This window comes from Thalassolituus pacificus (genome assembly GCF_025318105.1).
GTDB lineage: Bacteria > Pseudomonadota > Gammaproteobacteria > Pseudomonadales > Oceanobacteraceae > Venatoribacter > Venatoribacter pacificus.
Genome location: NZ_JAOANI010000028.1, coordinates 519,556 through 577,226 on the forward strand (window position 1 = coordinate 519,556; position 57,671 = coordinate 577,226).

46 protein-coding genes and 1 other RNA gene (1 of these 47 running past the window's edge) are annotated in these 57,671 nt (G+C 51.6%); 31 read left to right on the top strand and 16 right to left on the bottom strand.

From position 1 onward, the window contains the following. Positions 1 to 443 precede the first annotated feature (443 nt). From rnpB to NYR02_RS17115, 4 genes are all read left to right on the top strand, one after another. Positions 444 to 808, top strand: an RNA gene (rnpB, locus tag NYR02_RS17100) — RNase P RNA component class A. A gap of 774 nt (positions 809 to 1,582) precedes the next feature. Next, entirely contained in the window at positions 1,583 to 2,167 is a 585-nt protein-coding gene (locus NYR02_RS17105; protein WP_260977563.1) for a DUF6151 family protein, read from the top strand. Between the two features lie 78 nt (positions 2,168 to 2,245). Then, complete coding sequence (locus tag NYR02_RS17110) at positions 2,246 to 3,025, top strand: nucleotidyltransferase domain-containing protein (RefSeq protein WP_260977564.1); 780 nt, start codon at positions 2,246 to 2,248, stop codon at positions 3,023 to 3,025. Between the two features lie 46 nt (positions 3,026 to 3,071). Beyond that, positions 3,072 to 3,476, top strand: coding sequence for a DUF1801 domain-containing protein (locus tag NYR02_RS17115; RefSeq protein WP_260977565.1), 405 nt, complete (start codon positions 3,072 to 3,074; stop codon positions 3,474 to 3,476). A gap of 64 nt (positions 3,477 to 3,540) precedes the next feature. On the opposite strand, the gene NYR02_RS17120 is transcribed toward NYR02_RS17115, so the two are convergent. Then, positions 3,541 to 4,221: a LysR family transcriptional regulator gene (locus NYR02_RS17120; RefSeq protein ID WP_260977566.1), complete on the bottom strand. Its 681-nt coding sequence runs from the start codon at positions 4,219 to 4,221 to the stop codon at positions 3,541 to 3,543. A 64-nt stretch (positions 4,222 to 4,285) separates the two neighbouring features. Beyond that, entirely contained in the window at positions 4,286 to 4,483 is a 198-nt protein-coding gene (locus NYR02_RS19635; protein ID WP_420864308.1) for a LysR family transcriptional regulator, read from the bottom strand. 79 nt (positions 4,484 to 4,562) lie between these two features. On the opposite strand from NYR02_RS19635, the gene NYR02_RS17125 reads away from it, so the two are divergent. Continuing rightward, positions 4,563 to 5,246 (top strand): NAD(P)-dependent oxidoreductase, encoded by a 684-nt coding sequence (locus NYR02_RS17125; protein WP_260977567.1) that lies wholly within the window; start codon positions 4,563 to 4,565, stop codon positions 5,244 to 5,246. 30 nt (positions 5,247 to 5,276) lie between these two features. Here the strand turns inward: NYR02_RS17125 and NYR02_RS17130 are convergent, their stop codons facing one another. Together NYR02_RS17130 and NYR02_RS17135 are read right to left on the bottom strand one after the other, a co-directional pair. Then, positions 5,277 to 5,750, bottom strand: a complete 474-nt coding sequence (locus NYR02_RS17130) for a methyltransferase family protein (RefSeq protein ID WP_260977568.1) — start codon at positions 5,748 to 5,750, stop codon at positions 5,277 to 5,279. Between the two features lie 85 nt (positions 5,751 to 5,835). Continuing rightward, positions 5,836 to 6,678 carry a proteasome-type protease gene (locus NYR02_RS17135; protein WP_260977569.1) on the bottom strand — a complete coding sequence of 281 codons (843 nt, stop codon included), beginning with the start codon at positions 6,676 to 6,678 and terminating at the stop codon, positions 5,836 to 5,838. A 147-nt stretch (positions 6,679 to 6,825) separates the two neighbouring features. Between NYR02_RS17135 and hemH the strand changes: the two genes are divergently transcribed. The 3 genes from hemH (at position 6,826) to NYR02_RS17150 (ending at position 9,431) form a co-directional block, all read left to right on the top strand. Further along, complete coding sequence (hemH, locus tag NYR02_RS17140; RefSeq protein ID WP_260977570.1) at positions 6,826 to 7,821, top strand: ferrochelatase; 996 nt, start codon at positions 6,826 to 6,828, stop codon at positions 7,819 to 7,821. A gap of 98 nt (positions 7,822 to 7,919) precedes the next feature. Next, complete coding sequence (locus NYR02_RS17145; protein ID WP_260977571.1) at positions 7,920 to 8,399, top strand: LabA-like NYN domain-containing protein; 480 nt, start codon at positions 7,920 to 7,922, stop codon at positions 8,397 to 8,399. Positions 8,400 to 8,612: 213 nt separating this feature from the next. Further along, positions 8,613 to 9,431 (top strand): crotonase/enoyl-CoA hydratase family protein, encoded by an 819-nt coding sequence (locus NYR02_RS17150; RefSeq protein ID WP_260977572.1) that lies wholly within the window; start codon positions 8,613 to 8,615, stop codon positions 9,429 to 9,431. Positions 9,432 to 9,499: 68 nt separating this feature from the next. Here the strand turns inward: NYR02_RS17150 and NYR02_RS17155 are convergent, their stop codons facing one another. The 4 genes from NYR02_RS17155 to NYR02_RS17170 form a co-directional block, all read right to left on the bottom strand. Beyond that, complete coding sequence (locus NYR02_RS17155; protein ID WP_260977573.1) at positions 9,500 to 10,585, bottom strand: rhomboid family intramembrane serine protease; 1,086 nt, start codon at positions 10,583 to 10,585, stop codon at positions 9,500 to 9,502. Beyond that, positions 10,578 to 11,189, bottom strand: a complete 612-nt coding sequence (locus tag NYR02_RS17160) for a hypothetical protein (protein ID WP_260977574.1) — start codon at positions 11,187 to 11,189, stop codon at positions 10,578 to 10,580. The genes NYR02_RS17155 and NYR02_RS17160 overlap by 8 nt, the downstream gene beginning before the upstream one ends. A gap of 250 nt (positions 11,190 to 11,439) precedes the next feature. Beyond that, positions 11,440 to 11,853, bottom strand: coding sequence for a nucleoside diphosphate kinase regulator (rnk, locus tag NYR02_RS17165; protein WP_260977575.1), 414 nt, complete (start codon positions 11,851 to 11,853; stop codon positions 11,440 to 11,442). A gap of 723 nt (positions 11,854 to 12,576) precedes the next feature. Further along, positions 12,577 to 14,421, bottom strand: coding sequence for an ABC transporter ATP-binding protein (locus NYR02_RS17170; RefSeq protein ID WP_260977576.1), 1,845 nt, complete (start codon positions 14,419 to 14,421; stop codon positions 12,577 to 12,579). Between the two features lie 379 nt (positions 14,422 to 14,800). Here NYR02_RS17170 and NYR02_RS17175 point away from each other — a divergent pair, with 379 nt between their 5' ends. The 5 genes from NYR02_RS17175 to NYR02_RS17195 all read left to right on the top strand — a co-directional run bounded on the left by NYR02_RS17175 (position 14,801) and on the right by NYR02_RS17195 (position 19,238). Then, a complete protein-coding gene (locus tag NYR02_RS17175) occupies positions 14,801 to 15,964 on the top strand; it encodes a type III PLP-dependent enzyme (RefSeq protein WP_260977577.1) in 1,164 nt (387 codons plus the stop codon). A gap of 143 nt (positions 15,965 to 16,107) precedes the next feature. Beyond that, complete coding sequence (locus tag NYR02_RS17180; RefSeq protein ID WP_260977578.1) at positions 16,108 to 17,511, top strand: peptidoglycan recognition protein family protein; 1,404 nt, start codon at positions 16,108 to 16,110, stop codon at positions 17,509 to 17,511. Continuing rightward, positions 17,508 to 18,089 carry a hypothetical protein gene (locus tag NYR02_RS17185; protein WP_260977579.1) on the top strand — a complete coding sequence of 194 codons (582 nt, stop codon included), beginning with the start codon at positions 17,508 to 17,510 and terminating at the stop codon, positions 18,087 to 18,089. The genes NYR02_RS17180 and NYR02_RS17185 overlap by 4 nt, the downstream gene beginning before the upstream one ends. Positions 18,090 to 18,091: 2 nt before the next feature. After that, entirely contained in the window at positions 18,092 to 18,583 is a 492-nt protein-coding gene (locus NYR02_RS17190; RefSeq protein WP_260977580.1) for a hypothetical protein, read from the top strand. A 10-nt stretch (positions 18,584 to 18,593) separates the two neighbouring features. After that, a complete protein-coding gene (locus tag NYR02_RS17195) occupies positions 18,594 to 19,238 on the top strand; it encodes a hypothetical protein (RefSeq protein WP_260977581.1) in 645 nt (214 codons plus the stop codon). Between the two features lie 34 nt (positions 19,239 to 19,272). Here the strand turns inward: NYR02_RS17195 and NYR02_RS17200 are convergent, their stop codons facing one another. Next, positions 19,273 to 20,589: a metallophosphoesterase gene (locus tag NYR02_RS17200; protein WP_260977582.1), complete on the bottom strand. Its 1,317-nt coding sequence runs from the start codon at positions 20,587 to 20,589 to the stop codon at positions 19,273 to 19,275. Positions 20,590 to 20,926: 337 nt separating this feature from the next. Here NYR02_RS17200 and NYR02_RS17205 point away from each other — a divergent pair, with 337 nt between their 5' ends. The 3 genes from NYR02_RS17205 (at position 20,927) to NYR02_RS17215 (ending at position 23,706) form a co-directional block, all read left to right on the top strand. Next, positions 20,927 to 21,568 carry a chalcone isomerase family protein gene (locus NYR02_RS17205; protein WP_260977583.1) on the top strand — a complete coding sequence of 214 codons (642 nt, stop codon included), beginning with the start codon at positions 20,927 to 20,929 and terminating at the stop codon, positions 21,566 to 21,568. Between the two features lie 146 nt (positions 21,569 to 21,714). Continuing rightward, the gene (locus tag NYR02_RS17210; RefSeq protein WP_260977584.1) at positions 21,715 to 22,152 is read left to right on the top strand and encodes a gamma-glutamylcyclotransferase family protein; all 438 of its coding nucleotides are present in this window, start codon (positions 21,715 to 21,717) and stop codon (positions 22,150 to 22,152) included. 813 nt (positions 22,153 to 22,965) lie between these two features. Next, positions 22,966 to 23,706 (top strand): hypothetical protein, encoded by a 741-nt coding sequence (locus NYR02_RS17215; protein ID WP_260977585.1) that lies wholly within the window; start codon positions 22,966 to 22,968, stop codon positions 23,704 to 23,706. A 223-nt stretch (positions 23,707 to 23,929) separates the two neighbouring features. Here NYR02_RS17215 and NYR02_RS17220 read toward each other — a convergent pair whose 3' ends face one another. Together NYR02_RS17220 and NYR02_RS17225 are read right to left on the bottom strand one after the other, a co-directional pair. Continuing rightward, positions 23,930 to 25,420, bottom strand: coding sequence for an RsmB/NOP family class I SAM-dependent RNA methyltransferase (locus NYR02_RS17220; RefSeq protein WP_260977586.1), 1,491 nt, complete (start codon positions 25,418 to 25,420; stop codon positions 23,930 to 23,932). A gap of 134 nt (positions 25,421 to 25,554) precedes the next feature. After that, the gene (locus tag NYR02_RS17225; RefSeq protein WP_260977587.1) at positions 25,555 to 26,571 is read right to left on the bottom strand and encodes a helix-turn-helix domain-containing protein; all 1,017 of its coding nucleotides are present in this window, start codon (positions 26,569 to 26,571) and stop codon (positions 25,555 to 25,557) included. Between the two features lie 270 nt (positions 26,572 to 26,841). Between NYR02_RS17225 and NYR02_RS17230 the strand changes: the two genes are divergently transcribed. Beyond that, entirely contained in the window at positions 26,842 to 27,687 is an 846-nt protein-coding gene (locus NYR02_RS17230) for a metal-dependent hydrolase (protein ID WP_260977588.1), read from the top strand. 184 nt (positions 27,688 to 27,871) lie between these two features. Here the strand turns inward: NYR02_RS17230 and NYR02_RS17235 are convergent, their stop codons facing one another. Then, positions 27,872 to 28,144, bottom strand: a complete 273-nt coding sequence (locus tag NYR02_RS17235) for a hypothetical protein (RefSeq protein ID WP_260977589.1) — start codon at positions 28,142 to 28,144, stop codon at positions 27,872 to 27,874. 239 nt (positions 28,145 to 28,383) lie between these two features. Here NYR02_RS17235 and NYR02_RS17240 point away from each other — a divergent pair, with 239 nt between their 5' ends. The 3 genes from NYR02_RS17240 (at position 28,384) to tmpT (ending at position 30,202) form a co-directional block, all read left to right on the top strand. Next, entirely contained in the window at positions 28,384 to 28,953 is a 570-nt protein-coding gene (locus NYR02_RS17240) for a PhnA domain-containing protein (RefSeq protein WP_260977590.1), read from the top strand. A gap of 107 nt (positions 28,954 to 29,060) precedes the next feature. After that, complete coding sequence (locus NYR02_RS17245; protein ID WP_260977591.1) at positions 29,061 to 29,420, top strand: VOC family protein; 360 nt, start codon at positions 29,061 to 29,063, stop codon at positions 29,418 to 29,420. A 107-nt stretch (positions 29,421 to 29,527) separates the two neighbouring features. Then, the gene (gene tmpT / locus NYR02_RS17250; protein WP_260977592.1) at positions 29,528 to 30,202 is read left to right on the top strand and encodes a thiopurine S-methyltransferase; all 675 of its coding nucleotides are present in this window, start codon (positions 29,528 to 29,530) and stop codon (positions 30,200 to 30,202) included. A 26-nt stretch (positions 30,203 to 30,228) separates the two neighbouring features. Here tmpT and tsaA read toward each other — a convergent pair whose 3' ends face one another. Next, positions 30,229 to 30,969 carry a tRNA (N6-threonylcarbamoyladenosine(37)-N6)-methyltransferase TrmO gene (gene tsaA / locus NYR02_RS17255; protein ID WP_260977593.1) on the bottom strand — a complete coding sequence of 247 codons (741 nt, stop codon included), beginning with the start codon at positions 30,967 to 30,969 and terminating at the stop codon, positions 30,229 to 30,231. Between the two features lie 355 nt (positions 30,970 to 31,324). Between tsaA and NYR02_RS17260 the strand changes: the two genes are divergently transcribed. Beyond that, on the top strand, positions 31,325 to 32,872 hold the full coding sequence (locus tag NYR02_RS17260) for an OmpP1/FadL family transporter (protein WP_260977594.1): 1,548 nt from the start codon (positions 31,325 to 31,327) through the stop codon (positions 32,870 to 32,872). Positions 32,873 to 32,993: 121 nt separating this feature from the next. Here the strand turns inward: NYR02_RS17260 and ccoG are convergent, their stop codons facing one another. Further along, the gene (gene ccoG, locus NYR02_RS17265) at positions 32,994 to 34,391 is read right to left on the bottom strand and encodes a cytochrome c oxidase accessory protein CcoG (protein ID WP_260977595.1); all 1,398 of its coding nucleotides are present in this window, start codon (positions 34,389 to 34,391) and stop codon (positions 32,994 to 32,996) included. Positions 34,392 to 34,584: 193 nt separating this feature from the next. Continuing rightward, positions 34,585 to 36,033 (bottom strand): sigma-54 interaction domain-containing protein, encoded by a 1,449-nt coding sequence (locus NYR02_RS17270; RefSeq protein ID WP_260977596.1) that lies wholly within the window; start codon positions 36,031 to 36,033, stop codon positions 34,585 to 34,587. Between the two features lie 152 nt (positions 36,034 to 36,185). On the opposite strand from NYR02_RS17270, the gene NYR02_RS17275 reads away from it, so the two are divergent. The 7 genes from NYR02_RS17275 (at position 36,186) to NYR02_RS17305 (ending at position 51,711) form a co-directional block, all read left to right on the top strand. Further along, the gene (locus NYR02_RS17275; RefSeq protein WP_260977597.1) at positions 36,186 to 37,238 is read left to right on the top strand and encodes a DUF2333 family protein; all 1,053 of its coding nucleotides are present in this window, start codon (positions 36,186 to 36,188) and stop codon (positions 37,236 to 37,238) included. A gap of 363 nt (positions 37,239 to 37,601) precedes the next feature. Continuing rightward, positions 37,602 to 38,732 (top strand): DUF6160 family protein, encoded by a 1,131-nt coding sequence (locus NYR02_RS17280; RefSeq protein ID WP_260977598.1) that lies wholly within the window; start codon positions 37,602 to 37,604, stop codon positions 38,730 to 38,732. Between the two features lies 1 nt (position 38,733). Beyond that, on the top strand, positions 38,734 to 40,200 hold the full coding sequence (locus NYR02_RS17285) for a DUF6160 family protein (protein WP_260977599.1): 1,467 nt from the start codon (positions 38,734 to 38,736) through the stop codon (positions 40,198 to 40,200). A gap of 13 nt (positions 40,201 to 40,213) precedes the next feature. Continuing rightward, complete coding sequence (locus NYR02_RS17290; RefSeq protein WP_260977600.1) at positions 40,214 to 48,613, top strand: lectin-like protein; 8,400 nt, start codon at positions 40,214 to 40,216, stop codon at positions 48,611 to 48,613. A 16-nt stretch (positions 48,614 to 48,629) separates the two neighbouring features. Next, entirely contained in the window at positions 48,630 to 50,060 is a 1,431-nt protein-coding gene (locus tag NYR02_RS17295) for a hypothetical protein (RefSeq protein WP_260977601.1), read from the top strand. Beyond that, positions 50,057 to 50,521, top strand: a complete 465-nt coding sequence (locus NYR02_RS17300) for a DUF6160 family protein (RefSeq protein WP_260977602.1) — start codon at positions 50,057 to 50,059, stop codon at positions 50,519 to 50,521. The genes NYR02_RS17295 and NYR02_RS17300 overlap by 4 nt, the downstream gene beginning before the upstream one ends. 8 nt (positions 50,522 to 50,529) lie before the next feature. After that, complete coding sequence (locus NYR02_RS17305) at positions 50,530 to 51,711, top strand: hypothetical protein (protein ID WP_260977603.1); 1,182 nt, start codon at positions 50,530 to 50,532, stop codon at positions 51,709 to 51,711. A 70-nt stretch (positions 51,712 to 51,781) separates the two neighbouring features. Here NYR02_RS17305 and NYR02_RS17310 read toward each other — a convergent pair whose 3' ends face one another. Further along, on the bottom strand, positions 51,782 to 52,417 hold the full coding sequence (locus tag NYR02_RS17310; RefSeq protein ID WP_260977604.1) for a leucine-rich repeat domain-containing protein: 636 nt from the start codon (positions 52,415 to 52,417) through the stop codon (positions 51,782 to 51,784). 173 nt (positions 52,418 to 52,590) lie between these two features. Here NYR02_RS17310 and NYR02_RS17315 point away from each other — a divergent pair, with 173 nt between their 5' ends. The 3 genes from NYR02_RS17315 to NYR02_RS17325 form a co-directional block, all read left to right on the top strand. Next, positions 52,591 to 53,568 (top strand): LysR family transcriptional regulator, encoded by a 978-nt coding sequence (locus NYR02_RS17315; protein ID WP_260977605.1) that lies wholly within the window; start codon positions 52,591 to 52,593, stop codon positions 53,566 to 53,568. Between the two features lie 552 nt (positions 53,569 to 54,120). Continuing rightward, complete coding sequence (locus NYR02_RS17320; RefSeq protein ID WP_260977606.1) at positions 54,121 to 57,099, top strand: TonB-dependent receptor; 2,979 nt, start codon at positions 54,121 to 54,123, stop codon at positions 57,097 to 57,099. Positions 57,100 to 57,197: 98 nt separating this feature from the next. After that, positions 57,198 to 57,671, top strand: partial view of a hypothetical protein gene (locus tag NYR02_RS17325; RefSeq protein ID WP_260977607.1) — the start only. The gene runs 933 nt beyond the window's last position; only the first 474 of its 1,407 coding nucleotides appear in the window; the start codon lies at positions 57,198 to 57,200; the stop codon falls past the right edge of the window.

Sequence of the window (57,671 nt, forward strand, 5' to 3'; positions counted from 1 at the left end):
TCCCTTTCCTGCAGAACCTGCGCCCGAATACCGGTCTAGCGCCAGACAGTTTGGTTACTCTTATTTGTTCCTGTAAATCCGACCTGTGTTCTGGCTATTGTTTTCCTTTCCTGTAGATTCCGCGCCCGAATACCGGCTTAGCGCCAGACAGTCTGGCTATTACTGCTCGTTCCTGTAGATTCCGCGCCGAATACCGGCTTAGCGCCAGACAGTCTGGCTATTACTGCTCGTTCCTGTAGATTCCGCGCCCGAATACCGGCTTAGCGCAAGACGGTCTGGCTATTACAGCTCGTTCCTGTAGAACTGGCGCCCGAATACTGGTCTGGCTATTGTTTTCCTTTCCTGTAGATTCCGCGCCCGAATACTGGTCTAGCGCCAGACAGTCTGGCCGGCGGGTTCAGTTTTTATAGCACTTACTCTGTATTCCTGTAGAATCCGCGCCCGGAGTCGGCCAGACAGTCGTCGCCCGCACTGGCAACAGTGTGGGGGGAGGAAAGTCCGGGCTTCACAGGGCAGGGTGCCAGGTAACGCCTGGGAGGCGCGAGCCTACGACCAGTGCAACAGAGAGCAAACCGCCGATGGCCCGCGCAAGCGGGATCAGGTAAGGGTGAAAGGGTGCGGTAAGAGCGCACCGCGCGACTGGTAACAGTTCGTGGCACGGTAAACTCCACCCGAAGCAAGACCAAATAGGTTCCCTACAGGCGCGGCCCGCGCTGGGAACGGGTAGGTTGCTTGAGCCTGTGAGTGATTGCAGGCCTAGACGAATGACTGTCCACGACAGAACCCGGCTTATCGGCTGACTCCTTCTATTTAAAAGCCCATACAAACGCGAGTTTGTATGGGCTTTTTCTTTGGTCCTAAGCCGGTTCAGCCGGAACAGTGACTGCCCACGACGACGATTCAGAAACTCAGGGCTTATCGGCTGACTCCACTTATTTAAAAGCCCCTGCAGGCTAACGTTTGCAGGGGCTTTTTCTTTGGCAGCGTTTCGCCGGTTTCTGTCGGGACAGTGACTGCCCACGACGACGATTCAGAAACTCAGGGCTTATCGGCTGACTTCTTTTATTTAAAAGCCCCTGCAGGCTAACGTTTGCAGGGGCTTTTTCTTTGGCAGCGTTTCGCCGGTTTCTGTCGGGACAGTGACTGTCCACGACGACGATCCAGAAACTCAGGGCTTAGCGGCTGACTCCTTTTATTAAAGAGCCCATACAAATGCGAGTTTGTATGGGCTTTTTCTTTGCCAGCGTTTCGCCGGTTTCCGTCGGGGCAGTGACTGTCTATGTTGTGGGAGCGGATCTTATCCGCGATCGCAGTAGTATATACAGCTTGTTAATCTGGTTTACATCATCCGTTCGCCCTGAGCAACGAGGAACGAGTATGTCGAAGGGTGCACAGCGCGGAGCAGTGGATAAGTAAATTTGCACCGATCAAACGCACATCAAAGTAAAATCGGCAGGCAATTAATGCCTGAGTATCAGTATGATCACCAGAAATAAGATTTAACTTTAATTAGTGTTAACAGGCCCTAAACATGCATCATAAAAACTATCCAGATAGCATTTTTCAGTAACGAGTAAAAAATATGCACAAAATTCAGTGTCAATGCGGGGCTCTTAGTGGTCATGTTCGGGGGGGCGGAACCTGTAGTCGGGTGGTATGTTACTGTGCTGACTGTCAGGCTTTTGCGAAATTTTTAGGCAGGGCAGGTGATGTTCTGGATGCACAGGGAGGGACTGAAATTGTGCAGTTGGCACAGCCCCGTGTGGTTTTTTCACAAGGTAAGGAGCATCTCGCGGCTGTGCGGCTTAGTGATCAGGGGATGATCCGCTGGTATGCCGCCTGCTGTAACACTCCCCTTGGTAATACGCTGCCTGATCCTAAGGTTTCATTTATCGGTCTTATTCATTCGGTGCTTGATCATGCAAAAATAGCGGACGACTTTGGCAAAAATATCGCGATAGTCAATGTGGATTCTGCTACAGGAGAGCCGAAGCCGAAGCAAAAAGGACTCCCCGGTATGGTTGTAAGATTTTTGTGGATTATTTTATCTATGCGCATCGGCGGAAAGTATCGTAAGTCTCCATTTTTTACTGACTCTGGTGAACCTGTTGTGTCACCCGTTATACTCAGTGGCGAAGAGTTAAATAATTTAAAAAATACCCTGTGATAAGGTGTTATGTATTTACAGCGTCATGGGCTATAAACCCTGTAGTGACGGTGATTACCAGGTTAACCAGAAATCGCTATGATTGAACCCGCTGTTAAAAAAGAGATCCTTACCCGCATTGAAAATGCCGAAAAAGAGCACGGTGTTCGTGTTCTTTACGCGGTTGAATCGGGTAGCCGTGCCTGGGGATTCGAGTCACCGAACAGTGATTACGATGTGCGGTTTATCTATGCCCATCCTAAAGACTGGTATGTGGCGGTGGATCTGGAAGATAAGCGCGATATTATCGAGTATCCGATTGTGGATGAGATCGACATCAACGGCTGGGATATTCGTAAAGCCTTAAAGCTGTTCTCGCGCTCGAATCCGGCCTTTGTCGAGTGGCTGCAGTCTCCTGTTGTTTACCTTGATCGCGGTGATTTTGCGCGCAGGTCGCGTGAGCTGCTGAGTACGGTCTACTGCGTTGAAAAAGGGATTTACCACTACCGCAGCATGGCGAAAACGAACTATCGGGGTTATCTGCGTGATGATCTGGTGCCAATTAAGAAATACTTTTATGTGTTACGGCCGTTACTGTCCATTATGTGGCTGGAGAAATACCGCGAGCCGGCACCCATTGAGTTTGAAACTCTGCGCCAGCTGATTGCCGGCGACAGCAAACTGAATGGACAGATATCAGCATTATTGGAGCGCAAGAAGAGAAGCCTGGAAAAGGAACTTGCACCGCCGATTCCGGAGCTGAATCAGTTTATCGAATCTGAATTAGAGCGTCTGGAATCCTTTGCTGACAGTACGGGGAAAGGGCAGTCGGTAATGGACGAGCTGAATATTTTATTTCACGAGTGTCTGGTTTTCTGAAGCATCAGGATAGGCATCTTTCGTTTGTCTGATGTGGAGGTTTTTAATGGATAAGAGCGTAAAAACACGGTTTGAAAATTACCCTGATGCCGTGCGGAACAAACTCGAAGTGCTGCGGAACCTGATTTTAAAAACCGCAGGACATTTGCAGCTGGGTGCCATTGAAGAATCTCTGAAATGGGGGGAGCCAAGTTACCACGTTAAAACCGGCAGTCCGATCCGGATCGACTGGAAGCCTGATACTCCGCATAACTGCTATGTGTTTTTTAACTGCAACACCAAGCTGGTTGATACCTTCCGGGTTTTGTATGGCGATGTGCTGGCCTTTCAGGGCAACAGGACCATTGTATTAAACCTTTCCGCTGCGCTGCCTGAACCTGTGCTGCGCCATTGTATTGAGCTTGCCCTGACTTATAAAAAACGTAAGCATCTTCCTTTGTTAGGAGCCTGACGGTTTCGGCTCTGCGGTTGCCTCAAAAATCTGTTGATTTCTCTCCGTCTTAATTTCTCGCTTTTTACACCTCCGTCAGCATCTCCGCCAACAAATCAAATACCCGTTTAACTCGCGGATTTGTGCGTAATTCCCGGTGGCAGACCAGCCACAGCGGTACGGTTACCGGTGCGCCGCGCTCGCTGAAGGCGCGGCGGAATGCGGGTTCGGCATCACCAATCTGTTGCGGAAAAAAGCCAAGGCCATTGCCCTGTTTGACCAGTTGCCACTGCAGCATCTGAAAAGTAGTGACGATGGAAAAATTCTTCTGGCTCAGCTGCCAGCCATGCTGGTTAAGAATATTCATCAGTCTGTCGTTGCGTTCAAAACCGATAATCTGAATATGTTGGTCAATGCTTGTTTTGCTCTTGCCGGCAGTCTTATTAACCGCCTCCAGGCTATTAAGATAGTCGTGGCTGCCGTACAGCCAGATAGGCTCGTCGGCGAGTTTTCTGGTAATTAAATCCGCTTGTTCGGGGCGGAAGCTGCGGATGGCAATATCGGCTTCGCGTCGTTGTAAATCGCTGACGCTGTTGGAGACCACAATTTCCAGCTGGATGCCGGGTTCGCGCTGGCGGATAGCGTCGATCACGGCGGGCAGGCGGAATATGGCGTCAATTTCGCTGGCGGCAATACAGACCGGGCCTTCCGCCAGTTGTGATTGCCCGGCGGCCGTTAACGCAAAGCGGTTGGCGGCTTCAGCCATGGGGCGCAGGTGTTCAAGCAGGGCGGCGCCACTGTCGGTCAGCTGCAGTCCTTTACCGACCCGCTCAAACAGGGTGATACCGAGTTCCTGTTCCAGTGCCGCGGAGAGTGGGCTGGCTGGTATTGAGCAGACGTGCCGCGGCCGACAGCGAGCCTTGCTCGGCGCTGAGCAAAAAGGCGCGGGCGTGGTTCCAATCGAAGTTTACCGAGCCCCAGTCCATATCCTCCCTCCTTAAATTTATTGTACTTATGCAGATATGCATATTAACGATGCAATTTTAGCGGATTTCTATGCGTTTTGTGTATGGCTAAGCTGGGCAGACTGAAATGAGGGCTTAGGCTATGAAGAAAATCTGCATCGTTGGTATCTCCGGCAAACTTGGCCAGTATATGACCGAACACGCGCTGGCACGGGGTTATGAAGTGGTGGGCGTCTGCCGCCCGCAAAGTGTGGCTAAGCTCAGCCGCTTTGCCGGACAGATCCGTATTTTTCCCGGTCGAACGGATGAGCGCGAGGTCATCCGTGCGGCGGTCGCCGATTGTGATGCGGTGCTGACGGTGCTGGTGCCCTGGGGCGTGCAGGGCTACGCCACCAACACGGCGCAGGCGGTGCTGGATTTTGCCCCGGCGGAGGCGCGCCTGGTGTTTTCCTGCGGTTGGCATATTTCGCGCGACGGTAAAGACCGTTATTCCTGGCAGCTGCGTTTATTCGTCGCGCTGTTCGGACGGCTGGCACGCTGGTTACGGCTGGCGGATCTGAGTGATCAGGAAGAGGCCTGCCGCCGGGTGTTTAACAGTAAAAAACGCTGGACGGTGGTGCGTGGCAGCGATCTGGAAGAGGGCGAATCTGAGGGCCTGCCGCGCTGGAGCGGGCATGTGGGCGATGCCGTTCTGGCCAGTAATCTGACCCGGCGTACCGACTTTGCGCTGTTTATGGTTGCTGCGATCAGCAACGATGAGCTTATTCATAAGGCACCAGCGATTGTTGGTTGCCGTAGCGCGTCAGCGTTGGCAGCCGGTATCTGAGCAATTCTGTTATTAACAGGTCTGGCTGAATCAAAGCCAGCGTCTTACCCGCTGACAGTAAGCGCGGTATTCGTCGCCGAATAATTCGCTCAGGGCTTTTTCTTCGGCCCCAATCTGAAAGTGATTCATATAAGACACAAACAGCGGAATGCACAGCGCGCTCAGGTAATTACCCAGCACCATCGCCAGCGCGCCAAGCAGCAGTACGAAGCCTGTATACATGGGGTTGCGGCTCAGGCGATAAACCCCGGTCTGTACCAGTGTGCTGGCCTGTAGCGGGCGCATCGGATTAACGGTGGTGCGGGCACGGCGGAAGCTGGCCACTCCGGCCAGGCAGAAGATGGCGCCAGCGAAAAACAGCGCCAGCGTTATAACCAATAGCGGAGAGCGCAGGCCATGCCAGCCGCTGATATGGCCGGTACGCAACATCACCGGCAACAGCATCAGCAAGGCGGTGAGGCCAGCCAGCAGCAGGGGCGGTATTTTTAACGGCAGAAATGTCATCGCTGTACTCCATCATGGGGGCTGCGGCGCACGCAATCAGCAGGCATAAAAAAACCGCCCGCAGGCGGTTGTTATCATGACAGAGTTATTCACCCTGCATATAGAGCGGAATACCATCAAATAATTGTTTGATGCCTTCGGCCCAGGCACTGCGCAGTTTCAGTAATTGTTCGTTGCTATCGTCAATACGTTGAATGCCCGGATTCTCCAGGGTATCGGCACTGTAGCTGATAACGTCGAGTGGCATACCTACCGATAAATTACTGCGCAGGGTTGAATCCATCGAGATCAGCGCACACTGCAGGGCTTTATTCAGCGGCGTATTGCAATTAATGATGCGGTCGAGAATCGGCTTGCCGTATTTGCTTTCGCCAATCTGAAAATATGGGGTGTCTTCACAGGCCTCAATAAAATTGCCCTGCGGATAAATATGAAACAAACGCGGCTCATCGCCTTTTATCTGGCCGCTGACCAGCATGTTGCAGCTGAAATCGACACCCTGGTTCTGGCCGTTATCACGCGCGATCACCTGGCGGATGGTTTTACCCACCAGTTCAGCCACATCGAACAGCGTAGGAACGTTCAGCACATGACGCTCGGCACTGCGGGTCTGATGTTGCAGCAGGCTGATAACGCTCTGCGTGGTGGCCAGGTTGCCGGCACTCTGAATAAACACCACACGCTCGCCGGGAATCTCCAGCACATGCAGTTTGCGGAAGCTGGCAATATGGTCGACACCGGCATTGGTGCGGGAGTCGGAGGTCAGTACCAGGCCTTGCTGGACTTTAAGGGCTACGCAGTAGGTCATAGGGATCGTCGTGTGCTGAGTCAGGTGGGCGATTTTGCATAAAGCGAAAGCCGGCGAATCGTGCATCAGCGGCGTAATTTTGTCCAGTAGCGGCGAAGCGCTGCTGTGCGGATAACGCATCAATGTCAGCCTTGTCGTATGGTTTCAGCATGAGGGCGTGTGTGTCCTTGCCTGCTTTCATCATCCTGATCAAACAATCACGGATGACCCTCTGCCACGGTTCCGATAAACTTAGGCAAAACTTATACAAGGCAGGAGATTACGTCTGTGAATCCATCCCAACGCCCGCCCTTTGGCGTACTGCTCGCCAACCTTGGCACCCCCGAAGCGCCGACACCTAAGGCGGTGCGTGAATATCTGGCTGAATTTCTCTGGGATAAGCGCGTGGTCGATGTGCCACGACCGTTATGGTGGCTGATTTTGCATGGTGTCATCCTGCGCATTCGTCCGGGTCGGGTGGCGAAGGCTTATGCCTCGGTCTGGGGGGAGCATGGCTCACCCTTGATGACCATTTCCCGTGCGCAGCAGCAGGCGCTTAAAGAAGCCTTAAAGGCGCAGTATGGCTGCGATATTCCGGTGATTCTGGCAATGACTTATGGCCAGCCGTCGATGGAACAGGCCGGCCGTGAATTGCGTGCCACCGGGGTGGATAAAATGCTGGTGTTGCCGTTGTATCCACAGTTTTCTTCCAGCACCACAGCGGCGGTGTTTGATCGCCTGGCTAAGGCGCTTAAGCCGTGTCCGCACCTGCCGGAAACCCGCTGGATTAACGAATACCATCAGCATCCTGGCTACATTACCGCGCTGGCCAATTCGGTGCGTGAGTACTGGGCGGAACACGGCCGCGGTGATCGTTTATTGATGTCGTTTCATGGGATTCCGCAGCGCTATGAAGACCGTGGTGATCCGTATCCGTCGCAGTGCCGTGCCACCGCGCAGGCATTGGCGACCGAACTGGGATTAAGCGAAGAGCAGTGGTTGTGTTCATTTCAGTCGCGTTTTGGTCGTGAAGAGTGGGTGAAGCCGTATACCGATTTCACTCTGATTGATTGGGGCAAAGCCGGTGTTGGCCGGGTGGATGTGATCAGTCCGGCGTTTTCTGCCGATTGTCTGGAGACGCTGGAAGAGCTGGATGTCGAAAACCGCGAAACGTTCCAGCATAACGGCGGTGGTGAATACCACTATATTCCCTGCCTGAATGACCGCGCTGATCATATTGATATGATGGTGCAGCTGGTGCAGAACAATACCCAGGGCTGGTAATTCAGCGCGGGCCTCCCCGCGCTTCTCCGCTCTTGCTGCGGCCTGATTTACTGGGCCGCTTTTTCTTTTTATCGGTGCTTATCTCCTGTGGTGAATTTATGAAAGAACGCATTGCCCTGTTTGTCGATGTGCAGAATATTTATTACACCACCCGCCAGACCTTTGGTTGTCATTTTAATTATCAGGCTTTCTGGGATCAGCTGACCGATGGTCGGGAAGTGGTGCGTGCGGTGGCTTACGCCATTGACCGTGGCGATGCCGCACAGATGAATTTTCAGCGCATTCTGCACAACATCGGTTTTGAGGTACGGCTTAAGCCATTTATTCAGCGCCGCGATGGCTCGGCCAAAGGCGACTGGGACGTGGGCATTACCATTGACCTGCTGGATGCCGCGCCTGAAGCCGATATTGTGGTGCTGGCTTCCGGTGATGGCGACTTCGATCTGGCGCTGGAGCGGGTTAAACGCAGTGGCGCTCAGGCCTGGGCTTTTGGCGTTGAAGCATTAACCGCACAGGCGCTGATTAAAGCCGCCGACCGCTTTATTGCCATTGATGAGTCGTTACTGCTGCGGCGCTAGGACAGCGGAAGTATTCAGAGGTGCCCTCGTATTTTGTTGCTTGCCTTGCCGGGCTTTGTGCGGAGTGGCTGCACTCTTCGGTTTCTGATCTGTTCAGATTGATCATGGCTGGCCGTCCTGATCTGTGAAATCATCGCGCACACTTCAGTATTTTTATGTCGTTAGCGCGACAAATAACAACGGCCTCAACCGGATAAACAACCAGGAAACCTTATGAGCAGCACCGACCGTATTCTCTGTGACATCAAAGATCATATCGCATACGTCTATATGAACCGCCCGGACAAACTCAACGGGCTGGATATGGCGATGTTTAAAGAGATGATTGCCTGTGCCAAAAAGCTGCGCAAAAACCGCAGCGTGCGCGCCGTAGTGCTGGCCGCTAAAGGCGATTCTTTCTGTGCCGGCCTGGATTTTAAAGCGCTGAGCAAAGATCCGATGATGGTGCCGAAAGTGTTTCTTAAATGGCCCTGGACCAAACAGAATATTGCTCAGCAAATTGCTCATTGCTGGCGTGACCTGCCGGTGCCGGTTATTTGTGCGATTCACGGGAATTGTTTTGGCGGCGGCATGCAGATTGCGCTGGCCTGTGATTACCGGATTGCGACGCCGGAGGCGAATTTATCCATTATGGAAATGAAGTGGGGCCTGATTCCGGATATGAGCGGTATGGTGACACTGTCGCGTTTAACCCGTGTGGATATCGCCCAGGAACTGACCATGACCGGCCGGCAGTTCAGTGCGCAGGAAGGTTATGAGTATGGTCTGATCAGTAAGCTTGCGGCTGACCCGCAGGCTGAAGCACAGGCACTGGCAGAGGTCATTGCCAGCAAATCACCGGACGCCATTGCCGCGACCAAATATTTATTTAAAAAATCCTGGAAAGCCGACACCTGGAAAGCACTGCGCTGGGAGCGCTGGGTACAGGCGCGTTTACTGGGACGTAAAAACCAGCGGATTGCCATGGCCAACGGCCTGGCAGGTAAAGATAAAGAGCCTAAGCCGTTTAAAGACCGTACTTCTTTTAAGTAATAAAAGTCCGGAAACGCAAAACAAAACGGGCGCTGTAAAGCGCCCGTTTTTTTATTGCTTGCTGCGGCTTAACGCTGCAGCTGAGCGTGAGGCTTAGCCAGCATAGCAATCACCGGGTTGCGCTCCATCACGTAGTTTTTCAGCAGCAGCGCAATCACGACGCCGATAATAAAACCACCAACGTGTGCCCAGTAATCAATGCCGCCTTCGCCTACGGCCATCCCGAACAGGTTCAGACCTAACCAGATCAGGAAGTACCAGGCTGCCGACAGTTTTTTCTGCCAGACAACAATCATAAAGGTCAGGCTCGCGTGGCGGAACCAGAGCATATACATACCAAACAGGCCGGCAATCGCGCCACTGGCCCCGACGCTTGGAATGGTGCTGTTCCAGTTCATGCCAATACTGAAGGCACTGGCACCCAGACCACAGATCAGATACAGGCCAAGGAAGCGCCAGCGACCAAGAGCATCTTCAAGGTTGTCACCGGTCAGCCAGAGGAAATACATATTGCCGAGCAAGTGCATCAGGCTGCCATGCAGGAAGGTGGCCGTTAATGGCGTCCACAGATGTTCGCCATGGGCAAAATCTGAGGGGGTGCTGGCAAACAGCTCAAACACCTGCATGGTCATGTCTTCGTTGAAGGCGTAAGAGAAGTAGATCAGGCTGTTGATAATGATCAGCGCCCAGGTCACGATCGGCGTGCGGTGCGGCTTAACGTTATATTCCACCGGCATTTGCGACAGAAACTGAAACAACCAGGTTTTCCAGCTGGTTTTCTGGTTGATGCTGGTTAAAACATCGCGCAGACGCGGTGAGTGCTTAACTTCTTCCAGCTCGTCGTGGTCAATCCAGGTGCCATCGCATTTGTGGCAAACATCCACTTCCACCTGAAATTCTTCCAGCAGGTGGTAGTTATGCAGCTTGGCATTACACTGCGGGCAATCGGCATCGGTTTGTCCCAGACGTTTGCCCAGCTGTTCTTCAAACTGTACGGCGTCATTGCCGTTATCAAACGCCGATAACAGCGAATTTAATTCGTTCTTTTCAAACCACATGCCGCCGCATTTACGGCAAACATCAATTTCTTCGCCTTCGTAGGCCATGGGCGTCAGCAGTGAATTACTGCAACGCGGACAATATTTGTTACTCACCGGCAACGTCCTCATCGGAGCTCACATCAACGTCATATACCAGCAGCTCTGCGGCCAGTTTTTTAGTATTTGCGGCTAATTTAGGCAATACGGTCTTTTCCATATTATCCAGTTGTTCTACCAGTAATTTGCTGGCGTATGACGGGCCATAAGTAAACTTCTCACGCTTCTCAATCAGATCATCCGTCGTGCGGTAGAAATTCTGGATCTCGGTGAGGAAGTAGCTCGGAGTTTCCAGCGTATTGGGCGAGTACTTCATGGTTTCCCAAACGTAACGACTCAGCTTGGGGTTGTTCTGCTTCAGTTCCTGCACCGAAATCCCACGGGCGAAATACTCTTCGTTGTATTTGCGCAGAATAATAACGTTGGTGTTGACTTCGTCGTACAGCGACTGACGCATGTAATAGTTGGTTTCTTTATCGGTAATGTCATCAAACAGAATGGCTTGCTGTAAACCAGCCTGAGCCGCGAGATACACACCGGCGATGGTCGCGGCAATCATTAACAAATGGCCGATCCAGAAGCCGGAGCTGGTCAGGTCCCTATGATCTGCATGAGCCAGCTTTTCTTTTACCGGCCGGCTGAGCACGGATAATACTTTCATTGGCGTTGTGCCTCCCTGTATGAATTCAGGGCTGCATTATAGCGGCTGAATTGCAGCTTCAATACCAGGCTGACATTAAAATAACAAATATATTAATGGTAATGTGCCGTCGTCAGCTGTGACGATCTCAGACAAAAGGCGTTAACGGCTTATTTTATCTTCGAAAAGAGACTTAGATCACAGACTGACAGCGACTTACTGCGGGCGGATGGGTGCGTGTAAAAAACGGCACTCATCGTTGAACGTGGTATTAGCGGTGGAATTCACCGGCGCGTTCTGGCTGGTACAGAATTTCTTCGATGCGCACCTGCATCGGTTTGCCGTTAGGGCCTGGCCATTCGATTTCATCGCCGGTTGATAAGCCGAGCAGGGCGCAACCAATCGGTGCCAATACCGAAATAGTACCGCCACTGGTGTCCATGTCTTTTGGATAGACCAGTGTCATGTTCAATTCTTCGGCGGTATTTTTTACCTGAAAACGCACTTTGGAATTCATGGTAACAACGCTGGCCGGAACATCGCGCGGGGCAACGATTTCGGCCCGCTCCAGCTCATCTTCCAGTTGACGCACTCCCAGAGACGCATTGGCGGGCATGGTATCCAATAAGCGCTCCAGGCGTTCCAGATCAAGGCTTGAAATAATAATGTTGGGTTTGTTGCTCATAAAACTGACCTTTTATTTCAGGTAAGGCCCGCATGAAAAAAACGCCCCGCAGCAAAGCTGCGGAGCGAATAGGGATTACGGGAATAAATTTAAAACTACAATCTTGTTAATAATAATGCAAGGGGTCATAAACAGCCATGGAGTAAATGCCTTGGTGGTTATGCTTTGTTTTACTTTCTGCCAATAAAACTACTGGTCCGGTTTACCCGAATTGTGCCCGCAAGGGCGCAAAGACTGGCTTAACGCGGGTTGTGCTTCTGTCGTGGCTGAAAGCCACTCCTACAATGCGGTGTTTTTATGAGTTTATTTCTGATTTTCGTCAATAAAGCTGCCGGTCCGGTTTACCCGAATTGTGCCCACAAGGGCGCAAAGACCGGCTTACTCTTCATCATTTAATCTTCGCCGATAAAGCCGCCGGTCCGGTTTGTCTGAAATGAGCCCAGAGTGGGCGCAAAGACTGGCTTAGTCTTCATCATTTAATCTTCGCCAATAAACCGCCGGTCCGGTTTACCCGAATAGTGCCCACAAGGGCGCAAAGACCGGCTTACTCTTCATCATTTAATCTTCGCCGATAAAGCCGCCGGTCCGGTTTACCCGAATTGTGCCCACAAGGGCGCAAAGACCGGCTTACTCTCCATCATTTAATCTTCGCCGATAAAACCGCCGGTCCGGTTTACCCGAATTGTGCCCACAAGGGCGCAAAGACCGGCTAGTCTTCATCATTTAATCTTCGCCGATAAAGCCTCCGGTCTGGTGCGCCCACAGTTGCGCGTAAATTCCACCTTTGGCAATCAGTTCCTGATGCGTGCCCTGTTCCGCAATACGGCCCTGGTCGAGTACGATCAGGCGGTCCATGGCGGCAATGGTCGATAACCGGTGGGCAATGGCAATCACGGTTTTATTTTCCATTAACCGGTACAGGCTTTCCTGAATGGCGGCTTCGACTTCCGAGTCCAGTGCTGAGGTGGCTTCGTCCAGAATCAGAATCGGTGCGTCTTTTAACAGCACGCGGGCAATGGCAATGCGCTGGCGCTGGCCACCGGAGAGTTTTACTCCACGTTCGCCGACCTGAGCATCGTAGCCGGTGTTACCTTCCAGATCGTGCAGCTCCTGAATAAATTCATGGGCTTCGGCCTTGCGCGTGGCTTCCAGCAGTTCGGCTTCGCTGGCATCGGGGCGTCCGTACAGAATGTTCTCCCGCACACTGCGGTGCAGCAGCGAAGTATCCTGGGTCACCATGCCAATGTGCTTGCGCAGCGTATCCTGTGAGACGTTTTTAATGTCCTGACCGTCGATCAGTATGCGGCCGGAGTTGAGGTCGTAAAAACGCAGCAGTAAATTAACCAATGTTGATTTGCCGGCACCAGAGCGTCCGACCAGCCCCACTTTTTCACCCGCTTTAATGTGAATATCCAGGGCCTCGAACACCTGTTTGTTCTGGTTGTCGTCGTGCCCCTGATAATGGAAGCTGGCTTGCTCCAGGCGGATTTCGCCATGATCGACGCTCAGGGCTTTGGCGTCTGCCGCATCCTGCACCTGAGGCGTTTTGGACAGCGTTTTCATGCCGTCGGCCACGGTGCCGATATTTTCAAACAGCGCGCTGACTTCCCACATAATCCATTGCGCCATGCCGTTGATCCGCAGAGCCAGTGAGATGGCGATGGCGATGGCACCGACGCTGATGGCGCTATCCATCCACAGCCAGACGGCAATGGCGGCAACGGCAAAGGCCAGCAGGTAGTTGATGATGTTAACGGTGACGTTCAGACCGGTGACCAGGCGCATCTGGCGGTACACGGTATCCATAAAGCCTTCCATCGATTCGCGTGCGTAGTCGGTTTCGCGATCGGTGTGGGAGAACAGTTTGACCGTCTGAATATTGGTGTAGCTGTCGACCACGCGTCCGGTCATGGTGGAGCGCGCATCAGCCTGTTCGGTAGCGATGCCTTTCAGTTTGGGTACGAAATACATTTGCGCCAGAATATACAAACCCAGCCAGGCGAGCATGGGCAGCATCAGGCGCCAGTCGGCAATGGCGACCATGACCAGTACCGAGGTGAAGTAGACCAGAATGTACACCGCCAGATCCATCAGCTTCATAACGGTTTCACGTACCGCCAGCGAGGTCTGCATGACCTTGGTGGCGAGGCGGCCGGCAAATTCATCCTGATAAAAACCGAGGCTTTGTTTTAACAGGTAGCGGTGCGTCAGCCAGCGGATTTTCATCGGGTAATTACCCAACAGGGTCTGATGCACCAGCAGCGTGTGCAGAAATACCACCAGTGGCATCACCAGCAGTACCATCAGTGACATCAGCAGCAGACGGCCGCCTTCTTCAGCAAGCAGCGTTTCCGGTGCTTTCTGACTCAGCCAATCGACCAGATTCCCCATAAAGCCAAACATCATGACTTCCAGTATGGCGAGCAGCGCGGTCAGAACCGACATGAACACCAGCGGGACTTCCAGACCACGGGTGTAGTGGCGGCAGAAGGCATAAATGCCCGCCGGTGGCTGCTGCGGATGTTCAGGCGGAAAGGGATTAATAAAACGTTCAAAGAGTTTGAGCATACTGGCCATATAAAGCAGGAGTTAAACAGCCCGACACCTTAGCGGAGCGGGCTTCTGAATGTAAGCGCGGCAAATTGATTTCACTGTTCTGGGTAACGGAATAACCGCTGTAAGGCATTATTAAGTGAAGTCGGGCAGTCAGTCTGCTGCAGTGCTCAGACGGCTGCAGCGGCCTGAGAGAGCGGTTCAGCGCTACTGCTGACAGAAGGGGGAGGATAGGATTCCTTTTGAGCAAAGATTCTGATCGCCGGACGTGTTACGATCTGAAAAAGTGATCGTTAGGACAAAGAAAAATCACTGTACACCCGCGCAGATAAGCCTATCTTTGCGCGACTTTTTTCATTCACATCACTACCCGGATAAGGAGGTAGCGAGCCCAATGGTTGTTCAACCTGAAGACTACTACGATGCCGAGAGCTTTGCTCGCCTGAAAGAATTCGCCGACAAACAAGAGACTCCTTGTCTTGTGGTCGATAAAAGTATTTTTGAGCGTCAGCTGGATGATCTGATCAGCAGTTTTCCGTATGCGAAAACGTACTACGCCATTAAAGCCAACCCAATGCCTGAATTGCTGGGCATTCTGCGCGATCGTGGCTGCTGTTTTGACGTAGCTTCGCGCTACGAGCTGGATAAAGTTCTGGCACAGGGTGTGACAGGAGATCGTGTGAGCTATGGCAACACGATCAAGAAAGCCCGGGATATCCGCTACTTCTATGAGAAGGGTGTGAACCTGTTTGCCACCGATTCTGAAGCCGACCTGCGCAATATTGCCAAGGCCGCTCCGGGTTCGCGTGTATTCGTACGTATTCTGACAGAAGGTTCGCAAACAGCGGACTGGCCGCTGTCACGTAAATTCGGTTGTCAGACCGATATGGCGATGGACCTGTGTCTGTTGGCGCGTGATCTGGGCCTGGTACCTTACGGTATTTCCTTCCATGTGGGTTCTCAGCAGCGTGATATCGGCGCCTGGGACTCGGCCATTGCCAAAGTGAAGGTTATTTTCGAACGTCTGAAAGAAGAAGACGGCGTGGTACTGAAAATGATTAACCTGGGTGGTGGCTTCCCGGCTAACTACATCAGCCGTACCAACGATCTGAAAACCTATGCAGAAGAAATTACCCGTTTCCTGCACGAAGACTTTGGTGATGAGCTGCCGGAAATCATTCTGGAACCAGGCCGTTCGCTGGTTGCCAACGCCGGTATTCTGGTCAGCGAAGTAGTACTGGTCAGCCGTAAAGACCGTTACGGCCTGCACCGCTGGGTGTACACCGATGTGGGTAAATTCGGTGGCCTGATCGAAACCATGGACGAGTCCATTAAGTATCCGCTGTTTGTGGAGAAAAAAGGTGAACTCGAAGAAGTGGTTCTGGCCGGCCCGACCTGTGACAGTGCCGATATTCTGTACGAAGACTACAAATATGAGTTGCCACTGAATCTGGCCTCCGGTGATCGTCTGTACTGGTTCTCTACCGGTGCCTATACCACCACGTACAGTGCAGTAGAATTCAACGGCTTCCCGCCGCTGGCGTCTTTCTGTATCTGAGTGAGCTGACGGCTCGCTGCTAAAAAACCGCCAGTCGGGTAACCGGCTGGCGGTTTTTTTATGGCTATACGACTCCCGGCTGTTGGTCAGACAGGTCTAAGAAGGTATCTTGTCGGCAAAGATCTCATACACAGGGAGGATGTATGCAAGCCGTACCCTTGGAATTACTCATTAATGGCCTGACGGTCGCGGCCGGTGCAGCGTTACTGGTTGAGCGTTTCACCGAATTATTGAAGCAGGTTAAAGAACGCGCCAATAAGTTCTTTCTGGAGCGTGACGCTGAGGCTGCCAAGCTGGCAGCACTGAAAAACGCGCAACAACAGACGGTGCTGATTCAACAGCACCTGCAAGCCGGTCACTCTGCCGATCTGGCGGTATTAAAAGCAGCGGCTGCTTCTGACGGCAATACTGCTGACTCTCACAATTCTGACAGCAACAATTCTGGCGAGAACGATACTGAGCATACGGCCTTCGAGCAGCATGGTGCCATCACCGTCATCCCCATTCCGGTGATCTCCGGCGAAAGCGCCGCACTGAATGTCTTTATGCGTCTGGCGCCATTAGGGCTTGGGATTATTCTGGCCGGTATTTTTGATCTGCATTTATTAGCCATGTTTACCGGCCAGAGTGTCGTGGATATTCCGACCTTATGGGCTCAGAACAACTGGAGCGGTATTGCTCTGCAAACACTGGATACGCTGTTATCCGGTTTATTAATTGGTGGTGGCAGTCAGCCGGTACACGTACTGATGCGGTTTTTAACCACTCGCCGCTTAACCGACAGCGAAAAACAAGCACTGGCACAAGTCATTGATCCCGGCGAAGAAAGCCGTATCGCCTCCTCAGCGGACAAAGCCGCAGGGCAGAATACTCCCGTGGCCGAAAGCCGCTTGGCCGGGCCCGATATTCATTATGTGGGGGGCGTTAATCCACAGAGTCTGGAGTATGTCCATCGCCGCGCAGCCGATCCTGATCAGATTGTGGTGCATCACACCGCCATGAATTCTGCGCTGGGTTTTAATGCCATTGTTGATGAGTTTCTGCAGCAGAAAAAATGGCTGACGGGTTATCACTGCGTCATCATGCCCGATGGTGCAATTCGTCCGTTTTGCCGCTGGGATCGTACGGGCAACCATGCCAAAGGCCATAATGACCATACCCTTGGTATTTCTTTTCATGGCAATTTTCACCAGCAGGAACACGACCGCTTTGCCAATAACGATGGCCGTTATGGCCCGTTAACGCCCACGCCAGCGCAACTGGATGCCGGTGCCCGGGTGATTGCTTTGTGGCTGAATCTGTACCCGCAAATGCCCGGTCAAATAAACGAGGCTGTAGTACCTCACCGGGCATTATCCGGTGCCAATACCGTGTGCCCGGGCAATCAGTTTCCTTTTGCCGATTTGCTGCGCCGCAGCGAAACCTACCGCACAGCGTGGCAGGCATCGCCGCAGGCACAGAGCGAGCTGCAGGCTTTCCGGCAAAAACCCTATATTTACGCGCAGAACCTGAATGCTGCGGTACCGGTCGCCGGAGGTTCAGCATGAACAGCTTTGATTCCGCATTGATTATGTTAAGCAGTGCTTTATTTTTTTCGTTGTTACTGGAGCGCCTGCTGGAAATACTGAAAGCGCTGTTTGATTTTTATGAAGTCCGGGCCGGACGTCAGGATTATTGGAACCGTGCCGCGCACCGCCTCAGCGAACAACTGGATGGTCTGCGTCAGGCGGGCCGAGTACAGGCCGAAGTCAGCAAAGCGGTGAATGATTATTTGCGCACCGACTATCCGGGGCTGGAAGGTGTGGAAGCACTGTCCGCCGTCGCTCTGCGCTCGCTGACCATTAAAGCGGTGAGTAAAATTCTGGCGATTATTCTCGGCGTGCTGCTGGCACTGCTGTTGGATATTAATTTGTTTGCCTTAATCGAACAGCTGAATCATCAGGTGGCGATACTCAACGGTGATGATCCTGCCAGTTATGAAGGTTATTTTTCCAGCCGTTATATACCGGCCTGGCTGGGGGAATCCCTGACCGGCATTGCGATTGGGCTTGGCAGTGGTCCATTGCATAAAATTATTGAAGCGCTGGAAAAATCCCGTAAAAACCGTACAGAAAAGGGAGCGTAAACATGGATAAACTGAATATTGCCTTGTGGCTGGCTGAGCACCTGGATACGGTAATCGGGTTTATCGTGTTGCTGGTGGCTTGTCTGATTTTGCCTAAAAGTGTGCGCTGGTATGTATTTTCTGCGGGCTCTGCCTTGTTGTTGATGAGTGTGTGGCAAATGGCCCGTGCACGGGAAAAATTGAAAAAACTCGATGCCGAACGCAGCGCATTACAGCAACAATTGAGCGGCTTAAAAGATGCCAGTGAGCAGCTTAAACAGCGTAATCAGGCGCTGGAAAAAAAGTCGGCAGAACTGGAGTTGCAACGTCAGACATTATTGCAGCGGCAGCAGGCATTAGCGGCGGGCGATGTTGCGTTACAGCAGCAACAGGATGACATTAATCAGCAAGTGAGTGATCACAGCGCTCAGCGTGATGCGGTACAGAGTGAAAACCAGCGGGTTCTGGATGCGCTGGCCAAACTGAAACAACTGGAAGCCATGTCACAATCCTGACGGAGGATATATGCAGTATTTAACACGGATGGTTTTGCTGAACGGGTGCTTGTCTGTTCTGACAGTGAGCATGGTGCTTAAGGTGAGCGCTGCTCAGGCAGAAGACAGCGCCTGCGAAATGTTGGTGACGCCAGCCGAACTCAGCCAGCAGACCATTAATGGCCAGATTGTGTATTTGCTGCCTGCCAATAAAGTGCAGCAGACTCAGCACATTACCGGCTGTATTGATTACACCGCGCTGTTGCAGAAAAATCAGGATGCGAGTCATCAAGCGAGTGCGGATATCGCCGCTTTACAGAAGCAGAATGCTGACCTGGCGCAGCAGCTGGAAAAATACCGCGCATTGGTCGCTGATCAGACACAATTAAGCGGCCAGTATACGCAGCTGAATACCCAGTATCAGGATCAGGTTAAACAGTGCCTGGCACTGAACACGAACCTGATCTCGGTGGCGGATAAACTGGATACCTTATCCGGCGAATACCGCAGCATTGCCGTGCAATCCCTCAGCCGTTATCGCGTAGGTGCGGCGATTGGCGGTGGAACAGAAGGCTTTGCCAGCCAGTTGCATGTCGGTTACGACACACTCAACCTGTTTATTCATAATTACGACGATAAAACCAGCGCGTTAATCGGTGCCGAGCTGCGTTTTTAAACAACGCAGTCCGGCCGATTGAATACCGTTAATATTACTGGCTGCGTTGTGGAAAGGTCAGCATAACCTGTTCTGTGGTGGCACCACTTTCATCATTGGGGGTGGTGATCATCCTTACCTGAATATCATCACCAAGCGTGATATGCGCAAATCCCCAGACCATGCCCTGCAACCACAGCTCCTGATATTCAGCATAGGTTTTTTTCTGATATGCCTGAAACGGCGTATGAATTGGCCGCTGTTTGGCTGCGGCACCCGAAACAATAATCGGCAGTGGTTTTAATTCTTTTCCGTTTGCACTGTTATATTGCTGGCAGTCATCCTGATGAGCTTCGAGATCATGCTCATGCCCGGCCAGATAAAGATCGGCAAACTCGCACAGCATTGGCATTAATAACGGGCGCAGGGCGCGGGCCTCTTCAAACTTACTGCCACCGGATGACCAGAGCGGATGATGCCCGGCAACAATTTTCCAGCGTGCTGACGACTGCTTCAGGGCATTTTCCAGCCAGGCTAACTGCTGCTTTTCCTGTCCCTGTGGTTTCTGCCAGTCATCATAGTGTTCCAGACTTTTGTGCTTTTTTTCGCTGCCGTCAGGGTTGAGTTTGTCTTTGACAACCGTTGTTGCGGCCAACAGTAAATTGGTATCTATCACAAAAAAATCAGCATCGCCGCGGGTGAAAGAATAAAACCCCGGTTGCGGTAATACCATTTTATTATCGTCACGACTGGCCCAGGCAATCTGCGCATCACGCCCGGCGCGGGAGGTTTGCCAGTCATGGTTACCCAGTACGCCGTAAATACGGAAATCATCATGGCTGCTGACCAGTCGGCGGAAAGGCAGGTCGAGGATATCGAGGAAACGCTGCTCATCACGCTCACTGCCATCGCCACCGGCCGGATAAATATTGTCGCCCAGCATCAGTGAAAAATCACAGCGCTTGCTCTGGCAATACTGTGTCATCGCATTAGCAACGGCATTCAGTCCGGTGCGCTCAACCACATAGTCTGTACCATCCAGAGTATGCATTGGCGGTGCGACAAAATCCGCTGGCGGCAGGCCTTTCTTTTTCCAGGCAGCACGTTCGCTGAGCAGGAATTGCTCGCGGGTCTGCGGGTTATTTAAGCTCGACTGTTTTGGGTAATCGTAGTGATAGCCACTGTCACCGAAGGCAATAAAAGCGACCGATGGTTTCTGTTCGGCAAACGGCGTTTGCTGTGTCTGTGAATTAAGTTGCACGTCATAGGTCGGCGGATGGTTGTTCTGACAGGCCGCCAGCAGTGTTGAAGCCGTGGATATCAGTAAAAAAGCGCGCAGTTTTTTCTGGCTGAATTGCAGTCGCAGTGTCATTTCATTCTCCGGTTAAGGCCATTTCCCGCTGTTGTAGCATGAGCAACGCAGAGAATAGATGACAGCGGGGGTCTGTTTGGCTCACTGCAATTGGGGTTTTGGTTGTTAACAGAGTGTTAATCGGTTTTTTATCAGGAATAAGGAGGAGAATTCGGGGCGGATATCTTTCTGCTCTTCAGGCTAAAGGCTTGCAAGCACGCTCTTGCGGTCATACTCAGGAGTGGTTAAAGTGCAGGGCAGAAATGCTGGTAAAGGATGTCGCCAGTGTTGTCCGTTGCACTCTGTGAGTTCTCCTTACAGGACATAATCGGGCGCTAATAATGATAAGGAGTGTCGTATGAAAATATTCTCAGCCGCTTTTTCCCGCCTTTTTAATTTCCAGACACGCATCGCTGTTACTGTCTGTTCTTCGGTACTGATATTAATGCTGTCAGTGCAGGCTCAGGCGCGGACGATTGCCGATACCGAATTTCCCGATGTGATTGAAGCGAGCGGTGAGTTTCCGCAAATGACACTGAACGGCGCTTCGGTGCGTAAATATTATTACGTGGTCGATATGTATGTCGGCCTGCTGTACATGCAGAATCCGGGGCATTCCGAACAGGCTGTTATTGGTGACGAAGGGTATAAGCGTATGGTGTTCCACACGCTGTTGCCGCGTGCCAGCGGACGTCGTGTTGCCAAAGCCTTATACGATGCATTAAACCTCAGCAACGAAGAAGCCGAGGCCCTGGGTGCGCCGATTGACGAAGTAATTGAGATGTTCGACGTCAGCATGAAAAGTGGTGACGAAACCCATGTCGAATACGTACCCGGTGTTGGCACCCGTATTATCGTTAAAAATGAAGTGCGCGGTGTGATTGCCAGTAAGCGTTTATTTGATGCGTTTCTGGGAATCTGGATTGGCGCCAAGCCGTTCAGCGAAACCTTTAAAGCAGAAATTCTGGGTACCGAGAATGCCCTGATTGCGCATGAGTAGTTGCCCATAAACAGCCTTACATGAGCAATATCATTTAAAACATAATACCTGCATAAAACTGCCTGCATGCGGCGACGCAATCCGTCGCTGCTCCTCTCTTTATTCTTCCTGTTTTACACTGCACACAAAATTCTGAGAGTTCAGCCATGAACGACTGGTTATTTGTCTACGGTACTCTGCAACAGCACTGGCTGGCGGATGAAACGATGTGGCCTGCCGCAGCCGATAAACAGGCATTACGGCAATTGCGCCGCGCCCTGCAACAACAGGCACGCTGGTGCGGGCCGGCACAGATCCGTGGCCGTCTGTATCGTGTGGCTCATTATCCGGGGCTGATCTGTGATCCGCGCGGTGACTGGATCAAGGGCGACCTGTACGCCTTGCGTCAGCCACAAAGCCTGTTGCCACTGCTGGATGCCTATGAGGAGTGCAGCCCGGCGTTCCCGCAACCGCATGAATATCAGCGCGTTCGCTGCCAAGTGCAGGTTATGGCGGAGAATAGTCAGCAGACGCTGACAAGACGCGCCTGGGTATATCGCTATAACTGTTCTGTGGCGGGGTTGGAGCGGTTGGCGGGTTACTGAAAAGTGGTTCACGGCTTAACGGTTTTTTAATCAGCGGGTAGGGTGGGCACTGCCCACCGGCGATAACAACAAACAGTGTTTTTAACATCCAGGCCTGTTGCCTCCCAGGGGAACTTATCCCCTTGCCGGCGTGGCTTTTATACCTGACCGCCATGGATGGCGGAAATGCATGTTTTGCAGGAGCGAAAACAGGCCCAGCTTCGCGCTGTGCAGGACTTAATCCGCTCCGAATAGTCCTGCGATCTTGGTAACGCGAATAATGGGCGGTACTCCGGGCATCCTGCCCTACGCCCTGGGGGTCAGCCTGCGGCTGCTCAATTTTGTTCCAGACAAAATTGTCCATGCCCTATTCGCTCGCCCGGCATCCATGCTGGGACGTACCGGCGCAGCATTATTCAAACCTGCGTCCTGCAGACGCATTGATTATTCCGCCAAGCGGCTTTTCACACTAAGAGTGGCTGTACATTAGTTTCTTTAGTTTTTGTGTGAAGAATACTCATAGAAGGAATAGTGTGGGTTAGAGTGGTGAGCAATTAAAGACATGTTAAAGTCAAGGCAAGACGACAGGATTATGTTGATAAGGTTCGATGGAACAAAAATGGATGGTGTTTACTCTACTGATGACTATATAGATGGAAACAGAAATAGCCCGTCAAAAGTTACCGAATACATATTAGAACGAGTTTAGATAAATATCATGGTTAATAGCGACCCCTAATAAGAAGGGGGATGCTCCCGATTTTTCATTGTTTTACCATAAGATAATCCACTACACTGGTTCACTGAGTATGGCGTTAGGATTCAAGGAGAGGTATGAAGTTCAAGTTATTTCCCAGTGATCATGAGAAAACACTATTCATAGCGATAGCTTCCTTCTGTATGGGGATCTCGATAGGGCTAATGCCGGCTCTGGATGCAAAAACAATTTTAGGTGCTGTGGTAACGCTGGTTGCTGCATTTGCTGGTGCATTTTTTGCCTATAAGTTCAACGCCGATCGAGAGCGGCGAAGAAAAAATGAAATTGATTTAGCCTCTGCGAATAGAGCCATTTTTACATTGGTGCGTGTCTATAACTATGTAGCAGGCTTCAATAAGCAATTCTTAAAGGATTATTCCGGGAGTCCGGATGCATATGTTGCTATCAAGCCATCTCTAGGAAACTCCGATCCAGACTGGAAATTGGATTATGACTCAATTTCGTTCTTAATTTCAGAGGGGAAGTCGGAGATATTGACGGAGTTAACAGAAATCGAAGAGATTTTTACAATATTTAATACGACAGTGAAAACAAGAAATCACATACATATTAATATTGTTCAGCCAGCAATGGAAGCCGCAGGTTTTGTGGATGGAGCATCTGTCAGTTTAGATGATATTGACAGGGTTCTTGGAGATAGAATTTCGACAACAATGAAAAGTGTAACATCTGAATTAATAGAACTTACTCAACGTGGTGAGGAACAGTTGGAAGGCCTGATAAAAAAAATGCACGAAATTATGGTTGAAATATTTCCAGGAAAAAATGTTATCCGGATGGAAAAAATTGACAAATAAGAAATGGACGGCGGTGAGATCATTGCCGCTTCTTGAAGCATTGATCGCGTTAGTAACTTTAGGGATACAACTATTAGAAATTGATTAGTATTTTATCGATGTTTCTTTTTTCAATTTATTTTTTGGGGGCTAGGGATTTGGCAGCTTTGAACATTCAGTTAGAAAACACTAACCAACTAAGCTGCAGCCGGAGTAACCCCTGTCACTCCGGCCATAAAACCGCTCAGCTGCCTGCCTTCTTCATTACCGCTACAAACATACAGTCACAGTCATCTTCCGGAGCACCGAGCATTTGCTGGCTTTGCAGGCTGAAGGTCGGGTTGGCCTGCAGGAAGGCGCTGACGATGTCTTCGTTTTCGCTTACCTGCCAGCTGCAGGTGGCGTACACCAGCATGCCGTCGGGGCGTACGGCCGGTGCGGCCTGGGTCAGAATATTCAGTTGAATCTGTTGCAGTTCGCTGCTGTCGGCACTGTTAAAGCGCCAGCGGGCATCGGGGTTGCGGCGCCAGGTGCCGGCAGAGCTGCAGGGCGCGTCGATCAGTACTTTGTCGAAGCCCTGCTGGCGGGCAATTTCCTGTGGCAGTCGCAGTGGGGCGACGGCATCCCACAAAAAAGTCCGCACATTACGCGCACCGGCGCGGCTGGCACGGCGTTTTAATTCATCCAGTTTGTACTGATGCAGGTCGGTGGCGATCACTGCGCCTTTGTTGTTCATCTTTCCGGCTAACGCCAGCGTTTTGCCACCGGCTCCGGCGCAGGCATCCCAGATTTTGTCGCCAGGTTTGGCATTCAGTGCGGCGGCAATGTGTTGGCTGGCCAGGTCCTGAATTTCAATTACGCCGCTGCGGTACAGCTCGCTGCTGTTAACGCCACGGCCACCGCTGGCGCAGAGGTGGTCGTCACGCAGCTGGGCGCTGACGCCTTCTTCCTGCAGGCGCTGCTGCAGAACTTTTAAGGGGCGGGCGTCGGCCGGTAATTCGCTCAGGCGCAGATCATTAATGCGCAGCCACAGCGGCGGGAAGCCATTCTGCATATTGAGGAAGCGTTGCAGATCACTGTCTGACCAGTGGCTGCGGGTTGCACGCTGCTGTAACAGGGGTTGCCAGGTCGGGCGCACGCCATGCCAGAGCAGGGCGGGTGGTGATAACGGATTGGCTTTAACCTGATGTTCGATATTGGCGAACAGGTGGGCGCGTTGCTCGTCCTGACGCACCATTCGCACGAAATTCCAGGGCTGCAGGCTGCGCAGCTGAATCCAGTACCAGAACGCGCTGGGGTGCATGGTATCGGCTGCGGCTGACTGCCATTGTTGATCCCAGCTCAGCCAGTCGCAGTGAACGGCATCACTGCTGAGGCCGTTGCGTCCATTGAGCATATCTTCCAGCGCGCAGGCCAGTTGCTGAAAGCGCAGGGCGCTGAACATGGCTTCGCTCAGCGGCAGGGTGTTGTCGGCTGCATCGGCCTGGCGTGAGGTGCGCAGCTGGCCGCGCAACCAGCGGTCGAGTGGGGGCTTAACGGCCTGTGCTTGCCATTGTGACCAGAGCTGAATAATACGGGCTTCGTTACCGGCTCCCGCGCTGCGGCGTCCGTTGTTTTGGTTCTGGCTTTGTCTTTGTTTTTGCGGAGGGCGTGAACTATGGCTTTTGGCCGGACGTTTTTTGCTTTTTCCGAATGTGGAGCCGGAATTTTTGGCCGGGCCTTGGGGTTTGCGCATAGTGAATATCTGCCGTTGCGGAGCGAAAGGGGCCTTAGATACGGAAAAGCTACGGCGCTGACCAGTTAAAAGAGTTTATCAATATTTCGTTATTGATCCTTTTTAGCTATTAAGGCTGTTTGTCAGTGTTTGGCTCAGGCGCTCTGGCGGTATTGCGAGGGGGATACACCGGACCAGGCTTTAAAGGCTTTGGCGAAGTTACTGGCATCGCTGTAGCCCAATTGTTCGGCGATCAGGTCAATGGCCAGGTCTTCCTGCTTCAGCAGACGCTGAGCATGGCGGTAGCGGACATCGTCTTTTAACTGCTGAAAACTGCTGCTGTCGGCTTTCAGCTTGCGGTTCAGGGTAGCGGCTGACATACACAGCATGGAGGCAACATGCTCGACGGTCGGCATATCCTGCAGGCGGTCATTCAGAATTTCCCGCACTTTACCGCTGACCGAGCCGCTTTGCGTCAGGCTGGTCAGCGCGGTTTGCAGCTGTTGCTCTGCCAGGGTTTCCAGTTCCGGGTTAAAGAAGGGCAGTGGATGCTCCAGAGCACTGGCCGGCCAGGTAAGGCTGTTATGGCGCTGATCACCGATCACGCTGCAATGGGGCAGGGTGTTTTGCCCGGTGAGGCTGGCGGGACAGGTGAGATGAATGCAGCTTTCTGCTTCGCGTCCGTAATTGCCGACCAGGGTGCGGCAGATGGTTTCAACGCTGCTGAGAAACGCCAGAGTGATAAACGGCCCGGCAACCGGGTTGTCGAAACGCGGGGTGATGGTTAGGTGGCGCTGATGTTCGCTGCTGGCGCGGGCGATTTCGAAAATCTGGGCGCGGGTTTCGACATAACGCATTACTTTTAATGCCGCATCGCCCATGGTGGCGCTGTACTGTGCGGCGTAACCCAAAGCGCCATGCTTGGACAGGGTCATGCGTTTACCGTATTCCAGTGCAATGCCGAGGTCGTTGGTCAGGTTGCAGAAGCGCTCGATGACGTTCAGGCAGGATTCGTGGCCAACGGGGACTCCCGGCTGGAACAGAATCTGTTCCGGCAGGCCAGAGTCGATCAGCAGTTCGGCGGCAGAAATGCCACGCTCAAAGGCCAGTTCGGTCAGCAGAATCAGATAATCGGAGGAGATACTGTAAGCGCCGGTGCCGGTGGTCTTCATACCTGGTGCTATGCCTGTCGGTTGTTATTGTCTTGTTGCTGATGGCGGTGTACTGCGCCCCGCTGATGCTGTGTTTGCGCTTTTTGCACTGGAGAGTGCAAGCTTATCACCGGAGCCGCTGGTACGGAGTATGTCATAGTAGTTGCAATGTCAGTATGTCTTATCTGGCCACAAAACCGCAGTACAAACCTGCTTGCAGCCTCCCTCGATTCGTTGCGTTATAAGGCCCAGGCTGCAGGTGGCAATGTTATTTATCCCTGGAGTAACCCCATGACTGAGCACAACAATAAATCGCAGTCTGTAGAGATTAAACCACGGCGCATGGCCTTTGATACGGCCGCCCCGATGCGCAAATACACCTTTAAAGATAACTCGCTGGTCAGCACGTTTTTTTATTCACTGTCGGCGTTGTTTCCGGATGGTGAACGTTTTTTTATTCACTCGGTGCGTAATTACCAGAACGAAATCAAAGACCCGGTACTACTGGCGCAGATCCGTGGTTTTATCGGCCAGGAAGCCCATCACGGTCATTCCCACGAGGGCCTGAACAACACCATTCATGATATGGGCTTTCCCATGCATGAAATTACCAACCGCTTGCAGAAGCGCATTGGTTTTCTGAAAAAGAAATTAGGCCGTGGCCGCCAGCTGGCACTGACCGTGGCGATGGAGCATTTCACGGCATCGATGGCTGAATTTCTGCTGAAAAACCCGGAAATTCTCGACGACGTTGATCCGACCATCCGCCAGATGCTGATCTGGCATGCGGTGGAAGAAATTGAACATAAGGCGGTGGCCTTTGATATTTACCGCCTGAAAGTGAATAACGAAAAGCTGCGCAAGCGGGTGATGTTTATTTCCATTATCGGCCTGTTCTCGCGTCTGGCGTATTACCAGTTCCTGATGCTGAAAGCCGATCGTCATTTCCCCAGCCTGCGCGAGTGGGTCGAAGCCACCAAATTCTTCTGGGGCAAAAAAGGCATTCTGCGTGACAATTTGAAGTCGATGCGTCTGTTCTTTCAGGATGGTTTTCATCCATGGGATATCGACCAGCATGCACTGATCGACGGCTGGCAGGAACGCTTCCCTGATATTGCTGCTCTGCAGATGAACTGAATCCAGATTAAAGGATGCAGACAAAACTCGCTCGCGCGGTAATGCTGTTCAATTAACCAGCCAGCCAGCGCTGACTGCATTTGAACAGCCTTTGCGGGGCAAGCCCCTGCGCCCCAATCCGGGGAACTTCTCCCCGGGCCCCTGCTTTGCGCTTTCTGGCCCGTAATCCTTATTCACACGTTTTTTACTGACCACGCGTATATTGGCCATCCATGGCCACATACGCTTGTCTGGCATCCATGCCAGTCAGATCGTAAAAATCATCGTTCATGGCGGCGGGCCCAGAGGCGCGGTTTATCCCAGCTGCAACGTCGCTTTTATCGAACAGCAATGTCCGTTCTGAAAAGCCGCTTAGCGGAATAATCAATGCGCCTGCAGGACGCCGGTTTGAATAATGCTGCGCCGGTACGCCCCAGCATGGATGCCGGGCGAGCGAATAGGGCCATGGATGGCCCATTATTCGCGTTACCGAGATCGCAGGATTATTCAGAGCGGATTAAGTCCTGCACAGCGCGAAGCTGGGGTCGCCCGCCGGCAAGGGGATAAGTTCCCCTGTGAGGCATTGGGCGTTTCAAAATGATTTAAAACGTTAAGTTAACAGCATTACGCCCTGATGGGGCTTTACAGTTTTTGACACAGGCGACAAAAAGGGTGCTTTTGTGCATAATAGCCCGCCTTAATTTAAGGGTAATGCTTATGTCCATCGAACAAAGTCTGCTGCAGCGCGCGGCTAATCAATGCGAGCTGTGTACTTCTGCCAATGATCTTTCCCCTTTTCTGGTGCCTCCGCACAGTCAACTGACCGTCGACAGCGGTGTTGTGCTTTGTGCAACCTGTAAAGCACAGGTCGAAGGCGGTGAGCCGGATGCTAACCACTGGCGTTGCCTGAATGACAGCATGTGGAGTCAGGTACCGGCGGTGCAGGTATTGGCTTACCGTATGCTGAAGCGTCTGTCGGCCGAGCCATGGGCTCAGGATCTGCTGGACGTGATGTATATGGAAGAAGACACCCGTAAATGGGCCGAAACCAGTGCGGCATCAGCCGATGATGACCGTGAGCCAACCCGCGACAGCAACGGTGCGGTTTTGCAGGCTGGCGATAACGTTACCCTGATCAAAGACCTGGATGTTAAAGGCGCTAACTTTACCGCTAAGCGCGGCACCATGGTGCGTGGTATCGGCCTGACCGATAACCCGGAACACATTGAAGGCCGTGTGAACGGTACGCGGATTGTAATTATCAGCGCGTACACCAAAAAAGCCTGAGTTACGAAACTGATCGTCTCAAAAGCCGGATGTTTTCCGGCTTTTTTGTGGCCGTTATTCAGTCTATGGTGATGTACTTTATTCACCGCCAGATACAGGAAGTATGTATGCAGGAAAAATTAAATTACGTCGAATTCTCCAGCCGCGATCTGAATGCAACTAAAACCTTTTTTCAGCAGGTTTTTGGCTGGACGTTTCAGGACTATGGCCCGGAATACTGTGCTTTTTTTGCTGCCGAAGCGGGTATGGATGGTGGTTTTTATTTTGATAAAGACAAAGGCCCGGCAGCCGTCGGTGCATTGCTGGTGCTTTATTCTGCGGAGCTGGAGAGCTGTCTGGCACGGGTAGAAGCGGCGGGGGCGCAAATAACCAAGGCCGTGTTCAGCTTTCCCGGTGGCCGCCGTTTTCATTTTTCTGAGCCGGGTGGTAATGAGCTGGCCGTCTGGTCGGACAAAGCAGCGGAATAGGTCGGCAGAGGGCGACCAGAGTCGGATTGGAATAAGCATGTCTGATCGGTTATAACCAACCTTTGCGCCGCATTATCGGCGTGTAGAGATTGGCAAATGAGGTATCCATGCACAGCGAATTCTGGCACGACAAATGGTCAAAAAAAGAGATTGGTTTTCACCTCGATGAAGTGAATAAAGTCCTGCTGAAATACTGGCCGGATATGCAGCTGGCGGCAGGCAATAATGTGCTGTTGCCGCTGTGCGGAAAAACCCTGGACCTGTTTTGGCTGCGCCAGGCCGGTTATGGCGTGGTCGGCATTGAACTCAGTGAGATTGCGCTGGACGAACTGGCCGCCCAGCTGACTCAGGAGCTGGATATTGCCATCGAAAAAAGCCGTGAAGGTGAGCAGGTGCTGTATCGCGGTGATGGCGTATTGTTGATTGCCGGTGATTTTTTCGCGGTTAACCGGGCGCAACTGCAACGGGAACTGGGGGGCGATGTTGCTGCGGTGTACGATCGCGCCGCGCTGGTGGCGTTACCGGAAAGCATGCGCCAACAATACAGCCAACACCTGCATGCGCTCAGCCACGGTGCTGCGCAGATGCTGATTACCCTGGATTACGATCAGAGCCTGATGGATGGGCCGCCGTTTGCCGTCAGCGATGATGAGGTAAAAGCGCATTACCAAACGTTGTTCGAGCTGACACTGGTTGAAGAGCGCGAACTGATCGAACAGGAGCCGCGCTTTAAAGCCCGTGGCCTGGCATCCTTTAAGCAGCGGTTGTATTTTTTACGCTGAGTGCGGATGCCGGGCTGTGGCGGAGCTTATACGGCTCCGCCAGTCTCAACCGCCAGAACACAAATCCCGCCGCTTTGCGGGTAGTGCCAGACCACATTGAGATCCCAGAACCGCACACCATATCGACGCTCCGGATCAGGCTGTTGGTAGGCCGGTTTGGGGTCTTGTGCCAGACACTGTTCCACCAGTGCCACCACGTCTTCTCCCAGTCTTTGACCCTGTAGTTGTGCGTCAGCCCGCGCCTCTGCTTGCCAGCGGACGCTGACCGTTGCCGGAGCTTCGCTGGCGATGCCGTTGTGTGCCGCGCTAATGCTGTCGGCATAGGGAACGTAGGGTTTAATATCAAGGATTGGGGTTCCGTCGAGCAGGTCGACACCGGATACCCACAGCCGTGTTCCTTCTACTTTCTCCAGCTTAACCACCGACTGACCGATACCATTGGGGCGGTGAGTGCTGCGTGTGGCAAACACGCCTAATTTTTCATTGCCGCCAAGACGCGGCGGCCGTACCCGCAGGCGTGGGGCCGCAGGATCATCGGCCGGAGCCTGATGAAACTGAAACAGCAGCCAGATATGACTGACCTGTTCCAGCCCGACCAGCGCTTCCGGCTGATTGTAAGGCGGCAGCAGTTCAATCACTGCCCGTGCAGCGGTTGCCAGTTGCGGCTGGCGCGGAATGGCGAACTTTTCAGCAAACGGCGTGTGTGCAATGGCGACGGGCTGCACGCTGGTGGGGCTGATTGCAGAATTTATGGCTGCGGGAGTCATAGCGGATCATTCCGGCAAAAGCGGCAGTATACCTGCCAGCGTACGGCTGGGACGACCCCGTTATGACGTTGCGGTGGTGTGAGCTGGCTGTGCGACAAGCTCGCGCTGACCTTGCCGCGAGGCACAGGTTCCGTGGTGGTTTTTTCAATACTGAACATGAATGTTCAAAAAAGTCATTTTAAGCCTAATTTGTTTCAATAAGTTACCTAATGGTTACCATCTGATACAAATTGGCCGATTTTGTGCTGGCATACTGCCGCCGCATTCCGACGAACAGCAATAAATCTGTCGGTTATTCCGCCTGTGGGGTTCTCCTGACCGGGCGGCTCACGTAGCGTTTCAGCAAGGTGTTCAGATGTTCAATAAACCATCCGTTCTGGCGGTTGCCGTAGCGGCAGCTTCCCTGTTTAGTGCCGGTGTTCAGGCTTCCGGTTTTAAAATCAATGAGCAAAGCGCCAGTGGTGCAGGCCGTGCATTTGCCGGCAGTGCTGCGGTTGCTAATGATGCTTCTGTGGTGTTCTTTAACCCGGCCGGTATGAGCCGTCTTGAGCGCTCCCAGGCCAGCTTTGGTTTTACCTATCTGCAGCTGGAAGGCAGTTTTGAAGGTGTGCGTACTGATGCAACCGGTCGGAACAGCAACTTGGCAGTAAGCCCAACTACACCGTACGGCGAAGCCGGTGTGTATAACGATGGCGGCGATTTTATGCCGGATAAAGTCATTCCGTTTGGCTATATCGTGCACAAGCTGGATGACAAAGCGGCCGTGGGTCTGGGTATCTTCGCGCCCTTTGGCACGGCAACCGATTACAAACAGGGTTCTTTGGCCAGTGGCTTTGCCGATGAGACACAGCTGTCTGCCATCGATATTCAGCCAACCTTTTCTTACATGCTGAGTGACACCCTGTCATTCGGTGTGGGTATTGATATCGTTTACGCTCAGGGACTGCTGAGTAAAGAACTGGATCTGGTTCCTCTGTCGGCAGCTTACAGCGCTGCTCAGGGTGGTCAGGCAATTAACCCGGAAGATTACCGTGGTTACGAAAATAAGTTTGAAGTCAGCGGTGATGACATTGGTTATGGCTGGAACTTCGGCGTGATGTGGGACGCCAGCCAGGCAACCACACTGGGCTTTGCCTACCGCTCCGAGATCGACTTTGATCTGGAAGGTAAGTCTGAGTTCAAACAGTCCACAGGTGTAATGGCTTATTCCGCCGGTTCCAATGCGATTGTTCCGGCGGATACCAATGCCGATAAAACCCGCATCAATGCACTGGAGACCGCTATTGCTACCGGAACTCCTGACATGACGCCTTTGGATGCTAATGGCAATCCGGCTACCGGGACTATTGGCAAACAGGATTCGCGTGTGCCTCTGACTGGCCCGCGTTCGGCAACCTTCAGTCTGGCTCACCAGCTGAACGATCGTCTGCAACTGTTAGCGGGTGCGACCTGGACGGACTGGTCATCGTTCAAATACTTCGACGTGATTGCGACCAAGTCCGGCACGATCGATGACATCAGCGGTCTGGGTGAAAATTACATCGGTCATATTGTTGAAAAATGGCATGACACCTGGTCTTACTCCCTGGGTGCTGAGTACAGCCTGAATCAGGACTGGACCCTGCGTACCGGTTACGCTTTTGATGCTTCACCGGTTGAAGACAAGCACCGTACAGCACGAGTACCGGATAACGACCGTCAGTGGCTGACGGCGGGTGCAACCTACAACCTGAACAGCAGCTGGAGCTTTGATGCGGCGGTGGCTTACCTGTTTATCGACAAATCCAAGATTGATGAATACAACTACGATCTGGACGATAACCAGAAAGGCTATGACAACCTGAAAGGCGAATTTGACGTGAATGCGTTGGGTCTGTCGTTCCAGGCAAACTACCGTATGTAACTGCCGTATGTAACTACCGAATGTAAGTTCCTTTGGGAGTTACCCGGAGCCGCTGATAGCGGATCAAAAAAGCCCGTATGGACAACCATACGGGCTTTTTTGTGGGCGTTGATTCGCTGCCTTAATGGTTTGCAGCGAGGTTGGCGGTACGCACTCTGGGGTTGGTAAAGCGCGCTGGCAGGCTCTTGTGGTAGCCGCTGCGCTGATCTTCAATACGCAACTCCAGTGCCTGGCTTGGGGTCTCGGTCGTACGTTCGATATCCAGACTGTGCGCGGCGCGCTGACCGGCGCTCAGCGTTGTCTGCAGCACGGCGTCTTGCTGGTCGTACACCGTCAGTTGCATATCTTCATGACTGCGGTTGTGCAGCTTCAGGGTATAGCGGTTAATCAGCGTGTCGTCCGGCGTCAGCTGGTACAGGGCCAGACGGTCGCGCTCCAGACTGGCAATTAAGGGCGGTTGCAGCAGCGTGTTGGCCAATACCACGACAAAGGCGCTGATCGCCAGAGCACCATAGCCCCACAGACGCCAGCGTTGCAGCGGGCTCAGCTGCTGTTCTGGTTGGTAGGTGATAAGGCCTATGGCGCGGCCGGTTTGCAACATCACTTTGTCACAGGCGTCGATACAGGCACCGCAGTCGATGCAAGCAATCTGCAGGCCGTCACGGATATCGATATTGGTCGGACAGACCTGTACACACAGGCCGCAGTCAATACAGTCGCCAGCGGCCTTATTCTCTGGGTTGTTCTTGCCGCGCGGCTCGCCACGGTCGGTATCGTAGCGCACGGTGCGCGTCTGGTTATCGAACATCACCGACTGAAAACGGGAGTAAGGACACATGTGGGTACAGACCGATTCGCGCAGCCAGCCTGCATTCAGGAAGGTGAGGGTACTGATCAGTATCAGCCAGAATGTGGCGACGCTGCTGACATCACCGCGGATTACATCACTCCACCACTGCGCCAGCGGGTAGAAATAGGCAATCATGGTGACGGCGGTGGCCAGACTGAGCAGTCCCCAGGCGGCAAACTTCAGTGCCCGGCGGATTTTCTGTTGGCGGTTGCCTTTGCCCTGATCCAGCTTGCGGCGCATCTGGCGTGAGCCTTCAATTTTTTCCTCCAGCCAGATAAACATAAAGGTCCATACCGTCTGTGGGCAACTGAAACCGCACCACAAGCGTCCGGCGTACATGGCGACAAAGAACAGCGCAAAGGCGCCACCAATCAGCAGGCCGCTGAGCAGCAGCAGATCTTCTGACCATAACAACCAACCGCCGATATGAAACTGTTGGGCGTTCAGATCAAAAAACACGGCCGGCTTACCCTGCCAGCTCAACCAGGGCGTGATAAAGAACAGGGCCAGCAACGGCCAGCCAACGGCGCGGCGCCAGTTACGGAACAGACCGTTGGCGAGTCTTACCCGGTGTGGCGGCTCATCAGCAATATGCATTGGAATGCGGTTGCTGTTGTGGCGGCGGACCGAGGCCAGCAGGGCAGAAAGCAGGGGTATACGGGGGATCATAAACATCAGAACCTGTGAAAATCTTCGACAGGCTCCTATGGCAACCGGCGTACCAGTTACTCAGGGTGCATAAACACTGGCTTGGCACAGGCTGTGGTGTACTCAGAAGCGACATATCGAGTTGATATTTCGCATCTGGTGATATGTCGCTTTTATTGGCGCTTAATGCCACATCTTTTTGGGTTGTGGGTTGTCAGAGCAGGCCCAGTTTTTTCATCCGTGAACGCAGGGTCGAGACCGGCAAACCCAGCAGCCTAGCCGCGCCGTTTTCGCCGCCGACCATGCCGGAACAGTAGTTCAGAGCGCGCAGGATATGCTGCTTTTCGGCATCGCTCAGGGGGAGCGGTTTCTCATTGCCATGGGGCTGATCCGAATGGATCGCGTTGCTGTGCAGCAAGGGCAGTTGCAGCTGGTCGGTGCTGAGAATCATACCGTGCTCAAGAACGTTGGCCAGCTCACGCACATTGCCCGGCCAGGGGTGATTCATTAACTGACGCAGCTGTGCAGGTTGCAGCACCAGTGCCTTACGGTTCAGACGGCTGGCCAGGCGTTGCAGCAGATGGGTGGCCAGCAGGGGAATATCGGCCTGCCGCTCACGCAGGGGCGGAACATGCAGGGGGAAAACATTCAGACGGAAATACAGATCGGAGCGGAACTGACCGCTTTGTACCATGGCGGCGAGATCGCGGTGAGTGGCGGCAATGATACGCACATCCACCTTAATGGTGTGCTGGCTGCCCAGGCGCTGGATTTCACCTTCCTGCAGGACACGCAGCAGTTTTACCTGAGCGGCGGCGGATAATTCGCCGATTTCATCCAGAAACAGAGTGCTGCCATCGGCCTGTTCAAAGCGGCCGATACGGCGTTGGTGGGCGCCGGTAAAGGCACCGCGTTCGTGGCCGAACAGTTCACTTTCGAGCAGGTTTTCGGCCATAGCACCGCAGTTAACCCGCACCATGGGCTTGGCCGCGCGCGGGCTTTGCTGATGCAGGCTGCGTGCGACCAGCTCTTTACCGCTGCCGCTCTCACCCAGAATCAGAACGCAACTGGGGGCTGGCGCGACCTGGCGGATACTGTGCTGCAGTTGCAGCATGCCGTCACTCTGGCCGAGCAGCTCTGATTCGCCCTGCTGATCGCGTAGTTCCTGTTGCAGATACTGATTTTCGGCCTGCAGCTGGCGTTGCAGTTGGCCAACCTGATCAAGAGCGGCCTGCAGTGAGCGCTGGTGTTGCAGGCGCTCACTGATGTCTTTAAACACCACCACCGCGCCGGTAATCACACCATTGTCGATGATGGCGCTGCTGGAATATTCCACCGGAAACCAGCTGCCGTCTTTACGCCAGAACACTTCCTGGTCGCTGTGTGCGCTGATGCCGGTCTGCAGGGTCTGGTAAATCGGGCAATCATCCTGTGGATAATGGCGGCCATCCACATGGCTGTGATGGTGAAAGCGGTGGATACTCTCTCCTTCAATTTCGGCCTGACTCCAGCCAGTCAGGCGCTCGGCTGCCGGATTTACAAAGGTGGCATGACCTGCCGCATTGAGGCCATAGACGCCTTCTGACATGGCTTCGAGAATACGCTGGTAGCGATGGCTGAGTTCGCTGTGGGTTAACGATGGTTGAGTTTGACTGGCGGACATTGCCTGGCCTCTGCTGACAGGGTCTCCCGTGTGGCGGCGGGACTGACTTATTGAGTCGCAGCAGTATATCAGCTGTGTGCCGCTTGTCCGAACGGTCGGCGGCGGTTAGGCTTGCTGCTGTTTTTTGCGATACAAACAAAGGAAAGGAAGATATGAAGGGGCAGTTGCAGAACAAAATACTGGATATGCGTGAGCGTCTGCAGGACTGGTGGACTGACGGCGGCGTAGCGCGCAGTGCTGTGCTTCTGGGATTGGTGGTCTACCTGCTGGTATGTCTTGTTCTGGGGTTTATCTGGAGTTCTGAACCGGAATTGTTCCCGGTGCGTGAGCGGGCCTTACAGCGTGCTGAAGCCATGGGGGTTGAACCGGTGGTGGGTTTCACCACCACCGCAACGCTGATGGAAGTGACTTCGGCACTGCTGAACAAACCCGGCGGCTATCTGAGTAATGATGTCTTCCCACCCGGATTGTGGCTCGATGATGTGCCGAACTGGGAATACGGCGTGCTGATTCAGGTGCGTGATTTTACCCGCGCCCTGCGTAAAGATTTCAGCCGCTCACAGAGCCAGTCCACCGAAGATAAAGACCTGTCGGTGGCCGAGCCGCAGCTGCATTTTGACAGTAACAGCTGGGCTGTGCCTTCTTCTGAGGCGGAATACGAGCGCGGCCTCAAGGCGCTGGATGGTTATCTGCACCGTCTGGCCGATCCGAAAGAACCCAGTGCGCAGTTTTATGCCCGCGCCGATAACCTGCGCCAGTGGCTGTTTGATGTCGAAACCCGTCTGGGCAGCCTGTCGCAGCGCTTAAGTGCTTCTGTTGGCAAGCGCCGCCTGAATACCGACCTCGCAGGTGACAGTACGGCGAGTCAGTCAACACCGGCTGATTACGATCAGGAAGTGAAAACGCCCTGGAGCCAGCTGGACGATGTCTTTTACGAAGCGCGCGGTACGGCCTGGGCGCTGTCGCATATTCTGCGCGCCATCGAAGTCGATTTCCGCGAAGTACTGGATAAGAAAAATGCGTTGGTGAGTCTGCGTCAGATTATCCGCGAGCTGGAAGCGACTCAGGAGCCGTTGTGGGCGCCGATGATTCTTAACGGCAGTGGCTTTGGCTTGTTCGCCAATCATTCATTGGTGATGGCGTCTTACATTTCCCGCGCCAATGCGGCGATTCTCGACCTGCGCGAGCTGTTATCGCAGGGCTGATGGTCTTTTCCGGACGGATTATTCCGTCCGGAGCTTCTCTTCTTTCCGCCTTCTTTTATCCCATTATTGTTCTTCTATCAGGCCATTATCTGGCTGTATCTGACCTGCCTTAATTTTCTGTTTGGACGCTGCTGGGCAAGCTCCCGCCGGGTGACGTAATCCGGTCCATTTCAGTGAACTTTACATAATGTTTAGTTGATTTGTAAGTCGTTGAAAATCAATGCAATTTCAGGTTTTTTGCCCTCGTTATGGAACGATCGTTTGACACCTAAGTAGCACGCAAGTTTTGATTCTGATATCTTGCACGTTCGTATCACCGCTAGTCCGTACGTATAACAACAATAAAAAATTAGGGAGAGTCAGATGGCATCAAAGTGCTGTCTCATCCTGGCCACCATGATGGCCGGTACACCTGCTCTGGCGCTTGAAGCGCTGGATGAAAGCTCGCTGTCGGAAGTGACAGGTCAGGCTCAGGGGTTGCGTTATACGTCGGAATACGACGCGCGTATTGATTCCATTTCTTATATCGACGATGACGGCCTGGGTGCAGATGGCACCGTGGGTAGTATTTCCATGTCGCCGATTCGTGTTTATACCCAAACCAACCGACCGGTTCAGGTTGATCTTGAAGTCAAAGACGTTGGTGGCCGTAAGGCGTTGGTGTTCACCAACCGCGATCTGCCGGTAGAGGTGGAAATAGGCTCCATTGCTATTAACCAATACTCCCTTGGTGGTTTTGGACAGGGCAATTTTCAGATGGCCGATGGCGATGCCATGGTGACGTATTTATACGCCGGTGGCTTTGATGGTAATGGTCTGACGCTGGATCTGGATATTCCCAATTCCATGTCTTATGAGACCTACATCGAAGACGACGGCACACGTTTCACAACCACCGTTGATTTCAGCGACCCTCGTGATGCAAATGGTGGCGGTCTTTTCCTTAAAGACATTACCTTCGACTTAGTTGGTGAAGGTCTGCGGATGGGTCTTCCTACCACGACCGGTGGCAACATTAACTTTTATAACGCCCGTGTTGGTGATGATGTTCTTAACAGCGCTGCGTTACGGAATATCGTATTGACGCCCGGTGGTTATCTGTTGATTAAGAATGCCCGCGGTGCCGGTGAGTATGGACTTGAGTTTGATACCGTTCTGAAGCAGGGCTCACAATTTGATTACGTGTATATCGCCGGTGAAGTGGACGGCACGTATCCCAATCCGAATGTGTTTGAAATGTCGGCGAATATCAGTCTGCTAAGCGACTTCAGCGTTAAAGGCATGCGCATGAACGTTGATGGTCAGCGGGGGCTGGTTTTTGATTTTGATAATACTGACGCAGCCAGCGGCGTAAGCGCAAATATGCTGATGCAGGATGTGACCCTGCAACGCAGTGATAAGGTGGCAGCTGCTGTCAATCCGGTGAGTATCGGCACGATGGATATTCAGATGAACCTGACCAATAACAGCTATTTACAGGTTGAGGGGCATTAATATGATTTTACGCAACCTGGTTACGTTTTCTTTTGCTGTTGCCGGTAGTACGCCGCTTATGGCGATGCAGCCATTGGGTGATGAATCAATGGCGGCTGTATCCGGACAGTCGGGTATCACCATTGAAATGACGACGCAAAACCCGGATGGCGATTTTCTGACGACGGGTGCGATCCGCTTTACCGAAAACGATAAAGACGGTAAAGGCCAGGATTACCTGGAAATTGGTAGTCTGAAGTTACGCACCATCGAAACCGATGGCGCAGGAAATATGATTGGTGTTGATACCATTCGCACAGATATTGATGTCGACAGCGGTGGTAATGTCAGTATTCGCAGCAGCGATATCAATACGCTGGAGTTAGAGCTGGGTGAGATATCACTCAGTGGACGCACATTATTTGGCGCAATGCGCTTTTCGGTTTGGAAGTTTGTCGGTAACAGTTACCTGGAAACCGTACTTCTTAATGATGTCTCAGGTTCTAAAGTTGCTTTTCGTACCGTGATGGAAGCGGGCAGCGGTTTGACCTATCAGTTTGATGAAGACGGTTTAACTTTTTCTTCTGATGTCGTGTTTTTGCCGGCAACCGGGCAGTCTGAATTCCGCAGCGAGTTGTTCCTGACGGGCGATAACGACAAATTAAAACTGGAGCTTGGTGAAACCAGCGGCAGCTTTGAAATTAAAAATATCTCACTGCTGGATCCTGCCGGAAATAATATCTTTGGCACCAATAATTTTGGTGATGTTGGGTATGCCGATATTTCAATTAATGAAGGTTATATAACGATTGCCGCAAACAGCACACCAGGTGTTGATGGTATTGAAGGCGTTATTAATACCGATCTGAATGTCGGAAGTGCCTTTTACCGCACGGGAAATCAGCGGTTGAATTTGCGTAATGTACAGCTGCGTACCAATGGTGAAATTCATTACCAGACCGATTTTACCGACAACGGATATTCTACTGGTCTTGATACCACAATATCGGGTGTCAGTGATCTGGATTTAATTATCGGTGCATTAACCCTGAGTTCCGGAGACGGCAGTAATGAGTCTCTGAGTATGGGTTCTTATGCAATCGAAAATCTTAACCTGAATGGCGGCAGCATAGAGCAACAGATCTACACCTTGCCGGGTGCTGGTGCTCAAGGCATGCAGATGGATCTTACCATTGCAGGAACAACCAGCTTTGACCTCACCATTAAAGACGACTCTGCGGTAAATAATGGTGATCCTGATCCTATGCTGACAGCAGAAGTTGTTCTGAATAATGTCTCAGTGTCGCAAACCATTGATCAGACCAGCAAAGGCCTGCATATCGGGATTCTTAGCCAGAGTATGGATGCCAATATCAATGCCATTCGTGTTGGTGATGGTTTGATTCAGCAAGGGCAGAGTGGCCGTTTGGTTATGAATAATCTTTCGCTGCAACCGGGCAGTTACTTCCGGATAGAACCGCTCCAGTAAGGGCTTGTAGTATATGAATAACAATTATAAAAAAATATTTCTCACACTGACACTTGCCCTGACTGCTGTTGCTGCTCAGGGGGCTAGTGTTTCGTCGAAGGCATCTGTCTGGTATGACCTGGCACGTAATACGGGAACACCTGTCGATTATAATGGTGGCAGTATTAGCCGTGCACAGGCAACTGAAATTAATCTCGACACCGTTGTTTTCTGGAAGGATAACGAGCCGAATGATTCCAGCAGCGAAGATTGTGCGACACAGGTTGCGGATGGCACCTGGAACGACCTTGGTTGCGAACAGAGCCGCCGGGTTGCATGTTTTAACGGCACAAACTGGACAATCAGTTCCGCCAGTGTCGCCATGGGAGCCGATAATAATACAGCCGAAAATATCAGCAGCGCTCAGAACGCCTGTCCTGCTAATACCTCTTTTTCCGCACCGGTTACGCTTGCGCAACGTAATGCTCTGTCTTCTGCCATCAGTGCCGCTAGTGTAACTAACGGCGTCTGGATCAATGCTCAGGACATGAAAATTGAAAATGTCTGGGCAATCAATAAAAACTCTTCAGCCATTGCCCCTTTTTGGGGGGCTGGAGAGCCTTCGGGCACGGCCGGCGATTGTGCTGTTATTGATGGCGCAGGAAACTGGAGTGCTTCCGATTGTTCGGCTTCATATGCGGTTGCCTGTGCTGATACTGCGCTGAGCACTTGGCAAGTTGTCAATTCATCCATTGCATTTACATCCATTGAAAAACTAACTCAGGCTTGCCAGCAAAGCTTCGGTGTTTTGTATCAGTTTGCGGCACCTCGTACTTCTTCTGATAACACGGCTTTGAGTAACGCACTGTCTTCTGCCGGAGTTTCTGCTGCCTGGATTAATGCGCGCGACAACAGCATTGAAGGCTATTGGATGCTGAATCACGGATTGTTTGATTGGGCTGCTGGTGAGCCGGATGTAAATCGTGGTTTATGTGCTGTTGCACGTCAGAGTGATGGACGCTGGTTGTCAGCAGACTGTGACAGCCGTGCCAAGCTTTTGTGCAGTGACGGGACTAATTGGATTATCCGTAACGCGGATCATCAGTTCAGCAACCAGGCTCTGGATGCCTGTAGCCGTCCAAATTCCGCGACAGGAACAAATACATTCGCCAATTATCGGCTGAAAACCCCGGTAACTGAGCCGGAACGTATGCGGGTGTATCAGCTTATCCGGGCGCAAAGCAACGATACTAAAGTCTGGCTGAATCTTAAACGGGTGCAGGACACAGGTTTGTGGTTGTGGAATCAGGGGTATGAGCAACCAGATGTTGGCGGATCGAATTTAGCGGGAGGCGTCTGGTATGACACTCTCAACAATGATAATGAAGATTTATCAGGCCCCTGGAAACGCTATAGCGATGGCGTAAATCTTAATATTGCTCAGGCCCGTGCGGCAAATAAACTTATTTATTCAAATTTTGATTGGAAAGAGCCCAACGACACTGGTGGTTGTGTGCAGATGTATACCAGTGGAGGGAATGCTGGATTATGGGATGACTACTCCTGTTCTTACTCCCAAAAAGTTGCCTGTTTTGATGGTTTTGATTGGGCAATATCATCAGCCGCGGTGGGGATTGGTGCTGACAGCGAGGCCAATGAAAATCTCAGTAATGCCCAGAATGCTTGTGCTGCAATTTCCAAGCACGGCGTATCCGGTAATTTCCGTTTTGCGGCTCCTATTACTTTTAGACAAAGCATGAACCTTCTGAGTGTTGCCCAGGATAGTGGTGTTACGGGTGATGTTTGGATCAATATCAATGACAAGCGCTATAACAGAACCTTTGTTTACAACCTCGGTGCGGATGTTATTGCGCCATTCTGGAATGCTGGTGAACCGAATGACGCCGGTGGTAATGAAGACTGTGCCGTGCAGCAACGTACCACAGGATTATGGAATGACCTGCCGTGCGCCAGTTCTGTGCCCCTGGCCTGCTACAACCCTTATATAGGTGCCAACGGAACCTGGAGTGTTACTGCAACCAGTCATTCATTTACAACACCAACAGCACTGTCACTTGTTTGCGAACAGACATTTGGTGGCCAGTTTAAATTTTATGCACCGGTCACACTGAGTCAGCGTAATGATTTGGTTGCGGCTATGACAGCGGCTACTGTCGATAACGTTTACATCAATGTTAATGACCAGGAGTCAGAAGGTACCTGGCGGCTGAATGTTGATATTAATAACTGGGCAACAGGGCAGCCATCTGCCAACAGTGCTGAACGTTGTGTGGCGGCGGATGTTACCGACTCTCAATGGCGGACGCGTAACTGTGCTGATGCATTGCCGGTGGCTTGTACAACCGGCGGTCGTTGGTATTTTACAGAAAATTCCATCAACCTGGCGGATTTCTCTGCCGGACAGCAAGCCTGTAATACCTTAGGCAGCGGCTATTTGTTTAATGCCCCCCGTACCCTCGATGATGCGCAACAAATGCAATATTTTGCTTTGTTGGCCGGAGTCGGTGGTAATTTCTGGATTAACGGCAACCGGCTGGAAGATATGGCCGTGTGGGAGTGGAATCAGCGCAGTCTGAAAACTCCGCTGTGGTCATCCGTTGAACCCAATGGTGGTACCCGAGAAAACTGCGCATTGCTGAATAACGATGCTGAGGCCAGCTGGGCTGACGAACGTTGTGACTCAGGGGCAGATCGTGCCTACTTGTGCCGCAACGGCAGCAACTGGCAAATCTCCGTTTTACAGGGCGCGCTGGAAGATTTCTCGCAGGCCGTTGCTGCCTGTGCTGCTCTGGGAAGCGGCTGGGTGTTTGCGGCTCCGGCAACCTATAACGAAAACCTGGCGGCGAAGAATGCCATGGGGGCCGTTGCACAGGTCTGGGTAAATGCGACTGATGCCATGAAAGAAGGTGTCTGGACGCTGAATGCCGCCTCGATCAGTCAGTATCCTAACTGGGCTCTTGGGCAGCCGGATAATGGCGGATTGGCTGCTGCGGATGAAACAGCATTATTGTACGGCGAAGATTGCGTGTATCAGGATGACAGTGGCCGCTGGTCGGATACCGCCTGTACCAGTGCTGCTGAATATTCATGGGCCTGTAATGATGGTTATGTCTGGAAAGTAACCCGCTCACAAGGTACGGCGGCTAACCCGGCGGATGGCCATAAAGCCTGTTTTACTGAATACGGTTCTACCTTTGTCTTTGCGGCACCACTGAACAAAAACGATTCCATTCAGATTGATTTTGCCCGTTTGCTGGCCTCTGATGAACGCGGCAGTAATATTGCCCGTGTCTGGCTGAATATGAACGATGGCGGTTATGAAGATAATCGTTCTGGTGCTGCCGATGGCCGTCACTTCCGTAAAAATCAGCCGTTTACTAACTGGATTTCAGCCTATCCGGGGCAGGAGCCGCTGAGCAGCTGTGCGTACAAATCCACGACCGCTGCAGGTCAGAACAATCCGTGGCGTACTGCCAGCTGCACGAGTTTTGCTGCTCATTATGCCTGTACCGATGGTGCGGCCTGGAATGTAGCGACTTCAAAAGGCGCATTGGTCAATGGTTCGCTGCAGGTCGTTCCTCAGGTTGGCGAGGATTACTGGTCTTATGATCTGGGCAACAGCCGTTGCAAGGAGCAATTTGGCGAGCAGTATTATTTTTCTGCGCCGGTGACTGCTGCGGAAGAATTCGCACTGGATGCCGCTATTCGCAATACCAATGCGCAGGTTAAAAATACCTGGATTAATTATTACTACGTTAATGCTATTACCTCAGCCAATAACCGCTGGTTTGCCGACCGTCTTAAGCTGGGCATCTGGCAAAAGCCAGTATTCCGCAATTTAAATAATGCTGATTGCTCTGTACTGCATCCGGATGGGTCCTGGACGGATGTATCCTGTAACGCTTCCTACGCTTACGCCTGTTTTGATGGCAGCTGGAGTATTACCGGTCTTAGCGGACGCTGGGATGAAGGTTTTGCTGCCTGCGATAATCAGAGTGCCAGCTTGTTTGCGGTGCCGCGTTCGCCGGATGAAATGGCAGAGTTACTGGGCCAGATGAGTGGTCAGCCGGTTTGGATCAACCTGACCGACACGGCGCTGGAATCACAGTGGATTGCTAACCGTTTACGCTTCTCCTGGTGGCGCACTGGCGAGCCGTCTAATTCTGGTAATCGTGACTGTGGTCGCATCGCTGAAAGTGGTGAATGGTATGCCGGAAAATGCTCCGTTGAGCAGGCTTCTTTTGCCTGCCGTACGGTAACTGGCAGCGCCATCAGCTGGAATATCACCACAGGTGTTGGCATCTGGTCGGAAGGTTTTTCTGCCTGTGCCCGTGAATACCCAGGCAGCGAATTCTTTGTGCCTCAGGGCTATGGCACTCACTCAGCCAGCATGGATCAGAACACGCTGGCAGCCATTATTGCGGCGGCTGGACGGGACGCCTGGATTAACCTGAGTGATCAGGATGTCGAAGGTCACTGGCGTGCGTATCAGGCCTACAGCGACTGGGGCGTTGCCAGTCTTCTTGACCAGAATAATGACTGCGCCTATCTGGATCGCGTGGTCGCGGGTTCCGGCACCTGGTATACAGATAGTTGCAAATACACCAGTGGTACGCCGGTTTCCCGTGGTTACGCCTGTACCAACGGTTATGAATGGCGTCTGGTGAATACCACCGCTGATACCAGTGTGCGCTGGTCAGAAGGTTTTACTGCCTGTCAGACGCTTGGTAGTGACTGGCGTTATGCGGCTCCGACTGACGCGGTACAAAATGCCAAGCTGCGTCTGGTGATGGAGCTCTCCGGTATCAGTCAGATATGGATCAATGCTCAGGACCGTACCGATGAAGGCAACTGGCAGATTAATGGTCCGGAAACCAACTTTGCACCGGTAGCTGATACCAGCCTGACGGAGTTGGTAGTGGCAGAAAACACCAGCAATGTTCAGTTGCATGCATTGCTGGAAGATGATGAAGAAGTGGGAATTGCCAGTGCCAGCTGGAGTCTGGTATCTGATAGCCGTTTCAGTAATGTGGCTGATTCAGATGTGGTTGTCAGCCCAGGCTCTCTGGTGGCGGGTGCGGCAGGTAGTGCAATTCTGACTGCGTCTTACAGCAGTCCGCTGTTGCTGAATCAGGATGCTGTGCTGGTCTTCAAAATTACTGCTACAGATATCCCGCCGGGTACGGCGCTGGCGGCAACGTCTGAAACCTTTATTACCGTACGGGTGAAATCTCCGTTACTGGCAGCCTGGGATTTTAATGACTCAGCTTCTCCGCAGCGGGATGTGACCGGTAATGGTCATAACGCACTGAATGATGGTGCGAATCCGTTACCACCGGTTGTGGGGGGGGCACTGGCCCTGTCGGCGGCGGACGTTATGATCGTTCCGGGTCTGGCGGCTCAGCCAGATGGTGGTCTGGACGTACCGGCTAGCGAATACACCGTGGCTTTTCGCATCAGCATCGAAGAAGCGGCCAGCGGTACCTGGCGTGGGATTCTGCAAAAAGGCGATGGCGGTATGGAGCGTCAGCCAGGCATATTCCTGTATCCGGATGCCGAGAGCCTGCATGCGACCAATAGCACTAATCAGAGCGATAACCGCAGTGTCGATATTGCCGATATTCCGCTCCGCCAGTGGCTGAACGTGGTGTACAGCAAACGCGCGGATGGGCTGGATATTTATCTGGATGACGAGCTGGTAGGCAGCTATCCATTTGCTGGTGGCGAACAATCGCTTATCAATACGGGCAATCTTTATGTCGGTAATATTCCGGGAGCGGCAGAGTCTTTCACCGGTCTGATTGATGATATTCAGGTTTATAACCGTGTCCTGAACGCTGCTGAACGCCTGCAGATTCTGCCGGCTCCACCGCTGGGTGAGGTACAGTTTGTTCAGGTTGGTAGTCTGCAGGATGAAGATGCTGGCAGCGTGACCCTGTTGCTGGAGCGCAGTCGTGGCAGCAAGGCCCCGCTGACGGTGTATGTGGATATTAATGCTGCAGCCAGCACGGCGACCCTGGGTAACCAGACTGATATGACCGATCCGCTGCATCCGGCTGATCTGGCGTTTGGGGCCGCGTATGTGTCGGGCACTGGTGTTCCGGTTACCTGGCCGGCGGATACCCGTGGTCAACAGAGTCTGACCATTACACTCGATAGCGCCGACGACAATCTGCGCGAAGGCACCGAAATTGCCCGCTTGCAGCTGGCCGATATCGGGGGTGCAGCGACCGGACTGAATTCGACCTTTACGTTGCGTCTGAATGACGTAACGCCAAACCCATTCGGTAACTTCTCAGTAACCGGTCCTGACCCGATGGTCGTATTGGAAAATAACCCAGCCACTCAATCCATCTGCATTGTGCGTGAGTCCGGCGCGCAGGGAGAGGTTACGGTTAACTACAGTATTAACGGTACGGCTGTTGCGGGTACGGATTTCAATTATCTGCCTTCCGGTATTGAACCGGTTGCAGCCAGCGGTTCGGTAACTTTTGCCGATGGTGACAGTGTCGATAAGTGTTTTGATATTGCCGTGGTCAATAATCCGGCTATAGGCACTCCGGATATTAATCTTCAGGTGACCATTACCGGCCTGAACCACGATGCGGGACTGGACCCGCTACTGACCGCGCAAAATCAGGCACAACTGGTAATCCGTGATTATGCACCGGGTGAATTTGGCTTCGTGAGTTCGACCCTGACTTGCAAAGAACCCAATACAGCTACCGCGGTCCCGGATGAGCTTAAGCCGACAGCGGCAGAGCTGATCTGTGAAGTGAGTGTTGTCCGGACGAATACTGGTCTTTACGCACCAGCGGCACAGTTGAATGTTGTGCAAATTGCTCACACACCGGACGATGCCCCTCAGAATGATCTGAGCTTTACCCCGGTCCTGAACTGGGATGCTAAAGCTTCTGGTTCTGCGGCTGAAGATGTGCAGACGGTTGTATTTACTCTGCAGAATGACGGCGAACAGGAGTCAGATGAAATTGTGGCTGTGCAGTTACAGGCTACAAATGGAGATGGCCATAATGAAGTAATCAACCAGGCTGATTTGCAGTTGACGATGGTCGATGTAACTGAACCTGCATTGGTAACTGCCAGCGTTGCGGATGCTCCGGCTGGTAATATTCTTGACGTTGATGAAGGAACAGCCGTTACCATCAATTTGGCCAGGACGCTGAATGAAAACACTGAATTCACAACCGCCTATGAGTTATCCGCAACCTCTCTGGGCAGTCAGAATCTTACCGATATACTGTCGCTACAGGTAGACGGAGCCAATGCTCCAGTGAGTGGGGCGCTGGCATTTACCCGTAATGCTGGTAGTAGCCGTACATTTACGATTAATACTATTGACACCGTAGAACCGGGTGATAACCGGGTAGTTAAAGTTCGCCTGGATCAGGTTAATCCGGACCGGATTGCTGGTTTGGGGGATCGGTCCAATGCGAATAAAGATACGCAGAATTTTACCGAGGTTGCGTTCCGCATTAAAAACACACGGGATTCTCTGGATGATATATTACTGAATGCATCGGCGACTAAAGTTGATTCGGCTGGAGCGGCTGCTCTGAATGATTCGGCTTACACCAATGTGGAACATATTACCCGTGAAAGTCAGCCAGTTCACGGTTATATCAGTCTGAATGCAGCCTTTAATAGTTTTGATGGTGTTTATGATATTCAGGATACGGCTTTGCTGTATTCGGTAACTTTCTATCAGACTGGTACAGTTAATTCGGTTATTAATGGCCAGAATATGGCATCGCTATTACGCAAAAGTAGCGATCCTGAACAAGCCTTTAATGCAACAGGCTCAATTCCACTGGATAAAGACACTGGCGCTGTATTTAATCCACGCTTGTTGATTCCATTTGTGACCGATGGAAATTCTGCTGACGTCGAAATGAAAGTGCGTTTTGTGGGTAATGTTACCGGCGATGTGAAGGAGCAGACCTATCGTTTCCGGCCGGCAGTTGTATGGCGTCGGATTGATTATAACGATGGAAATGAGTGTGTTTATGGCCGTGGAAGCGGTGGTCAACTTGGCTGGAACTACGGTACTGTTGGCTTCTTTGACAAAATTAATTGTGATGATGCCGAAGCTGGTGCTAGCGGACCTGATGCTTATTTGTTCAGTTATAACGCATTTACCAGTCAGTTGGTTAGCTATGAACATCCTGGCTTCTGCTGGCAATCATCGGGTACTGATCGTAGTTCTGATATTTCTCTCCAGGCATGTGATGCCATGGGATCCGTCAGTAACCTTCAGCAATTTGGTATGACGGCCGACCGTATGTTTGTTCGCGGTGTAACTGACTATGTTTTATGTGGAACAACCAGCAGAACTATTATTCTGCGCGAAGACAATGCTGGTAACTGTACTTACCGGCCTTTCCGGTGGCAGTGATGGTCGGAGAAATATTATGAAAAAAGTACTTTTAGCATCATTTTTATCTGCACTATCTCCAGTGCTGTTTTCCATGCAGCCTATGGATGAAACGCAGCTTGGTGAAGTAACGGGTGAAGGCATTGGCGCTACCTTTGATGATGTGGTGATTCACTCAGGTAACTATGGGCAGCCTGACGACTTTAAATTGCGTTTGCGCTTATCTGATGATCCGGATTCGGAAATGCTGATCATGAGTGAGCTGCGTTTCTATCGCTCCGGAGCAGAGCCCGGAACCGCAAACAGTGGTGGTTTTTTCGGTACTTATGATGACCCCTTTGTGGTCGGTGAGCTGCGTGAAATTACTGAGAAACACGCAGGCTCTATTGATCCTGATGGCGATGGCGATTATGAGTCTGGAAGCCGGACCCATGTTGCTTTTTATACTGGTTTTCCGGCTGCAGATCTGACTCAGAAAGAGCGTGGGTTTTTCCAGTGGACAGGTAACCGGATGGGTGTTGGTAATACCACGCCGCGCTATGCGAATCAGAGCACCTCTTACTACCGTGGTTTGCCGAATGATTTTTTCAGCGGTAATGCATCGGTAAATGTTGGTAATTTATTCAGCCTGACCAGTGAATATCAGGCGTATTTACAAGCGCAGGAAGATCAGCTGGACAACGCAACGGATAAATTTGATCTGCATTTCCGTCTTGATGCTATTACCGATCAGAATCGGGATAAATCGACGGATGAACAATTTCTGGGCTATGTCGATGTAGAAGGCGCTCGTTTGTATGGCACCAGCACCATGATCTGGGCGCACAGCAACCAGGGTGAGCGCTTGTCTGCGGCCGATCTGGCCCGTTATCAGAATGGCGGTGCGCCAGTATATGCTGACCGTGGTCTGGCGATGGCGATGACCACGGGGTTACGCGCCGATACTATCCGTATTACCGCGGATCCGTCCGGAGCCGCAGCCAGCGTGCTGGAATTGCAGGGGGTTGATATGTATTTGCCAATGGGCAGTGTTGATCAGCCAATGACGATCAGTACCGTACAGTTTTCACAGATATCACGTGGTACCTGGAAAAGTCCGGTGATGGTTGCTCCGTCTACACAGTTACGTCTGGAGATTGCAGCGCTTCCTCAGGATGTAGGACAAGCTCCGCAGGGGAATATTTTTATTCAGTCATTGGCCTTTGGTGATCCCGATGATCCGGAAGTCATTACTGGTATTGATGACATTTATCTGCGCGACGAAACCGGGAATATCGTGACAACGGTGAACGATGTAAAGCACCGTGCTTTTGTACCGAAAACAGTTATCTATAACGAACAGATAGCAATTTATAATCAGGATAATCCATCAACACAATTACCTTTTATTCCCAATCAAAATGTTGTGGAAGTTCGTGGATTGGAAATACAACGTCTGGTTATTACCACACAGGATCTTAATCGATGAAATATGCAATTTTATTGACTGCGTTCATGTCGTCGTTGGTTTCTGCGGAAATGAGTGAGTTGGCCGAAGATGAGCTTCAGGAAACAACCGCACAGGCCGGTATAACGTTGAGTGCGCGCTTTGAATTTGGCGATGATACCCGCATCAGCTACAACAATGCTGATGCCGATTATAAAGATCCCCAGGAATACTGGCTGGTAATTGATAATCTGACAGGGGCTATTGAGATGAAAGGTATGAAAATTGACCTGATCAATGATTTCGGCCCTTCCGGTAGCGTTGGTGCTGTTCAGGTCACATTGCCGGACGAGATTGTTTACGATGAACTGTCCACTGATGGTATTTATGTCGGTCCTGATCGTGAAGTTGGTGCCAGTCATCGCTTTATTATGGGTATGGATATTGACGGATCACTGCAGTTTCCGGCAGCAACCCGTATGAACATTTTTGCAATAAAATAGGCCAGCTTATGAAAATAATAAAAAAACTGCCGGCGTTAATCGTGATGATTTGTCCCTCTGTATGGTCTGGCATGCAACCAATGGATGAATCAGAAATGTCCTCGACTTATGGTCAGGCCATTTTTGAGGTGACCGATCAGGTAGTCTCACAACCAGGAGGTGCTGACCTTAGTATGTTGCGTTTGACTATAGGTGCACGCATCGAAATCAACGCCAACGTGGCAGAGATCTCATTAGGTCGCTATTGGCGTCCGGAAGGGACCAACTGTACTGGTGGCGCTGGTGGCGATAAGGTTTGTTATAACAACGTACTACCGGTGACTTATAACGATAATATCAACTGGGCATGCACAGCTAAGCCTTGCGGTTCTGTGGGGTTGGCAGACGACAACTATTTATCGTCTTCTCTGACTCATAATACCGGTGGTGAGAAGAGCTTCTTCGATTTTCCTGGCGGCTTTCAGCCCGATGGCGGTGTCGATGTTAAGCTACGTGACGTGACGATGGGGCAGGTGCGTAACAAAGGCAATGGACAGTATGAGTTGTTACCTTTTATTCAGGAAAACCCTTATTTTGAGTTTGCCTTTGATGAGACGTCCGGGGTAAGAAAACTGGTTGGTTTCCGTCTGGGAGCTGAAGAGTCTTTTGGTTATCAGGGGAATATTATTGATGTTATCAGTGGTTATATCCGCCCAAGCATTACAGCTACTGCTAAATTAGGGAGCATTACTGTAGGAGATCTGTATTTGGAGGCACAGCTCGGGGGCGTCAGAACCATTGGTTGGCTGGATAAACGAACAACGAATTTTTTAGGAACCAGTGGTGGGTTTGGTGGCGCTATTCTGGATCTCATTGTTCCTGATACAGACGCGTTAATTGGTCAGTCCCCTCATGCCCAGCTATTTCCGGTGCAATCTAACTATTTGGAACACTCTAACGCATTCTTTTTCAGCGTAGGAACTCGATCTATACAGTGGAGCTCCGTGCAGGGCTTTTCTCCTGATGTTACATCGCCCGGGTTTTGGCTTAATATGGGCGGTGACGGTGGTTTGATTGCTAAGACTCAGGAGGGGGATCATCCGAATAACTATTTCCCCGGGCATCCGAACAATCCTATATATGGCGGCAACACCAACTATGGCAATGTCAATAATCTGCCCAGTTGGTCTCAGACTTATAACAATAATTGAGCTGCTTCGGCAGCTTGTTCCTCATATAAAAAAACCTGCGTTAGCAGGTTTTTTTATTTACAACGATATGTCAGATACTAAAGGTTTCTAATGTGCCGGGTATCGATCCAGGTACCGAGGAAGGATTATTATCGGCTGTCAGGTGCTTAAGAGCCGGTAGTGTATTAATAAAATCCAGGCTACTTAGTTGGTTGTCATTAATGTACAGCTTGCTCAGCTTGGTGAGTTGTAACGTATCGATAGAATTCAGTTGATTATAACTCGCTTGCAGGCTAGTCAGTTGCGACAGATTACTCAGAGAATTGATAGTGTTTAACTGATTATGGCTGATGTCGAGCCAAGCCAGTTTATTCAGTTTTTGCAGTTCTTCTATGGATTGCAGCTGATTATTGGTCAGGTTAAGTACTCGCAGTTCGGTGAACTGCTCAAGTCCTGCCAATGAGCTGATCGTCAGGTGTGGACACTCCAGCATTTGCAGCTGTTCCTGATATTCAATGCCTGTATCTGCAATGCAGCTGTGCAGGGCACTGTCAGCCAGACGATTGAAATCTACCGGAGTCAGGGCGACAGTCGACGGCTGCTTATTTGTGTCAGGTGTGTTTGAATCGGTGCCGTTGTTGCTGCTGTTACCACCACCGCCATTACATGCGGCGAGTAAGGTGCTGAGAGTTGCAGCCAGTGCTGATCGGGTCCAGGACGTATTCATGGTAAGCCTGTTTTATTATTTTTTTAATGGATACCATCGTACCACAGTGACCAGAGACACTCTAGATTCGTTCGAAAAACAGTCGGTTTTGTAACTCATTGATCTGTAAGTAAAATTACCCGGCTTAGTGGTTTGAGAGCCAGGGTTTGATGTAAAGGGAGCGTAATATCCACATGCTGGATCTGAATCAACTGACTGTCTTTATCCGGGTGGTGGATGAAGGCAGCTTTACCGCGGCTGGCAAGGCGCTGGGAATGCCCAAATCGCGCGTCAGTCGTATGGTCGCCGACCTGGAAGCCAGTCTCGGTGCGCGCTTGCTGCAGCGCACGACGCGCCAGCTGAGTATGACCGAGGTTGGCAGCGCCTATTACAGCCGTTGTCGCCATCTGGTGCATGAGATCATCGAAGCCCACGAGATGATTTCGGACCGCGAGGGGAACCCGCAAGGTTTATTACGTATTGCTGTGCCAATGATGGCCGGCAGTGGCGTTATGGGGCACTATTTTGCCCGCTATCAGGCTCAGTATCCGGATGTGCGGCTGGAAGTGATTCATACCGACCGTCCGGTCAACCTGATTCAGGAAGGCTTTGATCTGGGGGTATATTTGGGTGATCTGCCCGATTCTTCGCTGATCGCCCGCACACTGGCGGAGTCTGATTCTGTACTCTGTGCCGCGCCTTCGTATCTGGCGCGCGTCGGCAGACCATTGCATCCGCACGATTTGGTGCAGATGCGCTGCGTCAAAATAGGGGAAGGCAGCCAGCCGCAAACTTACGAACTTACCCACAACGAAACTGGCGAGGTTGTGGAAGTAAAAGTTGAGCCGACAATCTCAACAAATTCGGTGGTTGCGGCTCTGGGTAGCATGGTGCAGGGAGCAGGCATCGGTGATGTGCATTACCTGCTGGCGGGTGAACAGTTTCTTAATGGCCAGTTGGTGCCGTTATTCACCGACTGGCGTTTACGCCCGCAGCCGATATCGCTGGCCTACCCATCACGTCAGTATCTGCCGCGCAAAGTGCGGGTATTTATCGATTTTATGGTGGAAGAAGCGCAGCGGTTGGAGCGGGTGTTGGATTCTCTGCCCACAACAGAAGAACAGATTACCGCCTTTGCCAAACTGCTGCGTAACGAAGAGCGTAAACCGTAAGGCGGGCCGATATTCAGCTTCCCATTTTTTTTGCCCCTTCCAGCTTAAGCAACGCCCTCAAACAGGCGTTGCGCCTGCATCAGACACAACAGCATCTCACCCGGCAACGGCTGATGGATCTTGGTTTAGTTTTCTGGCGACCATTCTCTGCACGGCGGAACTTGAACCTATTCCACTCATTGCCGGGCTCACCACGAAAACTCGATGCTACAGGGTATCCCCATGGTCTCAGTGCGTGTGCGCTCGAAATTCTGTATACCCTTGCCGGTAATCACACAATAGATGCTTCGCTGGTCCGCTTATTCAGCCGTTTACTATTAATGCAAATTCTCCCCAGCCTTAAATCCATCTGACTCCTGCCTCAGCCGGCTTTCGGCGCTTTGTAATCGAAATGTCATATAACCGCAACATACTGCACCGCACTTAAGGTGCGGCTGCTGATTTTGACCGAGTCAGAACAACCTCATGGAAGAGGGCGGGCTTTTTAATGGCCATTCTGTCTCTTGCTCACAGCGCTGCCTGTTAATTCCTGTATTCCTCGTAGGGGGCGCAATGAAACCAACTCGTGTGTTGCTTGCCGCAGCATCGTCTTTATTCGTTTCTCAGCTGATGGCTGGTGAAGCCGTTTTATATATCACCGAAGATGGCAGCGCTGTGCGTGACCTGGCGGTCAGCATTGACGGACAGAAAAAATTGGTCGGAGCTTCTGGATTTGTCGTATTCGATATTGAAAAAGGCAATCATAAAGTTGAGTTGTCCAAATACGGTGAATGGTTAGGCGAGTTCGATTTTGCCACTGCAGGCAGCAGCCAGAATGCCGAAGTTCAGGTTGAGCTGGTTGGCGGTGAGCCAATGCCGGAAGTTAATGTGTACACACCAGGCCAGGAAGAAGCGGCTGCTGTTGGCCAGCTTTCTGGTTATCTGCAGTCCGATGAAACCGGTGGTCCGGTCAGCGGTGCCCGTATTTCGGTTGCCGGTACCGAGATGGCGATGATGACCGATGCCGATGGTTTTTTCAGTTTTGAATTACCCCGTGGCGAATATGCGCTGAATATTGCACACCCTAATTATGGAAAGCGCGATATTGCCTCTGTGCGCGTGATGTCCAACGTCAATACCGGCGTCAACATGACTATGAGCATGTCCGGTAATGGCGTAATTGAAGAAGTTGTCGCCGTTGGTTCTTACATACCGTCTACCGCAACCGCGCAGGAACGTGATTCTTCAGCAGTTCTGGATGCTATTGGTTCTGAGCAGATGGCTCGTTTTGGTGATTCATCTGCAGCTTCTGCGTTGAAGCGGGTTGCAGGTGTATCGTTGGTGGGTGGCCAGTTCGCCGTTGTGCGTGGTCTTCAGGGACGTTATATCTCCTCCACGCTGAACGGCAGTCTGATGCCAAGTACCGACCCTATGCGTCGCGATGTGCCGCTGGATTTGTTCCCTGCCAGCGTGCTGGGGGGTATTAATATTCAGAAAAGTTACACACCAGATCTGCCTGGTGATACTACTGGTGGGGCTATCATGATGACCACCAAAGGTCTTCCGGATGGCCCGGTTAATAAAATAAAAATCAATGGTGGCCTTAACACCCGTACAACCTTCAGTGACGTTAATGGCTATGAAGGCAGTGACACCGATTTTACCGGTATGGATGATGGTAGTCGTGATCTGCCATCGCTGGTGGACAGTGCAACCAATGGCGGTAATGACGCTATTAATTACTGTAATTTTGCTGGCTGTACTCTGCCGTCAGAAGCTGCGGCTCTGGGTAAATCATTCGATAATAATTACCGTGTAGATCAGATTCAGGCAAAACCCGAGCGCGGGTTTTCTTACGCCTTTGGTGATTTAATCAGCAAAGATGCCGGCGATGTTGGTTTTTACGGTGCTGTTCAGTACAACGATAAAACAGAAGCCCGTCATGATGCGAAAACCGACGATCAGAATATTTCTGGTACCTATGAGCGTAGTAAACGCAAAATTGATGCTACAGGCTATTTTGTTGCCGGCTTTGAAAATGAAAACCATAAACTGAACAGTAAATCGATTTTACTGCGTAAAACCGATGATACTGTTCGTACCTCCTCTGTATATGATGCAGATGATAATCAGCAAACCAAAGAATATACCCTGCAGTGGGTGGAGCGTCAGTTTCTGTCACAGCAGTTTTCAGGTGAGCACTTCTTTGTCGATGGCACCAACCAGTTAAACTGGCGCCTGGGCTACTCTCAGACAAGTCGTGATGAGCCGGATCGCCGTACGTATCAGTACATTAACGGTAATCTGATTCCTTCGACGATTGAGCGTCGCTATGCAGAATTAACCGAAGATGCGTTTGAATTTGGTCTGGATTACACCTTCGATCAGATGATTACCGATACCATCGGTATGAAGCTGAAAGCCGGTATGCTGATGTCAACTAAAGACCGTACCGTCGACCTGGTGCGTATCGGTTTTGAAATACCGTCAACCTCGACCCTTGATGTCACTCAGAACATTGAACATATCCTCACGGATGATAATTTCGATAGTGGAAATGCACGCATTCAGGTGCGTACTTCGCCAACGGACAGCTATGAAGCGAGCGATGATATGTTCGCTTATTATGGCTCTGCTGAGCTGGATTTGACGGATGTGAAAATTCTGGCGGGTGCCCGTCTGGAAGATTCTGAGCAGACTCTCAGCTATCCAAACAGCAGTGTTGCGGATGATAGCCTGAGTGCGAATGAGGTTCTTCCGGTTGTTTCTGTCAGCTGGCAGGCAAATGAAGAAACACAGGTTCGCTTTGGTGTCAGTCAGACGTTATCCCGCCCAGGCCTGACAGAGCGTTCGCGTTCTGTACAGTACGATCCGGAAACCGATGAGCAAATTTTCGGTAACCCGAATCTTCAGATCTCAAAAATTACCAATATTGACCTTCGTGGTGAATATTACTTCAGTGAAGAAGAAAGTGTTTCTGTAGCGTTATTCAGTAAGGATATTGCTGATCCGATTGAGCGCAGTATTCCGGATGGTTCAGGGTCTGCTTCCGATGGTTCAACCTTCCGTAACGAAGATTCAGCGACAGTACAGGGTATTGAATTTGATTTCCGGAAAAACACTCTGGATGGTGATGCCTGGTCAGGTTTTGTCTCCGGTAATCTGACCTTTCTGGATGCGACGGTTAATCTGAGTGAGGACACTGCCCGATTTGAAGGTAAAAGCAGTCGTAAGCTTCAGGGACAGTCGGAATATCTGGCCAATATTCAATTAGGCTTTGATCATTTGCCATCTGGTCAGAATATTACCTTTCTGGTGAATTATTTTGACGATCGTATCTATAAAACTTCTCGTGCACTGGAACCTGAAGTTGAAGAAGGGCGTTATAGCGTTGATATTGTCTATCAATACGATGCGACAGAAAATCTTATGGTAAAAGCCAAGGCTAATAATATTACCGACGAAAAAGTGGTTTTCAGTCGTGATGGTAAGGAAATTGAAAGCTATTTCGATGGTGCAAATATCAGCGCCAGCGTTGAATACAGTTTTTAATTGAATCGTAAAAATTACTTATTAATTGTCATTTAAGTGTCATAAAGCCGGCTCAGAATACGAGTCGGCTTTTGATAAACTCTCTGAGGAAATATTAAATGGAACTGAAAAAGAACTACCTGGCTCTGGCCGTAATTTCTGCAGCACTGGTTGGCTGTGGTGGTGATGACAACAACAGCAGCAAGAAAAACGTTTCTGGTGTTTCTTGTGTGGAAAACGTTTGTACTCTGGAAGGCCAGATTACTGAAGACGTAACCCTGACTGCCGATAAAGAGTGGCGTTTAAATGGTTTTGTAACCATCGGTGCAGGTAACGTTGAACTGGCTGATGCTGCTGCCGTTGCAGCTGCTAAAGCTGCTGGTGTGACTCTGACCATTAAACCAGGTGTTCACGTTAAAGCGTTTAACACTGGTGCTCTGCTGGTTACCCGTGGTTCAAAAATCATGGCAGAAGGTACTGCTGCTGCGCCAATCACTTTCAGCTCTATTCAGGATGATGATTTTGATGGTCAGGGCGAATGGGGTGGTGTTGTTGTACAGGGCTTCGCTCCTCAGTATGGTGCAGGTAATACC

Excerpts from the sequence above, each read along its gene's own strand:
- NYR02_RS17205 (WP_260977583.1), top strand. The coding sequence starts at position 20,927 with ATGAAAATATTCTCAGCCGCTTTTTCCCGCCTTTTTAATTTCCAGACA.
- NYR02_RS17195 (WP_260977581.1), top strand. The coding sequence starts at position 18,594 with ATGCAGTATTTAACACGGATGGTTTTGCTGAACGGGTGCTTGTCTGTT.
- NYR02_RS17215 (WP_260977585.1), top strand. The coding sequence starts at position 22,966 with ATGAAGTTCAAGTTATTTCCCAGTGATCATGAGAAAACACTATTCATA.
- NYR02_RS17275 (WP_260977597.1), top strand. The coding sequence starts at position 36,186 with ATGAAGGGGCAGTTGCAGAACAAAATACTGGATATGCGTGAGCGTCTG.
- NYR02_RS17150 (WP_260977572.1), top strand. The coding sequence starts at position 8,613 with ATGAGCAGCACCGACCGTATTCTCTGTGACATCAAAGATCATATCGCA.
- NYR02_RS17170 (WP_260977576.1), bottom strand. The coding sequence starts at position 14,421 with ATGCTCAAACTCTTTGAACGTTTTATTAATCCCTTTCCGCCTGAACAT.
- ccoG (WP_260977595.1), bottom strand. The coding sequence starts at position 34,391 with ATGATCCCCCGTATACCCCTGCTTTCTGCCCTGCTGGCCTCGGTCCGC.
- NYR02_RS17305 (WP_260977603.1), top strand. The coding sequence starts at position 50,530 with ATGAAAATAATAAAAAAACTGCCGGCGTTAATCGTGATGATTTGTCCC.
- rnk (WP_260977575.1), bottom strand. The coding sequence starts at position 11,853 with ATGAGCAACAAACCCAACATTATTATTTCAAGCCTTGATCTGGAACGC.
- NYR02_RS17320 (WP_260977606.1), top strand. The coding sequence starts at position 54,121 with ATGAAACCAACTCGTGTGTTGCTTGCCGCAGCATCGTCTTTATTCGTT.
- NYR02_RS17120 (WP_260977566.1), bottom strand. The coding sequence starts at position 4,221 with ATGGCTGAAGCCGCCAACCGCTTTGCGTTAACGGCCGCCGGGCAATCA.
- NYR02_RS17110 (WP_260977564.1), top strand. The coding sequence starts at position 2,246 with ATGATTGAACCCGCTGTTAAAAAAGAGATCCTTACCCGCATTGAAAAT.
- NYR02_RS17310 (WP_260977604.1), bottom strand. The coding sequence starts at position 52,417 with ATGAATACGTCCTGGACCCGATCAGCACTGGCTGCAACTCTCAGCACC.
- NYR02_RS17270 (WP_260977596.1), bottom strand. The coding sequence starts at position 36,033 with ATGTCCGCCAGTCAAACTCAACCATCGTTAACCCACAGCGAACTCAGC.
- NYR02_RS17315 (WP_260977605.1), top strand. The coding sequence starts at position 52,591 with ATGCTGGATCTGAATCAACTGACTGTCTTTATCCGGGTGGTGGATGAA.
- NYR02_RS17210 (WP_260977584.1), top strand. The coding sequence starts at position 21,715 with ATGAACGACTGGTTATTTGTCTACGGTACTCTGCAACAGCACTGGCTG.
- NYR02_RS17220 (WP_260977586.1), bottom strand. The coding sequence starts at position 25,420 with ATGCGCAAACCCCAAGGCCCGGCCAAAAATTCCGGCTCCACATTCGGA.
- NYR02_RS17175 (WP_260977577.1), top strand. The coding sequence starts at position 14,801 with ATGGTTGTTCAACCTGAAGACTACTACGATGCCGAGAGCTTTGCTCGC.
- NYR02_RS17180 (WP_260977578.1), top strand. The coding sequence starts at position 16,108 with ATGCAAGCCGTACCCTTGGAATTACTCATTAATGGCCTGACGGTCGCG.
- NYR02_RS17130 (WP_260977568.1), bottom strand. The coding sequence starts at position 5,750 with ATGACATTTCTGCCGTTAAAAATACCGCCCCTGCTGCTGGCTGGCCTC.
- NYR02_RS17230 (WP_260977588.1), top strand. The coding sequence starts at position 26,842 with ATGACTGAGCACAACAATAAATCGCAGTCTGTAGAGATTAAACCACGG.
- NYR02_RS17160 (WP_260977574.1), bottom strand. The coding sequence starts at position 11,189 with ATGAAAGTATTATCCGTGCTCAGCCGGCCGGTAAAAGAAAAGCTGGCT.
- tsaA (WP_260977593.1), bottom strand. The coding sequence starts at position 30,969 with ATGACTCCCGCAGCCATAAATTCTGCAATCAGCCCCACCAGCGTGCAG.
- NYR02_RS19635 (WP_420864308.1), bottom strand. The coding sequence starts at position 4,483 with ATGCATATCTGCATAAGTACAATAAATTTAAGGAGGGAGGATATGGAC.
- NYR02_RS17245 (WP_260977591.1), top strand. The coding sequence starts at position 29,061 with ATGCAGGAAAAATTAAATTACGTCGAATTCTCCAGCCGCGATCTGAAT.
- NYR02_RS17290 (WP_260977600.1), top strand. The coding sequence starts at position 40,214 with ATGAATAACAATTATAAAAAAATATTTCTCACACTGACACTTGCCCTG.
- NYR02_RS17225 (WP_260977587.1), bottom strand. The coding sequence starts at position 26,571 with ATGAAGACCACCGGCACCGGCGCTTACAGTATCTCCTCCGATTATCTG.
- tmpT (WP_260977592.1), top strand. The coding sequence starts at position 29,528 with ATGCACAGCGAATTCTGGCACGACAAATGGTCAAAAAAAGAGATTGGT.
- NYR02_RS17135 (WP_260977569.1), bottom strand. The coding sequence starts at position 6,678 with ATGCGTTATCCGCACAGCAGCGCTTCGCCGCTACTGGACAAAATTACG.
- NYR02_RS17190 (WP_260977580.1), top strand. The coding sequence starts at position 18,092 with ATGGATAAACTGAATATTGCCTTGTGGCTGGCTGAGCACCTGGATACG.
- NYR02_RS17280 (WP_260977598.1), top strand. The coding sequence starts at position 37,602 with ATGGCATCAAAGTGCTGTCTCATCCTGGCCACCATGATGGCCGGTACA.
- NYR02_RS17105 (WP_260977563.1), top strand. The coding sequence starts at position 1,583 with ATGCACAAAATTCAGTGTCAATGCGGGGCTCTTAGTGGTCATGTTCGG.
- NYR02_RS17185 (WP_260977579.1), top strand. The coding sequence starts at position 17,508 with ATGAACAGCTTTGATTCCGCATTGATTATGTTAAGCAGTGCTTTATTT.
- NYR02_RS17115 (WP_260977565.1), top strand. The coding sequence starts at position 3,072 with ATGGATAAGAGCGTAAAAACACGGTTTGAAAATTACCCTGATGCCGTG.
- NYR02_RS17125 (WP_260977567.1), top strand. The coding sequence starts at position 4,563 with ATGAAGAAAATCTGCATCGTTGGTATCTCCGGCAAACTTGGCCAGTAT.
- NYR02_RS17240 (WP_260977590.1), top strand. The coding sequence starts at position 28,384 with ATGTCCATCGAACAAAGTCTGCTGCAGCGCGCGGCTAATCAATGCGAG.
- NYR02_RS17285 (WP_260977599.1), top strand. The coding sequence starts at position 38,734 with ATGATTTTACGCAACCTGGTTACGTTTTCTTTTGCTGTTGCCGGTAGT.
- NYR02_RS17295 (WP_260977601.1), top strand. The coding sequence starts at position 48,630 with ATGAAAAAAGTACTTTTAGCATCATTTTTATCTGCACTATCTCCAGTG.
- NYR02_RS17145 (WP_260977571.1), top strand. The coding sequence starts at position 7,920 with ATGAAAGAACGCATTGCCCTGTTTGTCGATGTGCAGAATATTTATTAC.
- NYR02_RS17260 (WP_260977594.1), top strand. The coding sequence starts at position 31,325 with ATGTTCAATAAACCATCCGTTCTGGCGGTTGCCGTAGCGGCAGCTTCC.
- NYR02_RS17200 (WP_260977582.1), bottom strand. The coding sequence starts at position 20,589 with ATGACACTGCGACTGCAATTCAGCCAGAAAAAACTGCGCGCTTTTTTA.
- NYR02_RS17300 (WP_260977602.1), top strand. The coding sequence starts at position 50,057 with ATGAAATATGCAATTTTATTGACTGCGTTCATGTCGTCGTTGGTTTCT.
- NYR02_RS17235 (WP_260977589.1), bottom strand. The coding sequence starts at position 28,144 with ATGGGCCATCCATGGCCCTATTCGCTCGCCCGGCATCCATGCTGGGGC.